This is a genomic window from Kineococcus rugosus, assembly GCF_050871975.1.
Taxonomy (GTDB): Bacteria; Actinomycetota; Actinomycetes; order Actinomycetales; family Kineococcaceae; genus Kineococcus.
On the sequence record NZ_JBJLSJ010000036.1, the window covers coordinates 1 to 53416 of the forward strand.

Consider the following 53416-nt stretch of genomic DNA (forward strand, 5'->3'; position numbering starts at 1 on the left):
CATATTCGAAAATATCTAGGTGGGTTGGGTCCCACGGTGGACGACGTGGTCGGCGAACTCGGGCCGCCCCGGCGCTGGGGGGTGGGGCGGCGGCCCCGCCCCCCCCACGGCGACCTGCACGACCTCGGCGTCACCCCCGCCCAGGGCCGCGTCCTGCGCGTCGTCGGCCGCTGCGAGGACCCCCCGCGCATGGGCGCCGTCGCCGAGCACCTGCACATCGCCCCCCGCTCCCTGACCGACCTCGCCGACCCCCTGGAGCAGGCCGGGCTGCTGCGCCGCACCCCCGACCCCGACAACCGCCGCTCCACCCTCCTGGACCTCACCCCCGCCGGCCGCGCCGTCCTCGACGAGCTGCACCGGCGCTCGCGGGAGTCGGCGGCCGCCGCGTTCGCCGTCCTGGAGCCCGAGGACCGCCGCCGGCTGCTGGACCTGCTGCGCCGGCTGGAGGGGGCGCTGGCCTGACCCGCCGCCGGGCGGGGTGACCGCCGGTGGGGCCGTGGATACCCTCGGGTCACCCCGAGGGGGTGCGAGGCAGCGATCGACGGCAGGAGGAGGTGCACGTGCTCGACCCCGTCCCGCCGACGCCGGGCACCGACCGCCTCCGGCTCGACCTCGCCCTCCAGGCCGCCGACCTGGCGCTGTTCGACTACGACCTGCGCACCGGCCGGCTCATCGCCGACGACCGGCTCGCCGCCCTCCTGGGCGGGCCGCCGGACACCAGCGCGACCGGCCTCGCCGACCACCTGGCCGACCTCACCGCCCCCGGGGAGATGGGCCGGTTCCGCGACACCGTGACCCGGGCCGTCGAGACCGGCGGCTCGTTCCACGTGGAACTGCGGCTGCGGCCCCGCGAGGGCGCGCCCTCCTGGCTCGGCGTCCGCGGCCGCGTCCTGCTCGAGGACGGCGTCCCGGCCCACCTGCTCGGCATCGCCCACGACGCCGGCCGCGACCACCGCGTCGACCTGGCCAGCGCGCTGGAGTCCCTGCCCGCCGCCTACTACGCGCTCGACCACGACGGCCTGCTGCGCACCCTGAACGCCGAGGCCGAGCGCCTCACCGGCCGCCCGCGCGCCGAGCTGCTCGGCCGCCCCTGGGGGGACGTCTTCTCCCTGGCCGCCGGGTCCGACACCGACCGGGTCCTGCAGTCGGTCGAGCGCACCGGCCGCGCCGAGACGGTGGAGCTGCTGCACCCCGAACCGCTCGCCCTGTGGTGCGAGCTGCGCGCCTGGCCCGACGGCGAGGGCACCAGCGTCCTGCTGCTGCCCTCCGGCGCGCGCCGCGCCGCCGAGGAGGCCGCCCACCGCGCCACCACCCAGGTGCAGGTCCTGGCCGCCGTCGGCGCCCACCTGTCGGGGACGCTGGACGCCGAGACGGCCGTCGCCCGGCTCTCCGGGATCCTCGTCCCCGTCCTGGGCGACTGGTGCATCGTCTCGGTGATCGACGACCACGGCACGCTGCGCGACGTCGGCTGCCAGCACGCCGACCCGGCCCGGCAGGACGTGCTGGAGTCCTACCGCTCGCACCGGATGCGCGCCGTCGTCGAGCGCAACCCCGACGGCCCGCCGTACATCCTCCAGGCCGTGCGGACCGGCCGTCCCGTGACGCTGCCCGTCCCGGCGGTCGACGCCATCCGCGCCCTGCTCGGCGACGGCCCCGCCGCCCGCGAGATCGACGAGCTCGACCCCGAGTTCGTCACCGTGCTGCCGCTGCGGGCCCGCGGCCGCACCGTCGGCCTGGTCACCCTGGCCCGCGACCACGGCCGCCGGCCCTTCGACCCCGAGGACCTCGCCACCGCCTCCGGCGTCGCCGAGCGCGCCGCGCTCGCCCTGGACAACGCCCGCCTCTACGGCCAGCAGCAGAGGATCGCCGAGGGGCTGCAGCGCGACCTGCTCACCGCGCCCGCCCAGTCCCCGCACTGGCAGACGGCCGTCCGGTACCGCCCGGCGGCGCGCGCCGCGCAGGTCGGCGGCGACTGGTACGACGCCTTCCACCAGCCCGACGGGTCCACGATGCTCGTCATCGGCGACGTCGTCGGCCACGACATCGGGGCCGCGGCCGCCATGGGCCAGCTGCGCAACCTGCTGCGCGGCATCTCCTTCGCCGCGCCCGACGGGCCGGCCGGCCTGCTGGGCCGCCTCGACGCCGCGATGGCCGGCCTGGGGCTGCCGACGATGGCGACCGCCCTGGTGGGCCGGCTCGACCCGCGGCCCGACGGGGTGCGCCTGGAGTTCTCCAGCGCCGGGCACCCCGCCCCGGTCATGCTGCGCCGCGGCGGCGCGGCCGTCCCGCTCGTCGTCGCCGACGGCCGGGACGGGCCCGACCTGCTGCTGGGCATCGACCCGGGCACCGCGCGGCACGACGGCGAGCTGCTGCTGCGCGCCGGCGACACCGTCCTGCTGCACACCGACGGCCTCGTCGAGCGGCGCGACCAGAGCCTGGACGTGGGCACGGCGCGGCTGCTCGACGCCGTCTCCCGGCACGCCGGGCTGGGCCTGGAGGACCTGTGCGACGCGCTGCTGGACGAGCTGCTGCCGCCGCGGCCCGAGGACGACGTGGCCGTCGTGGCGGTGCGGATCACCTGATCCCGACCCACGGTCCCGTTTCCCCCCGCCGGGCACCCCGCGTGCAGCACAATCACCGACTGTGAGCGCCACCGGGACCGGGGACCTGTCGAGGGGATCGGTCGCCTGGCGCGCCGGGGCGGTCTGCGCCGGCCTGGTCGTGCTCCTGGGCGGGCAGCTGCTCGACACCAACGACTGGTTCCCGCTCGGCTCCCTGTCGCAGTACGCGACGCCCCGGTCGGCCGACGGCAGCGTCGTGTCCACCTCGCTGGAGGGCACCACCGTCGACGGCGAGGTCGTCGAGGTCCCCATCACCCCCGCCGGGGTCGGGCTGTCCCGCGCGGAGGTCGAGGGCCAGGGGCAGCGGATCATCGCCCACCCCGAGCTGCTCGGGGAGCTGGCCCGCTCCCGCGCCCGGCTGCACCCCGACGAGGTGCCGCTGCGCGAGCTGCGGCTGGTGCGCAGCGAGCGGCAGCTGCGCGACGCCCGCCTCGTCGGCCCCACCGACGTCCGCGTCCTCGCGACCTGGACCGCCTCGTGAACCGCGTCTCCGCGTTCCTGGTGCCCGCGCTGCCCCGGGCCCGCGTCGCGTGGCTGCGGCTGCTGCTGGCCTGCTTCGCCCTCCTCGACGCCCTGTTCCTCACCCGGCACGTCTTCGCGCACGTCCACGTCGGGGCGTTCTGGCGCCCCACCCTGCTGGGCCGCGTGCTGCACTTCCCGCCCCCCACGACCCTCACCGCGTCGCTGGCGGTGACCGCGATGGTCCTCGGGATCGTCCTGGCCCTGCCCCGCCGCACCCGCCACCTCGCCGGCTGGCTCAGCTCCCTGGGCTACCTGTCGTGGACGCTGTGGTCGATGGGGTTCGGCTACGTCGCCCACGACCACCTGGCGATCGTCGTCGCGATGGTCGTGCTGCTGACCGCCGGGCGCGCCGACTTCGACGACCCCACGCCCTCGCGCCGGGCCGGGTGGGCGCTGCGCTGCGTGCAGATCGCCACCGTGATGACCTACGCCGGGTCCGCGGTCAGCAAGTGGGTCCGCTCCGGGACGCCGTGGGACTGGGCCAACGGCGCCGTCACCGTGTGGGCCGTCACGCGCCGCGGCTCGGCCCTCGGCGACTGGGTCGGCCGGTTCCCCGCGTTCCTCGTCGCCGTGCAGTGGGTCGTGCTGGTGTGTGAGTTCCTGGCCCCCGTCGCGCTGTGGCTGCGCGGCCGGTGGCTGGCGTGCGCGGTCGGCGCCGCGCTGCTGTTCCACCTCTCGACGTACCTCACCCTCGGCATCCACTTCCTGCCGACGGTGGTGTGCTGGGCGGCGTTCCTGCCGCTGGAACGGCTGCGGGCGCCGCGGCCGGTGCCCGTGCCGGAACCGGTGGGCGTCTGAGGCGGGCCGCGCGGCCTCACCCCACCTGCAGCACCGGCGACGGGTCGTCCAGGTCGACCAGGAACACCCCCGGCCCGGGGCCGGCGACCACCGCCTCCCCGCCGGGCCACCACGACCCGCTCCCCCCGGCCCCGGCCCACCCGCCCGTGGGTCCGGCGTGGTTGGCCAGGACGACCGGGACCCGGTACCGGCGAGCCACCTCGGCCGCCCGGTCCGCGTCGGCGCGGTACCCCTGCGGTGAGAGCAGGACCCCCAGGAGCCAGGCGTCGGCCCCGCCCGCCTCCACCGCCTGGGCGTCGTCGCCGAGGTCGGCGCAGACGCCGAGGGCCAGGCGCCGGCCGTCCACGTCGAGCACGTGCGCGCCCCGGCCGGGGGTGAACGCGGCCCGCTCGGCCCCGAACAGGTTCCGCTTGTCGTAGAGCCCCACCGCACCGCGCCCGTCGACGACCACGGCGGACAGGTGCCGCTCCCGGTCGCAGGCGGTGGGGGCGCCGACGACGGCGGTGACCGCGCGGCGCCGGCACTCCTCGCGCAGCGGGAGCAGCCGGGGGTCCGCCGGGGTCAGGACGAGCGAGGCGTCCCCGGCGACGGCCGCCGGCAGGTACCCGGTGAGGGACAGCTCCGGGAACAGCACCACCCGGGCCCCGGCCGCGGCCGCGGTGGCGACCGCCCGCACGTGCCGGTCGACGTTGGCCTCCACGTCGAGGTCCCGCGAGACGGTCTGGGCCAGGGCGATCAGCACGGGACCGCCGCTCAGCGCTCGGTGCGGCGCCGGGAGCAGCGGCGAGCGTGCACCGCGAACAGGACGGCGGCGAGGGTGAAGGCGCTCGCGGGCACGTACCCGAGGGCCTTCTCCCCGCTGAGGGCCTGGATCCACTGCGGCATCGAGATGGCCAGCATGGCCACCGCGAGGGCCAGCCACGTCGTGGTCTCCTGCGACGAGGTGGCCTGCTGCGGGGTGCGTCGCTGCGTCATGCGATCGACCCTGCCCGACGGGAGCACGGCCCCCATCCCCCGTCGGTCGCAGCGCCGGTCACCGTTCGGACGACGAGCCGTCCACCCGCCCCAGCAGCAGCGCCAGGTGCAGCGCGGTCCGGTCGCGGCCGTCGTCGAGGTCGTACCCGGTGACCTCCTGCACCCGCCGCAGCCGGTGGTACAGCGTCTGCCGGTGGATCGACAGGGCCTGCGCGGTCCGCTGCGCCGACCCGGCCAGGTCCAGGTAGGTGCGGGCGGTCTCGACGAGGTCGGCCAGGGCGGGGTCGTCCAGCAGCGCCCGCGCGCGCTCGTCCACCACGACCGCGGCCAGCGCGGCGGGCTCGGACAGCGCGTGCAGCCGCCACGCCCCCAGCCGCTCCCACTCCCGCACCCCGGGGCCGCCGGAGCGCAGGGCGGCGTCGGCCTGCCGCCAGCCGGTGTGCGCGGACGTCGCCGGCACCGCCCCGGAGACCCCGGCCGCCACCCCCGCCGGGTGCTGCGGCGACAGCGCCGCCGCGGCCCTCCCGGCGATGTCGGCCCCCACCAGCGGGGCGGGGACGACGAGCGCGGCCCGGTGCCCGACCCCGGCGGTCAGGACGGCCCGCGGCAGCAGCCAGCCGTTGACGACGCCGGTGGGGCCGCCGTCGGCCGCGGCCAGCGCCACCACCGTCACCGTCGCGGTCAGCAGCCCGTCGCGCCGCAGCTCCTCCACCGCGCGCGCCCGCGACCCCGCGTCGGGGGACAGCAGCTCCCCGACCGCCCACGTCGTGCGGTCGGCGGTCCGGGCCCGGGTGGCCAGGTGCGCGGCGAGCAGGTCGAGGGCGTCGTGGACGCGGTCGAGGTGCTCGGTCCGCACCCGCCCGTGCGGGTCCAGCAGCCACAGGTACCCGTACGTCACCGCGCGCCAGCGCACCGGCAGGCACCACCGCGCCAGCCGCCCGGTCGCCGGGTCGCCGGGGATGGGCAGCGGCCCGGTGGCGCGGGCGATGCCGAACCCGGCGAACAGCTCCTGCACGAGCGGGTCCGAGCGTCGCCGCAGGATCGACCGGCGCCGCACCTCGTCGATGTCGTCGTCGTGGCCGGAGGAGGCCACCAGCAGCAGGTCGCGGTCCTCCAGGGTCGCGGGCGCCCCGGTGAGCTCGGCGACGGTGTCGACGAGGTCCTGCACCTGGTCCGTGGCGTTCACCCGCCGATCATCCACCTGGATGACGGCGGGCTCCCGATCCGTGACGGGTGTCGGTGGCCCCGCCGCGCCGGGACGCCTAGCGTCGAGGTGTGTTCGGACAACTCCTCCTCGGTGTCGCCGGCAACAGCGGGGTCCGCCGGCTCGTCACCGGCAGCACCCTCAGCCGCCCCGTCGTCGCCCGCTTCGTCGCCGGTGACGACGTCGAGGCCGCCACCCGCGCCGTGCGCGACCTCGCCGGCGGCGGCATCGCCGCCTCCCTCGACCGCCTCGGCGAGGACGTCACCACTCCCGCGCAGGCCGACGAGACCGTCGCCGGGTACTCCGAGCTGCTCGACCGGCTGGCCGCCGAGGGCCTCACCGCGGGCAACGAGATCTCGATCAAGCTGTCCGCCCTCGGGCAGGGCCTGGGCCCCGACGGCCCGCACCGGGCCACCGAGCGGGCCCGCGCCCTCGTCGAGCGGGCGCACGCCGCCGGGGTCGACGTCACCGTCGACATGGAGGACCACACCCGCGTCGAGGACACCCTGGAGACGGTGCGCGCGCTGCGCGAGGACTTCCCCCGCACCGGCTGCGTGCTGCAGTCCATGCTGCGCCGCACCGAGGGCGACGCCCGCGACCTGGCCCGCGCCGGGTCCCGCGTCCGGCTCGTCAAGGGCGCCTACAACGAGCCCCCCGAGGTCGCGTACCCGGCGAAGGCCGACGTCGACAAGGCGTACGTCCGCTGCCTGCGGACCCTCCTCGACGGCGGCGCCTACCCGATGATCGCCACCCACGACCTGCGCCTGGTGAACCTCGCCGAGGGGCTGCTGGAGGGCCGGCCCGCCGGGTCGGCCGAGTTCCAGATGCTCTACGGCATCCGCGCCCCCGAGCAGCAGCGCCTCGCCCGCACCCACGCGGTGCGCGTCTACGTCCCCTACGGCACCGACTGGTACGGGTACTTCTCCCGCCGCCTCGCCGAACGCCCCGCCAACCTCGCGTTCTTCGCCCGCTCGCTCGTCGCCGGCTGACCGGCCGCCTAGGAGGAACCCCAGTGCAATCCGTCACGGACGTCCCCGCGCCCCGCAACGAACCCGTCCACTCCTACGCCCCCGGCTCGCCCGAGCGCGAGCGCCTCACCGCCGCCCTCGCCGACCACGTCGCGAACCCCGTGGAGCTGACCCAGACCATCGCGGGGGAAGCGGTCCTGGGCGCCGGCGAGCGCGTCGACGTCGTCCAGCCGCACCGGCGCGCGAGCGTCCTGGGCACGTTCGGCACCGCGACCCGCGCCGACGCCCGCGCCGCCGTCGACGCCGCGCTCGCGGCCCGCCACGACTGGGCCGCGATGGACTACGACGACCGCGCCGCGGTGTTCCTGCGCGCCGCGGACCTGCTGGCCGGGCCGTGGCGGGAGAAGATCGCCGCCGCGACGATGCTGGGCCAGTCGAAGACCGCGCAGCAGGCCGAGATCGACGCCCCGTGCGAGCTGGTCGACTTCTGGCGCTGGAACGTCGCGTTCGGCCGCCGGCTGCTGGAGGAGCAGCCCGTGTCGAGCCCGGGGGTGTGGAACCGGCTGGACCACCGCCCGCTGGAGGGTTTCGTCTACGCGATCACGCCGTTCAACTTCACCGCCATCGCGGGGAACCTGCCGACGGCCCCGGCGCTGATGGGGAACACCGTCGTGTGGAAGCCCTCGCCGACGCAGACCCTCGCGGCCTGGCACACCCTGAAGCTGCTGGAGGCGGCCGGGTTGCCGCCGGGCGTGGTGAACCTGCTGACCGGCGACGGCCGGGACGTCTCGGAGGTCCTGCTCGCCGACCCGCACCTGGCCGGGATCCACTTCACCGGCTCCACCGCGACGTTCCAGCACCTGTGGCGGACCGTCGGGGAGAACATCGGGACCTACCGGACGTACCCGCGGCTGGTGGGGGAGACCGGCGGCAAGGACTTCGTCGTGGCCCACCCCTCGGCCGACCCGCAGGTCCTGAAGAACGCCCTGGTCCTGGGGGCGTTCGAGTACCAGGGGCAGAAGTGCTCCGCGGCCTCGCGGGCGTTCGTGCCGCGGTCGGTGTGGGACGTGGTGGGCGAGGAGTTCCTGTCCACCGTCGACTCCCTCACCTACGGCGACGTGAGCGACCTGTCGAACTTCGGCGGCGCCGTCATCGACGCCCGCAGCTACGCGAGGAACGTCGAGGCGATCGAGCGGGCGAAGGCCACCGACGGGCTGACGATCGCGGCTGGCGGCACCTACGACGACTCCGAGGGGTTCTTCGTGCGCCCCACGGTCGTCCTGGGCGACGACCCCACCGACGCGGCGTTCCGCGAGGAGTACTTCGGGCCGCTGCTGGCCGTCCACGTCTACGACGACTCCCGCCCCGGGGCGTGGTCCGACGTGCTGCGCACCGTCGACTCCGGCGCCGCGTACGGCCTGACCGGCGCGGTGATCGCGACCGACCGGGCCGCGGTCGCGCAGGCGTCGGAGGCGCTGCGGTTCGCGGCGGGGAACTTCTACGTCAACGACAAGCCCACCGGCGCGGTCGTGGGCCAGCAGCCGTTCGGGGGGTCGCGGGCCTCGGGCACGAACGACAAGGCCGGCTCGATCCTGAACCTGCAGCGCTGGACGAGCCCGCGCGCGGTCAAGGAGACGTTCGTGGGCCCGACGACGCACCGGTACCCGCACATGGGGTGATTGGGGACCCGTGGACCCGGGTATGAGCAGCGCATGACTCAACCCACCGGGTCCACGCGGGCCGACGACCTGAGCGTCACGCACGGGCCGGGTCCGACGACCTCGTCGGCCCCCCGGGCCGACGCCGGCGTCGGGGAGCTCCTGGGGCAGCTCACCGAGCAGGTCTCGCACCTGGTGCGCGACGAGGTGCAGCTCGCGAAGATGGACCTCGCCGCCAAGGGCAAGAAGGCCGGCGTGGGGATCGGGATGTTCTCCGGGGCGGGCCTGCTGGCGTTCTTCGGGGTCGCCGCCCTGGTGACGACGGCGATCGTCGCGCTGTCGGCGGCGGTGCCGGCCTGGCTGGCGGCGCTCATCGTCGCGGTCGTGCTGTTCGCGGCGGCGGCGGTGCTGGCGCTGATGGGCAAGAAGGAGGTCCAGCAGGCGACGCCGCCGGTGCCGCAGGCCGCGGTCGACGGGATCAAGCAGGACGTCCAGGCCGTCAAGGAGGGTTTCCACCGATGAGCCAGAGCACCCCCACGGACCGCGACGAGCTGCAGCGCGACATCGAGCAGACGCGCGCGCGGCTCGCGGCGACCGCGGACGCCCTCGCCGCGAAGGCCGACGTGAAGGCGCAGGCGCAGGCCAGGGTCGAGGACGTGAAGGCCGGCGCGCAGCGGAAGGTGCAGGACGTCAGCGACAGCGCGCCGGGGACCCCGACGCAGCAGACCGCCGTCCTCGTGGGCACGATCGTGGCGGTGACGGCCGTGGCCGTCTGGCTGGTCGTCCGCCGCCGCTGATCCACACCCCGCCTGTGGACAGTGTGGACAACCCTGTGCACAGGTGGGGTGGGAGTCCTCTCAGCCGAGTTCCTTGCGCACCAGCGGAGCCACCTCGGTCCCGAGCAGCTCCACGGCACGCATCACGTCCGCGTGCGGCATCGTGCCGGCGGACAGGTGCAGCATGAACCGGTCGATCCCGAGGTGCTGGTGCTGGAACAGGATCTTCTCGGCGACCTCCTCGGGGTTCCCGACGAGCAGGGCGCCGCGGCGCGAGCGCGCCGCCTCGTAGGAGGTGTGCGAGAAGTACCCCCAGCCGCGCTCCTGGCCGAGCTGGTTCATGACGGCCTGGTAGGGCTTGAAGTGGACGGCCTCGGCCTGGGCGGTGGTGGGGGCGACGAACCCGTGCGAGTGCGTCGCGACGCGCAGCACCGACTCGTCGTGCCCGGCGTCGCGGCCGGCCTGCTTGTACAGCTGGACGAGCGGGGCGAACTGCTCGGGCATCCCGCCGATGATCGCCAGGGCCAGCGGCAGGCCGAGGGTGCCGGCCCGCACGACGGACTGCGGGTTGCCGCCGACGGCGATCCACACCGGCAGCGGCTGCTGCACGGGCAGCGGGAACACGCCCAGGCCGGGGATGCCCGCGCGGTGCCTCCCGCCGGCCCAGGTGACGTTCGCCGGGTCGGACCGGATCGCCAGCAGCAGGTCCAGCTTCTCGGCGAACAGCTCGTCGTAGGCGTCGAGGTCGTAGCCGAACAGGGGGAACGACTCGATGAACGACCCGCGCCCGGCCATGATCTCGGCGCGCCCGTCCGAGAGCCCGTCGAGCGTGGCGAACTGCTGGAAGACGCGCACGGGGTCGTCGGAGGACAGGACGGTGACGGCCGTGGACAGCCGGATGCGGCGGGTGCGGCTCGCCGCGGCGCCCAGGACGACGGCGGGCGCGGACGCGGCGTAGTCGGGGCGGTGGTGCTCGCCGAGGCCGTACACGTCGAGCCCGACCTGGTCGGCCAGCTCGATCTCCTCGACGACCTCGCGGAGCCGCTCGGCGTGGGAGACGGTGCCGCTGCCGTCGGCGTACGGCGTCGTCTCCGCGAAGGCGCTGATCCCGATCTCCACCACGAACCCCCAGATGTTGAACTTTCAACGACAGACTCCAGCGTACCCTCACCCGAGCCCCGGGCACCACACCCGCCCGGCCCTCCGCCCGACCCCCGCAGGGTCACCCGACGACAGGACGCGACCGTGAACGCCCGCGACGACCTCCTCGGCATCGGCGCCGTCGCCCGCCGCGCCGGCCTGTCCGTCCCCGCCCTGCGCTACTACGAGGAGCGCGGGCTCGTGCGGGCCGTCCGCGACGCCGGCGGCCGCCGCCGCTTCCCCCGCCACGTCCTGCGCCGCCTGGCCGTCATCGCCGCCGGCCAGCGCGTCGGGCTGTCGCTGGCCGACATCGCCGACGCCCTCGCCGCCCTGCCCGCCGACCGCGCCCCCACCCCCGGGGAGTGGGCCGCCGTGGGGCAGGTCTGGCAGCGCCTCCTCGACGCCCGCCTGCGCGAGCTGCAGGACCTGCGCACCTCCCTGGACGGCTGCATCGGCTGCGGTTGCCTGTCGCTGACCCGCTGCGACCTGCTCAACCCCCGCGACGGCGCCGCGGCCGAGGGCAGCGGCTCCCGGTGGCTGCGCGAGGCCGGGCACGCGCCCCGCCCGGCCCCCGACGCAGCGCCCGGGTGAGCCGGGCCCACTAGGTTCGACGTCGTGGTCGCCAACCTGCCCTTCGGGCCCGAGTCGCAGCTGCGCCGGGCCTACGAGGCGGTCGACTGGGCCGCGACCCCGCTGGGCGACCCCTCGACCTGGCCGCACACCCTGCGGCGCGCGCTCGAGCTGGTCCTGGAGACCCGCTTCCCGGCCTTCATCGGCTGGGGACCGGACCTCACCATGCTCTACAACCAGCCCTACGCCGACGTCATGGGCGACAAGCACCCCGCCGGCCTGGGCCGGCCCACCCGCGAGGTGTGGGCCGAGACGTGGGACGAGCTGGCCCCGCTGTTCGACGCCGCCCTGGCCGGCGACGCCCTCTGGTTCGAGGACCTGCCCCTCACCATCGACCGCAGCGGCTTCACCGAGGAGGCGTACTTCACCTTCTCCTACTCGCCCGTGCGCGACGACGACGGCCGCATCGCCGGCGTCCTCGACGTCGCCGTCGAGACCACCCGCCAGGTGCAGGACCACCGGCGCCTGGAACTGCTCAGCCGCCTCGGCGACCTCGCCTCCGAGCTGCAGCCCCCCGCCGAGCTGGCCCGCAAGGCCCTCGACGTCCTGGCCACCGCCCCCCTGGACCTGCCCGGCGTCGACCTCCAGCTGCCCGGGACGCCGACCCACCTGCCCGCGCCCGACCGCGCCCTGTCCCCGCGCGAGGTCCTCGTGCGCGAGGACCCCGGCGGTCACCGCCTGGCCTGGGTCCGCATCCCCGCGGCCCTCGGCGGGGAGTCGCCCGGCGTGCTCGCCGCCCGGCTCAGCGACGTCGTCCCCGCCGACGCCGCCTACCGCGACTTCCTGCGCCTGGTCGCCGCCACCGTCGGCGACGCCCTGTCGGCCGCCGCCTCCTACGAGGCCGAGCGCCGCCGCGCCGACCTCCAGCAGTGGCAGGCCCAGCGCCTGGCCGGGCTCGTCGCCGTCGCCCAGGCCCTGCCCGCCGTCGACAGCGACGACGACGTCCTGCGCATCCTGGGCCGCGGCGCCGCCGGTCTGCTCGGCGCCGACGGCATCGTCCTGGGGCTCCTCGGCGACGCGGGCGTGCAGGTCCTCGGCGACGCGGGCGACCCCGCCGCCGCCGCCCTCGACGCCGCCTTCAGCGGCACCGCCGTCGTCGACGAGGACCCGACGACCGCGGCCTGGCCGCTGTGGGTCGGCGACCGCGTCATCGGCGCCCTCGGCCTGTCCTGGCGCACCCGCCGCCACCTGGCCGCCGAGGACACCGACGTCATCACCGCCCTCGCCGCCTCCACCGCCCAGGCCCTCGAGCGCGTCCGCGCGACGCGCTCCGAGCGGGCCGCCGCCTCCGCGGTCCGCGCCATGGCCGAGACGCTCCAGCGCAGCCTGCTGACCTCCGCCCCCCGCCCCGAGCACCTCGAGATCGCCGTGCGCTACTCCCCGGCCGCCGAGCACGCCCAGGTCGGCGGCGACTGGCACGACGCGTTCCTCACCGCCGCCGGCACCGCCTGCCTCGTCATCGGCGACGTCACCGGCCACGACCAGGACGCCGCCGCGGCCATGGGGCAGGTCCGCAACCTGCTGCGCGGCATCGGCTACAGCCTGGAGGTCTCACCCGCCGCGGCGCTCGCGGCCCTGGACCGGGCGATGCGGGACCTGGGCGTGGGGGCGCTGGCGACGGGCATCCTGGCGACCATCGAGCCGCTGGAGACGTCCTCGCACTGGCGGCTGCGCTGGTCGAACGCCGGTCACATGCCGCCGCTGGTCCTCTCCCCGGACGGCTCGGTGGAGGTCCTGCGGACCAACCCGGACCTGCTGCTGGGCCTGGACGCGGAGTTCGCCCGCGCCGACCACGTCCACGGTCTGCCGCCGGGGGCCACGGTGCTGCTGTTCACCGACGGCCTCGTCGAGCGCCGCGGCGCCTCGGTCGACGACGGCCTGGCCTGGCTGGCCCGGACGGCCGGGACGTTCGCGGGCATGGACCCGGCCGAGATCTGCGACCACGTGCTGGAGCTGGTGCTCGGTCACGCCGAGGACGACGTCGCCGTCCTGGCCGTCCGGGTCCGGCCCGAACCGGACGCCGCGGTGCCCGTCCCCTCGTAGATCCCCTCGCAGAGCCCCTCGCGGGTCCTCGCGTAGCCGCCGTCCTCGAGCCCGGCCCAGCGCTCGAAGACGTTGAGGTGCGGGCGGTTGCCGGTCACGAGGGCGTTCAGCCCGTACAGGGCGAGGAAGGGGACGGTGCCCAGCAGGGCGTACTGGTCGGCGTGCTTCAGCTCGTGGCGCCGGCGCGCGGGACCGCCGAGGCCGCCGTGCAGCCAGACGTTGCCCAGGGTGGTCCCGCCGCGGCCGTAGCTGCCGCGGGGCATCCCGGAGGCCTCGACGAAGAGGTCGTCCCCGAGGGTGAGGGTGGCGCCGTGGACGCGGGCCCAGCCCAGCGCGACCACGGAGACCGGGAGGTTGCGGACGGCCCGGAAGACGACCCAGGCCCGGCGTGCGTCGACCACGGGCCGACGGTACTTCAGAGAGCGGACGACGAGACTCGAACTCGCGACCCTAACCTTGGCAAGGTTATGCGCTACCAACTGCGCTACGTCCGCAACGTGCGGGGACGACTCTACACGCCCCGCGGGGCCCGCCGCGACCGGCCGTCACCCGGTGGCGAGCACGCTCCGCGCGAAGGCGGCCGCGCGCTCGCGCAGCGCGTCCTGCCGCTGGGACACGCTCAGGCCCGGGTCGGGCCGCAGCCGGGGCGTGGCCCGCAGCACCCGCACGTTGTCGCCGCAGGCCAGGTCGGTGCACAGGTAGGTCCCGACGGTGTTCAGCGCGCGCCCGGACGCCCCGGCGCGGGCGGCGACGAACAGCCCGACCTCGCCGGGGGAGCGGGTGGTGCGGCACAGGTCGCACATCGCCGCGGTCCGCACCCCCTTGCCGGGGGTCGCCCGCAGCGCCAGGCCGACGACGGCCTCGCCCAGCGGGACGAGCAGCCACCCGCGCTCGGGGGCCTTGGGGTCGCGCCAGCCGACGACCTCGCGGGCGGGGTCGCAGCCGTGCACCCACTCGGGCACGCGCATCCGGTGCGCCTCGCCGCGCGAGCAGTTGGTCATGGTGGAGCGGATGGCCTCGTCGGTCAGCTGACCGGCGTGCAGTTCCAGCGTTGCGCGTGGCACGGACGTCTCCTTCGAGGTGCAAACCCGGTCGAGGGTACGCCTGGTCAGGAGGCCCGTTCGAACCCGTTCGTCGCGGCGAAGACCGCACCGCAGTCCTGCACGGCCGCGGCCAGCCGCTCGGCGGGGACGGGGCGCGAGAAGTGGAACCCCTGCGCCCAGTCGCAGCCGGTGGCCTGCAGGGCGTGGACCTGGGAGGCCTGCTCGACGCCCTCGGCGACGACCCCGAGGCCGAAGCTGCGGGCCGCGCCCACCACCAGGCGCACGAGCTCGACGGTGCGGGGGTCGTCGGAGTCGACGAAGCTGCGGTCGATCTTCAGGACGTCGACGGGCACCCGCGACAGCTGCCCGAAGGACGTGTACCCGGTGCCGAAGTCGTCGATGGCGACGCGCACGCCGATGGCCCGCAGCTCCTCCAGGCGCGCCCAGGCGGCGTCGTCCTCGACCATGACGGTCTCGGTGATCTCCAGCGTGAGCCGGTCGGGGCGGGTGCCGGCGGCGGCGAGCGCGGTGCGCACGTCGTCGACCAGGCGCGGGGAGCGCAGGTGCCGGCCGGAGACGTTCACCGCGACGCGCAGCCCGGCGCAGGGGCCGCCGGCGGCGTCGAACTCGGCGAGCTGGCGCAGGGACGTGCGCAGCGCCCAGCGCCCGAGGTCGCAGATGAGGTCGGAGCCCTCGGCGACGGGGATGAACCGGCCGGGCGGGACGAGGCCCTCCCCGGGCTTCTGCCAGCGCACGAGGGCCTCGACGCTGCCCACCCGCCCGGTGTCCAGGGACGTCACGGGCTGGTAGTGCAGGACGAGCTCGTCGTGGGCCAGGGCGTGCCGCAGGCCCTCCTCGACGGCGGTCTGGGCGGCCAGCGCGGCGCGCAGGTCGTCGTCGTAGACCTCGACGCGGCCGCGGCCGGCCTGCTTGGCGCGGTAGGCGGCGGTGTGGGCCTCCTGCAGCAGCCGGTCGGCCTGCTCGCCGGGTTCGCCGGGACCGTCGCCGCCCGCTCCGGGGTGCTGGCCGCCGACGCGGCTGACGGCGATGCCGACGCTGGCGCCGACGAGGGCCCGGGACTCGGTGCCGCCGGGCAGCGCGATGGGCGCCGAGACGGTGTCGATGAGCGCCTGGCCGAGGTCGACCAGCCCCTTGTCGTCGAGGACGGGCTCGACGAGGACGACGAACTCGTCGCCGCCGAGCCGGGCGACGACGTCGACCGCGCGGACGCGGTCGCGCAGGCGCTGCGCGACGGCCTGCAGGACGGCGTCCCCGGCGACGTGGCCGAGGGAGTCGTTGACGGTCTTGAACTGGTCGAGGTCGACGAACAGCAGCCCGACGCGGTCGCCGGTGCGGTGGGTGCGGCGCAGGGCGCGGTCGACCTGGGTGAGGGCCTCGGCCCGGTTGGGCAGCGCGGTGAGGGCGTCGTGGGTGGCCTGGTGGGCCATCTCCTCCTGGAGCAGCTCGCGGTCGCGCAGGGCGCCGACGATCTGCTGGACGGAGGCGTGCACGACGCGGCCCAGCGGCCCGCCGACGGGGCGGCGCAGGATCTCGTCCTCCAGGTCGCCGTCGGCGACGGCCTGGGCCTGGGCCTGGACCGAGCGCAGGCTGGTGACGGCGGCGCCGAGCCCGCGGGCCACGACGCGGGCCTCCGGGGGTCCCTCGACCTCGACGTCGACGAGGTCGCCGCGGCTGATGGAGCCGGCGGCGTCGGCGAGGCGGGCCAGGGGCCCGGCGATGGACCGGCTGGTGTAGAGGGTCCCGCCGACGGACAGGACGAGCAGCAGGGCGGCGGCGCCGCCGTACCGCAGCAGTTCCCGCCGGGCCTGGGCGCGGTACGCCTCGGCGGTCCGGACGGCCTCCTCGGCGGCGACCTCGAGGACCTCGCGCAGCGCGTCGTCGCGGCCGACGACGGCGGTGCTGAGCTGGACGAGGACGTCGGAGCCGGGGACGGTCCGGTCGTCGTCGGCGGCGGCGGCCGCGAGGAGCTTGTCGATGCCCTGGGCGTCGACGTGGGTCATCGCGGTGATCCAGCCGGAGCGGATCGCGGGGTGGCGGGAGGCGACGAGGTCGTCGGAGGTGTTCTTGAACCCGGCCCAGCTGCGCAGGAACAGCGTCCGGGCGGGGCCCTCGGCGCCGGCGGGGGCGGACAGGTACCCCAGGTAGTAGGGCACCTCCTCCCCGGCGAGGGTGGTGGCGCGCGCGGCCAGGCGCAGGTCGGTGACGGCGGTCTGCAGGCCGGTGTCGCCGCTCTCGGCGGCGGCGGTGATCAGGTGCGCGTCGACGGCCTCGCTGAGCTGGGAGACGAGGAAGCGGTACTTGTCGAAGAGCTGGCGGTTGCTGGTCTCGCGGGCGCTGGCGGTCTCCCCGGCGCCCCAGGAGGCGCGGACGACGTCGAGCCGCTGGACGGCCTGCGCGACCTGGGGGCGGGCCAGGGGGTCGGCGGTGGCGGCGGCGACGGCGACGTCGGTGCGGGCGACGGCCCCGGCGTAGAGGGTGTGGAGGGTGATGGCGAGCCGGTTGCGCTCGCGCAGGCTGCCGCCCTCGGCGCTGAGCTCGAGGAGCTCGACGCTGGAGACCAGCGGGATGGCCTCCTCGGCGATGCGGGCCCGCAGGGTGTCGAGGGCGACCGCGGCGCGCAGCTGGCGGACGGCGTCCTCGGCGGCCTGCACGCGCTGGACGCGGTGGGTCACGAGGATGGAGGCGAAGGCGGCGAACCCGAGCAGGGGGACGAGCACGAGCACGAGCAGCCGGGTGCGCAGGCTGATCGTGCGTCGTTCTCGTCGCTCGGGGAGGTCGGCCACCTGGAGGGGATCGACCGTCGGCGCGCGGTTCCTGAGCGGGTGGTGCCCCCGGGGGCCGCCCGTCCCCCGTTCGGCGCAGCGCGGACCCGCCGGCGACCCCGTCGGGTGACCCTCTAGAACTCTGCGTGACCCCGTGGCGGTCGGGGTGCCGGGGGGTGGACGCCGTGACGCGCAGCCGTTTGTGCCGGGGCCGATCTGGCGGCACACTCATCGCACGGCTGGATTCTTCTAGAAGAATCGGTGATGGTCCCCAGCGCAGGAGGTGTGCCGTGCGGGAACGTCCGGACGAGCGGGACGCGGGACGGCCCGCCCTCGCCGGCGCCGTCGCGTCCTCCGCCGTCGCCCTGGCCGTGACCGACCTGCGCGGTCAGGTCCTGGAGGCCAACGACGCCTTCGCCCGGCTCCTGCACCTGCCCCCGGACCGGCTCACCGGCGCGAAGGTCGGCGACCTGCTGGCCGCCGGCCCCGGGCAGGAGGACGTCCTGGACCTCGACCGCGTCGTGGAGGAGCTGCTCGGCGGCACCCCCGTCGTCGTGACCGACCTGCTGGCCCGCCGCCCGGACGGGTCGGCCCTGCGGGGGCAGGCCCTGTGCTCGCTGGGTCACGGCACCGGGGACGCGGACCCCGGGCCGGTCCTGCTGCTCCAGGTCGTCGACGCCGACAGCACCGGCCGCCGCCGCCCCGCCGACCACGACGCCCTGACCCGCCTGCGCAGCCGGCACGCCGTGGTCGCCGACCTCACGACCCGGCTGCGGGAGCGGTCCGGGCTGCTGGGCGTCATCGCCTGCGACCTCGACCGGTTCCGCGTGGTCAACGAGAGCCTCGGGCACGCCGCCGGCGACGAGCTGCTCGTCGGGGTGGCCCGCCGCCTCCTGGCCGGGGTGCGCGGCGGGGACGTCGTGGCCCGCCTCGGCGACGACGAGTTCGTCGTGGTGCTCACCGGGCTCACCGACGTCGCCGAGGCCGTGGACGTCGCCCACCGGCTGACCCGCCACCTCGGGGCCCCCTTCGAGGTGGACGGCCCGCAGCGGCGGCGGGAGATCCGCTGCGCCGTCAGCACCGGCCTGGTCGTCGTGGACCTGGACGCCGCGGACCGCTCCTGCCCGGCCGCCGGTGGCCGCACCCCGCCCCCGCTGGACGCCGCGACCCTGCTGCGCGACGCCAACACCGCGCTCGACGCCGCCAAGGCCGCCGGCGGCGGGTGCTGCCGGGTCTTCACCGGCGCCATGCGCGAGCGCGCGGTCCACCGGCTCACCGTGGAGAACGACCTGCGCCGGGCGCTGGAGCGCGGTGAGCTGCGCGTCCACTACCAGCCGGTCGTCGACCTGCGCGACGGCCACCGCTCGGGGTTCGAGGCGCTGGTCCGCTGGGCCCACCCCCAGCGCGGGCTGCTGCTGCCGGGGCAGTTCCTCGACGTCGCCGAGGAGTGCGGGCTGCTGCCGGCCGTCGACGCCGTCGTCCTGGAGCAGGCGCTGGGCTTCCTGGCCCGCCACCCCGGCGTCCGGGTCGCGGTGAACACCTCCGCCCGCCGGCTGGACGGGACGTTCGCCGCGGACCTCGCCCACGGCCTGCGCCGGCGGGGGCTGGCCCCGGCCCGGCTGGCCGTGGAGCTGCTGGAGACGTCGCTGGCCTCCGGCGACCCGGTCGTGGAGCGGGAACTGCTCGACCTGGCCGACCTCGGCGTCGAGGTCCTGCTCGACGACTTCGGCACCGGGTACTCGGCGCTGTCCTACCTGCGCCGGCTGCCGGTGACGGGGCTGAAGCTGGACGCCTCGTTCGTCGCCGACCTGCCCGAGGACGACAGCTCCGACCGCATCGCGGCGGCGGTGGTGGGCCTGGCTGGCAGCTTCGGGCTGTCGTCGATCTGCGAGGGCGTGGAGACGGCCGCGCAGGCCGAGCACCTGGCCGCCCAGGGCTGGCAGTCGGCCCAGGGCTTCCACTTCGGCGTCCCGGCCCCCGAGGAGCGCTGGTTCCCGCGCGCCCCCTCCACCACCACCTCCTCCGCGACCTCCGCCACCCGCGTCTCCGCCTGACCCCCGCCGGGTGGACCGCCCCCCGGTCCGCTGCCACGATGGACGGGGTTCGGCAGCGCCGCGCGACCCGTGGGAGGTCCCCGTGAGCACGACCGTCCAGAACGAGGCCCCGGACGAGCTGAAGCGCGTCATCGGCCCCCGGCTCCTGCTGCTGTTCATCGTCGGCGACATCCTCGGCACCGGCGTCTACGCCCTCACCGGGCAGGTCGCCGGGGAGGTCGGGGGAGCGGCGTGGCTGCCGTTCCTCGTCGCGTTCGCCGTCGCCACCGTCACCGCGTTCTCCTACCTGGAACTGGTCACCAAGTACCCGCGGGCCGCGGGCGCCGCGCTGTACGTCCACAAGGCGTTCGGGATCCACTCCCTCACGTTCCTCGTGTGCTTCGTCGTCACGTGCTCGGGGATCACCTCGGCCTCGGCGGCCGCGCGGGCGTTCGCCGCGAACCTCGTCGAGGGCTTCGGGCTGGGCGTGGGGAACACCGGGGTCCTGCTGGTCGCGATGGCGTTCCTGCTGCTGGTCGCGGCGGTGAACCTGCGCGGGGTGAGCGAGAGCGTGAGGCTGAACGTCGTCCTGACGGTCGTGGAGCTCACGGGCCTGCTGACGGTCATCGGCCTGGGGGCGTGGGCGATCGCCGGCGGCGACGCCGACTTCTCCCGGGTCGTGGTGTTCGAGACCCAGGAGGGCAAGAGCGTCCTGCTGGCGGTGAGCACCGCCACGTCGCTGGCGTTCTTCGCGATGGTGGGTTTCGAGGACTCGGTGAACATGGCCGAGGAGACGAAGGACCCGAGCCGGATCTTCCCGCGGGCCCTGCTGACGGGGCTGGGCCTGACGGCCGTCGTGTACGTGCTGGTCTCGATCTGCGCCGTGGCCGTGGTGCCGGTGGGGGTGCTGCGGGAGAGCGAGACGCCGCTGGTGGAGGTCGCGCAGACGGCGGCGCCGGGTTTCCCGATGGCCGACCTGCTGCCGTTCATCTCGATGGTCGCGGTGGCGAACTCCGCGCTCATCAACATGCTGATGGCGAGCCGGCTGGTCTACGGGATGAGCCGGCACGGCGTCCTGCCGCCCTCGCTGGGGGCCGTGCACCCCGGGCGCCGCACCCCGTGGGCGGCGATCGGGCTGACGACGGCGATCGCGCTGGGGCTCGTCGGCTACGTCTCGCTCGCGCCGGGCTCCCCGGTGGTCGCGGTCCTGGGGGGCACCACGTCGTTGCTGCTGCTGACGGTGTTCTGCGTCGTGAACGTCGTGGTGCTGGTGCTGCGCCGCGACCACGTCGCGCACCGGCACTTCTCCGCCGGTCCGGTGCTGCCGGTCGTGGGGGCGGTCTCGTGCGCGTACCTGGTGCTGCCCTGGACCTCGGGCCGCGCGCTGGAGCAGTACCGGATCGCCGGGGTGCTGGTGGCGGTGGGCGTGGTGCTGTGGGTGGTGACGCACGTCTGGCAGCGCCGGTCGGTGCGGTCGGTGGACGTCCGCCGGGGCTGAGCGGTTCAGCCGGTGCCCGAGCCGGTCCCCACCGGCAGGAACCACGCGGCGGCGGCGACGACGAGGACCGTGCCCGCGACGAGCAGCACGACCTCCGCGGCGCGCGCGGGGCGGCGGCGCAGCAGGACGGCCGCGGTGGAGGCGGCGACCAGGGCGGCCCAGGCCAGCAGCGTCCAGCCCAGCAGGAGGGCCAGCACGGCGACGCCCTCCCCGGTGTCCGTCCGGGTCCAGGCGAACTCCCCGGCGGCGAGCACGACGACGGCGGCCCCGGCGAGGGCGAGGGTGGCGAGGGCTCCCAGCGGGCGCGTGGCCGGCACGCGCCGAGGCTACGGCCGCGCCCCCGCCGGGGCAACGGACGGGCGGGGCCCCGGTGTCAGCGGGGTCAGCGGCGTCCGCGGCGGGAGCCGGAGTAGGCCGGTTCCCGCAGCCGCCGCCACCCCGGCGTGACGGCGAGCCCGGGCACGGCGTGCTGCACGGGCTCGAACGTGAGGGGCTCGTCGTGCCGGTCCCCGGCGCGCAGGTGCAGCTCGGCGAAGGGCCGCCACGGGCCGCGGGGCGCGGCGACGGCCAGCAGGTACCGGCCGCCGACGTGCCGGGCGCCCACCAGCAGCCGGCCCGACGGGCTGCTGAAGGCGGCGATGCTGGAGTGCAGGCCGTGGCGGGCGTCCCGGCGCGGGAACGGCACCCGCCGGCCCAGCGTGGTGGACAGCAGCAGGTCCCACGGGTCGCCGTCGGGCGACTCGACCCGCAGCGCCAGCCCGAGCACGTCCGGCAGCGGGGCGGGCAGCCCGGTGGCGCGGGAGAACCGCACCAGGACGCGGTCCTCGCCCGGTTCGTCGACCCAGCGCACCCCCGTCCCCGGGTGCAGCCCATGCCGCCGCAGGGTCCCGGGCAGCACCGTGCCGCGGGGGTGCAGGGCCTTGGCCCCGCGGACGGCGGCGACGGTCCGGAACAGGCGGGAGATCACTCCCCGAGTCTGTTCCCGGGCCGGCGGTGGCGCACCTCACGACCGGTCCCGGGACGACCCCGCGGCGCCGGGGCGTTGCACCCGGTGATGGTCACCGCAGCCCTCCCCGGCACCGTTCTCTGGACCCCGCGCCACGTCCTCGTGACCGCTTCCGCGCAGGCCGAACCGCACGGCCGCGCGATCCTGGACCGCCTCGCCGCCGCCGGCGTCGAGGACGTCCGGCTGCTGACCGGCGACCGCCTGCCCCCGCTGCGCGAGGACACCGACCGCGCCACCTACGCGCGGGCGAAGCGGACCCTGGCCGTCGTCACCAGCGCCGCGTCCAAGCGCCGGCCCACGCCGATCCCGCCGAGCGCGGACTTCTCCTTCCCCCTGGCCGAGGGGTGCCCGGGCCACTGCCAGTACTGCTACCTGGCCGGGTCGCTGACCGGCCCGCCGATCACCCGCGTGTACGCCGACCTGCCGCGGGTCCTGGCCGGGCTCGACGAGGTCGTCGGGACGGGGTCGGTCACGTCGGGCACCGCGGCGCGCGGCCACGAGGGCACCACGTTCGAGGCGTCCTGCTACACCGACCCGCTGGCGCTGGAGCACGTCACGGGTTCGCTGGCGGCGACGATCACCCACTTCGGGACGCACCCCTGGCCGGGACCGGTGCAGTTGCGGCTGACGACGAAGTACGACGACGTCGACGGCCTGCTCGACCTGCCCCACCGCGGCCGCACCCGCGTGCGCGCGTCGGTGAACGTGGCCGGCGTGGAGCGGTTCGAGGGCGGGACCGCGCGGGTCGCGGCCCGGTTGCGCGCGCTGGGCCGGCTGGCCCGCGCCGGGTACCCCGTCGGCCTGACGATCGCCCCGATCATGCCCGTGGACGACTGGCGCACCGCGTACGGCGAACTCCTGGACGCGGCCGCCGCCGAGCTGCCCGCCGGTGCGGACCTGACGGTGGAGTGCATCACCCACCGGTTCACGCCGAAGAGCAAGGACGTCCAGCTCGGCTGGTACCCGGCGACGAAGCTGGACCTGGAGGAGTCGACCCGCAGCCGCAAGCACGGGAAGTTCGGCGCGGTGAAGTTCGTCTACGACAAGGACACGATGCGGGACCTGCGCGGCTGGTTCGAGGCGGCGGTCGCCGACCGGCTGCCCGCCGCGCGGTACCTCTACTGGACCTGACCGGTCGCCGCCGCGGCCAGGGCCCCGGTCCACCCGTCCGCACCCCAGGCGTCGGCGAGCACGGACGCGGTGACGGCGGCCAGGTCACCGGTGCGGTGCAGGACGGCGCGCTGGCGGGTGGCCGAGGTCCCCTCGGCCAGCAGCTTCCCGGTCAGGGCCGAGACCTCCTCGAACTCGCCGGCCGCCTCGAGGTCGTCCCGCAGTTCGGCCAGCAGTTCCCCGACCACCACCGCGGCCGGGGCGGCGTCCCCGGTGACGGGGTCCACCAGGTCCCCGGTCAGGCCCCACCGGGCCGCCCGCCAGCGCGCCGCGCGCAGCACCTCCGGGCGCAGCGGCGGCGGGGCGAGGCCGCGCTCGGCGCGGCCGGCCAGGACCCGGACCAGCGAGCGGCACAGCGCCGCGTGCAGGACGACGTCGTCGACGCGGGGGCACACGTCGGCCACGCGGAACTCCAGCGTCGGGTACCGCAGCGAGGGCCGGACGTCCCAGTACAGGTGCGAGGCGTCGTCGACCGCACCGGCGCGGCGCAGCTGCGCCACGACCCGGTGGAACCCGGCGGCGTCGCCCAGTTCCTCGGGAGCCCCCGTGATGGGCCACCGGGCGAACCACTGGGTGCGGAAGCTGTCGTACCCGGTGTCGGTGCCCTCGTGGAACGGTGAGCTGCCGGTCATCGCCAGCAGCACCGGCAGGTACGGCCGGACCCGGTCGGACACGGCCACGGCGACGTCCAGGGACGGGACCGCGACGTGGACGTGGCACCCGCAGATGACCTGCTGCAGCGCCAGGACGCCCCACCGCTCCAGCAGCCCCAGGTACCGCGGCCGGGCGGTCATGCGCTGCTGCTGCCAGCAGGCCGTCGGGTGCGTGGACGCGGGCAGCACCGTCGCGCCGAACCCGGCGGCGGCGGCGCGCGCCTCCGCCCGCCGGGTCCCGATCTCGGCCCGCAGCTCGCCCAGCGTCCGGCAGACACCGGTGGCGGTCTCCAGCTGCGTCGTCGCGATCTCGGCGCCGACGTGCGGCCCCAGCGAACCGTCCAGCGCGGCGGCGGTCAGCCGGGGCTCATCGCGCAGCTCCGTCGTCAGCGCGTCGACGACGTGGAACTCCTCCTCGACGCCGAGGGTCGCGCCCGCACCGCTCACGACCGCGCCAGCCCGGACCAGAACCGGGCCAGGGTGACGACGCCGGCGAGCAGCACGTCGACGTCGACGGACTCGTCGCTGTCGTGCCAGTTGTCCTCGGGCAGACCGGTGCCGAAGAACAGCAGCGGCAGGTCGAGGGTGCTCGCGATCAGCGCGGCGGGGGACCCGCCGGCGTTGCGCATCCGGCCCACCGGGCGGCCGAAACCCTCCTCCGCGGCTTCGTGCAGGACGTCCAGGGCCGGCAGCCCCGGTGGGGTCGCGTACGGTTCCTGGCCGCTCTCCTCCTTCACCTCCAGCCGGTACGCGACCCGGTCGTCGATCCGGTCCGCCACCCAGCGGCGCAGCTGGTCGGCCACCGCGGCGACGGTCTGCCCGGGCACGGTGCGGATGCTGAGGTCGGCCGTCGCGACGGCCGGGATCGCGCCCTGGGAGGGGCCGACGGGGTCCCCGGCGAGCAGTGCGGTGACCTCGGCGGCCGGGCGCAGGTAGAGCCGCTCGGGGACGGTCCAGCCCGCCTCGCCGCCGACGGAGCGCGTGCTGCTGCGTTCGAGCCAGTCGGCCTCGTCGTAGGGCAGGGCGGCCAGCGCGGCGCGGATCCCCTCGTCCGGTTCGACCACGTCGTCGTAGAACCCGGGCAGGGTGAGGCGGCCGTCCTCGTCGTGCAGGCCGCCGAGCAGCCGCGCGAGTTCGACGACGGGGTTCGGGGCCGGGCCCGAGACCGCACCGGAGTGCACGTCGCGGAACGGGCCGAGGACCTCCAGGGTGGCGCTGACCGAACCGCGGACGCCGGTGCACAGGGCGGGGGCGTCCTTCGCCCAGATCATGGTGTCGGACAGCACGATGAGGTCGGCCGCGAGGTCGTCGCGGTGCTCCTCGAGGAGATCGGCCAGGTGCGTCGAGCTCGCTTCCTCCTCCCCCTCGACCAGCACCGTCAGGTTCACGGCGGGCGCGTCCTGACCGGTCGCGGCGAGGTGGGCGCGGACGGCCCACACGTGCGCGAGGACCTGTCCCTTGGCGTCGGAGGCGCCCCGGCCCCACAGCTTCCCGTCGCGCAGCGCCGGTTCGAACGGCGGTGCCTGTTCCCAGTGGTCGTCCTTGGCGGGGCGGACGTCGTGGTGGCTGTAGACGAGGACCGTGGGCGCGCCGGGGGCGGCGTGCCAGCGGGCGAACACCGCGGGGGCGCCGTCGGTGCGCCAGACCTCGACCTCGGGGAAACCCGTCTCGCGCAGCACCCCGCTGAGCCAGTGCGCCGAGCGGATCATGTCGGGGGAGTTGTCGGGGTTCGCCGAGACCGAGCGGATGCGGACCCACCCGATCAGGTGCTCCAGCAGCTCGTCGCGGTGGGCGTCGACGTGGTCGCGGACGCGCTGGAGTTCTCCGGTCACGGGAGGGGCCTTCCGACGAGCGGTCGGCCGCACCGTTGGACCTGTCCCAGGACAGCACACGGGGGCCGGTCCGCAACCCGGTCGGGGTCCGCATGCCCCCCGCGGGGCGGGGTAGGTACCGGTCGTCACACCGGGCCGACGATCGGAGCAGCACCGTGGACCACTCCCGCACACCCGTCCTGGAGGCGATCGAGGCCTTCCACCGTCGCGGGGACGTGGTGTTCGGCCCACCCGGGCACCGGCAGGGGCTGGGCGTGGACCCGCGCGTCCTGGCCGTGCTGGGCGAGGGGCTGTTCGCGGCGGACATCCTGACCCTCAACGGCCTGGACGACCGGCGGGAGTCGCAGGGCGTGCTCAGCCAGGCGGAGGAGCTCATGGCCGACGCGGTCGGCGCGGACCGGGCGTTCTTCTCCACCTGCGGCAGTTCCCTGTCGGTCAAGTCCGCGATGATCTCCGTCGCGGGGCCGGGGGAGAAGCTGCTGGTCTCGCGCAACGCGCACAAGTCCGTCATCGCGGGCGTCATCATCTCCGGCATCGACCCGGTGTGGGTGCACCCGCACTTCGACGCCGACCGCCACCTGGCCCACCCGCCGGAGCCGGCGGACGTGCGGGCGGCGCTGGAGGCGAACCCCGACGCCAAGGGGATGCTGCTCATCTCGCCCACCGACTGGGGCACGTGCGCCGACATCGGCGGCGTCGCGGACGTCTGCCACGAGTTCGGGGTGCCGCTCATCGTCGACGAGGCGTGGGGGGCGCACCTGCCGTTCCACCCCGACCTGCCCGAGTGGGGGGTGAACGTCGGCGCGGACCTGGTGGTGACCAGCGTCCACAAGATGGGCGGCGCCATCGAGCAGAGCTCGGTGTTCCACCTCAGGGGCGACCGCGTCGACCCCGACGTCCTGTCGGCGCGCGAGGACCTGCTGGGCACGACGAGCTCCTCGCCGCTGGTGTACGCCAGCCTGGACGGCTGGCGGCGGCAGATGGTCGAGCAGGGGCGCGAGCTGCTCGGCGCGGCGCTGGAGCGGACCGCGCGGCTGCGCGCCGAGGTCGACGGCATCGAGGGCCTGGACCTGCTGGGGCGCGAGGTGGTCGGCACGGGCGGGGCGTTCGAGCTGGACCCGATGGCGCTGACGATCGACGTCCGGGCGCTGGGGATCAGCGGGTTCCAGGCCGCGGAGTGGTTGCGCGCGCAGTGCCACGTGGACGTCGGGTCGGCCGACACCTGCCGCATCGGGGCGCGCCTGAGCTACGCCGACGACCGGTCCCGGCTCGACCGGCTGCAGGAGTCCCTGCAGCGGCTCACGACCGCGCGGTTCGAGCGGCAGCCCCCGGTGGACCTGCCGAGCCCGGCCGGGCTGGAGCTGGAGAACGCGGTGCTGCCGCGGGACGCGTTCTTCGGCCCGGCCGAGCAGGTCCCGGTGGAGGAGGCCGTGGGCCGCGTCGCCGCCGAGGTCGTGAGCCCCTACCCGCCGGGGGTCCCGGTGCTCACCCCCGGCGAGGTCGTCAGCGCCGAGGCCGTGGACTACCTGCGTTCGGGCGTGGCGGCGGGGATGCTCGTCCCGGACGCCGCCGACGCCTCGGTGCGGACGTTGCGGGTGGTGGCGCGCTGAGCGTCAGAACACGCCGTTGAGCTCGATCTCCCGCTTGCGGGAGATCGAGCCGCCGATCAGGAAGAACACGCCGAGCAGCAGGTACAGCCAGTTGCTCTCGGCGTCGGTGGGCAGCACCGGGGCGGAGGACTGGTTGACGATCCCGATGCCGGCGAAGCCCATGCCGATGAGCACCAGGGCGTGCAGGACGACGTTCTTGTGGGCCTGGCGCACCGACCCGGCGAACGCGAGGACGGTGACCCCGTAGAAGGCGAGCAGCGCGGAGCTGACGATCGAGACGGTGAAGATCCCGAACAGCTGGGCCCCGCTGGTGAAGAAGCCCATCGCGTCGTAGTTCGTGGTGATCCCGGGGATCACGCCGCAGATCCCCAGGAAGGTGAGGAACGCGCCGGTGAACTGGGCGTGGCGGCGGACGGGGCCGCCGCGGGTCCGGGCGAGCTGCAGGGGGTTGGACTCGGCCTTCAGGGTGGTCTCGACGTCGTCGTCGCGACGGGGCTGGAGGGCTCGCTGGTCGGTCATCGGCGCTCACCAATCGTCGGGGTGGGGGTCGGGGCCGCGGGCTGGACCGTCGTCGGCGAGCATCGCACCGGCGCGCCGCGGGGGCGCGCCGGAGCGGGGCGTCAGCCGTTCCAGTCGACGAGCTGGACGATCACGCCGTTGGGGTCGCGGACCTGGAACGCGCGCTCGCCCCACTCCTCGACGGTCAACGGCATGGTGATCTCGACCCCCTCGGCCCGCAACCGGGCCAGTTCCCCCTCGAGGTCGTCGACGACGAACGCGACGATCTGCCCGTGCGCGACCTCCTCGCGCTGGTCGGCGGGCAGCGTCGCGAGGCCGCGGCGCAGGTAGACGAGGTGGGTCCCGACGTCGGGGCGGCTGAGGCTGGCGTACCCGTCGGCGGCGTTGTCGAGGGTGAAGCCGAAGTGGTCGGTGAGGAACGCGGCCGAGGCGCGTTCGTCCTCGACGTTCATCGACAGGGCGGTGGCGGTGACCTTCACGGGGGCTCCCTCTCTCCGTACGCTGTACGGGGAGAACGCGCCGACCGCCCGCCGCGTTCCCGCCCCCCTGGGTGATGATCGGCCGGTGAGCCCCGCCCGTCCGAACGCCGGCGATCCCGCGCGCACCCTGGCCCTCCTGTGGCGCGACCCCACCGCCGTCCCCGCCCGCGGCCCGCGCCGCCGCCACGACCTCGACGCCGTGGTCGAGGCCGCCCTCGCCCTCGCCGACGCCGACGGCCTGGCCGCGCTGACGGTGCGCCGCGTCGCCGAGCGCCTCGGGATCTCGACGATGTCGCTCTACACCTACGTCGCCGACCGCGCCGAGCTCCTCGACCTCATGCTCGACGCCGCCTACCTGCGGATGCCCCGCACCGACACGACGGGCCAGCCGTGGCGGGACCGCCTCCGGGCGGTCGCCCGGGACAACCGGGAGCTGTTCGAGCGCCACCCGTGGGTCGCGGAGGTCTCCACCGTCCGCCCCTCCCTGGGCCCGGGCCAGACCGCGAAGTACGAGCACGAGCTGGCCGCCTTCGACCAGACCGCGGTCGACGACGTCACCCGCGACGCCTGCCTGACCCACCTGCTCGTCGTCGTCCGCGCCTGCGCCCGCGACGCCGCCGACGCCCGCGCGATCACCGCCGGGTCGGGCAGCGACCGGCAGTGGTGGGCGGCGGCCGGCCCGCTGCTCGCCCGCCACCTCGACCCCGCGCGCTACCCCCGCGCCGTCCGCGTCGGCGCCGCCGCCGGCGAGGCCGCCGGCAGCGCCCACGACCCCGACCGCGCCCACGCCTTCGCCCTCGAGCGGGTCCTCGACGGTTTCGCCGCGCTGCTCGACCGACCGCCCTCATGATGAAGGTTCAACGTCCCGCTCGACCCGAGGAGACCGCGTGAGCCCGAAGACCGTCCCCTTCGTCGTGGAGGCCCGCGGCACCGGTGTGGCCCAGCACCTGACCGTCCCCGGCGACAACCAGCACACCTTCCAGGCCGACACCTACCCCTCGTTCGGGGGCGCGGACGCCGCGCCCAGCCCCCTGAGCTACGCCCTCGGCGCGCTCACCTCCTGCAACCAGGTCACGGGCGACATCGTCGCCAAGGGCCTGGGCGTGCAGCTGGGCGGCTGGACCTTCCACGTCCAGGGGGACCTGAACCCCGCCGTCATCGGCACCGGCGCCGAGGGCAACGCGAACTTCGACCGCGTCGCGGTCCGGGTGCAGGTGCAGACCGACGCCGACGAGGCCACCTTCGAGACCCTGCGCACCGAGACCGAGCGCCGGTGCCCGGTGACCCAGCTGTTCAAGCGCAGCGGCCTGGAGTTCAGCAGCGACTGGGAACGCCTGCCCCTGTCCTGAGGGCCCGCGGCCCCTGGCGGACGCCGCCAGGGGCTCACCCCCCGAACAACCGCCGCCGCAGCTCCCCCGAGTGCCGCCGCACCGCCGCCGCCAGCTCCTCCCGCCGCCGCGCGTCCACCGCCGCCGCCTCGAACGTCACGGCCAGGCTCGTCACCGGCCAGCCCGCCCGGTCCGTCACCGCGACCGCCACCGACGCGAAACCCGGGGTGACCTCCCCGTCCTCCACCGCGTACCCCCGCGCCCGGGTCTCCACGAGCACGGCCCGCAGCTGCCGCGGCGACACCTCCACCCCCCGCGCGACCAGCGAGGCCGCGTCGGGGAACAGCGCCCGCACCTGCTCCCGGGGCAGCGCGGCCAGCAGCGCCCGCCCGCTCGCCGTCAGCTGCGACGGCAACCGCACCCCCACGTCCGTCACCAGCGCGGGCCGGCGCGGGGCCCGCTCCTCCACGAGGTAGACGACCTCCCCGCCCACGAGCACCGCCAGGTGCGCGCTCTCCCCGACCCGGTCGACGAGCGCGGCCAGCACCGGCCGGCCCAGCCGCGTCACCGGTTCCTGCCGCACGTACCCCGAGCTCAGCTCGAACGCCGCGATCCCCAGCCCGTACCGGTGCGCCTCGGGGAAGCGGAGCACGAACCCCTGCTCGGCCAGCTCCGCCAGCAACCGGTAGACGCTGGAGCGGGGCAGGCCCAGGGACCGCGCCAGGGTCGCCGCCGCCACCGGCCCCTGCTGGGCCGCCATGAACGACAGGATCCTCAGCGCCGCCCCCACGGTCGGGGCCCCCGCGGACGTCACCACGCCGTGAAGTGTCCAGCACCCTGGACACCGGCGCCGCGCCGCCCGCTGACGGGGCCCCCCGGCTCGGGTGGGATGGGTCCCGTGAAGAACGTCCTCGTCCCCGCCGGCCCCGTCACCGTCGACGACGTCGTGGCCGTCGCCCGCCACGGCGCCCACGTCGAGCTCGACCCCGCCGCGCTCGCCGCCGTCGAGGAGTCCCGCGCCCGCGTCGAGGCCCTCGCCGGCGACGCCGAACCCCACTACGGCATCTCCACCGGGTTCGGCGCCCTGGCGACCACCCACATCCCCCTGGACCGGCGGGCCCAGCTGCAGCGCAGCCTCGTCCGCTCGCACGCCGCCGGGTCCGGGCCCGAGGTCGAGACCGAGGTCGTGCGCGCCACGATGCTGCTGCGGCTGTCCACGCTGGTGACCGGCCGCACCGGCGTCCGGGCCCGCACCGCGCAGGCCTACGCCGACCTCCTCAACGCCCACCTCACCCCCGTGGTCGCCGAGCACGGGTCGCTCGGCTGCTCCGGCGACCTCGCACCGCTGGCCCACTGCGCGCTCGCCGTCACGGGCGAGGGCACCGTCCGCACCGCCGACGGCGAGCTCCTGGACGCCGCCACCGCCCTGGCCCGCCACGGCCTCGAACCCGTCGTGCTGGCCGAGAAGGAGGGCCTGGCCCTCATCAACGGCACCGACGGGATGCTCGGCCAGCTCGCCCTGGCCCTGGACACCCTCGACACCCTGTTCGCCACCGCCGACCTCGCCGCCGCGCTGTCCGTCGAGGCGCTGCTCGGCACCGACGCCGTCTTCGCCGACGACCTGCAGCGGCTGCGGCCCCAGCTCGGCCAGCGGGTCTCCGCCGGGAACGTCCGCCGGGCGCTGGCGGGCTCGCCGATCGTCGCCAGCCACAAGGGCCCGGAGTGCACCCGCGTGCAGGACGCGTACTCGCTGCGCTGCGCGCCGCAGGTCCACGGCGCCGGCCGCGACACCGCCGCCCACGCCCGCGCGGTGGCCGAGCGGGAACTGGCCGCCGCGGTCGACAACCCGGTGGTCACCCCCGACGGCCGGGTGGAGTCCAACGGGAACTTCCACGGCGCACCGGTCGCCTACGTCCTGGACTTCCTGGCCATCGCCGTCGCCGACCTCGCGAGCATCTCCGAACGCCGCACCGACCGGTTCCTGGACCGCGCCCGCAACCAGGGCCTGCCCGCGTTCCTCGCCCACGACGCCGGGGTCGACTCCGGGCTGATGATCGCGCAGTACACCGCGGCGGGCATCGTCTCCGAGCTCAAGCGCCTCGCCGTCCCCGCCAGCGTCGACTCGATCCCGAGCTCGGCGATGCAGGAGGACCACGTGTCGATGGGCTGGGCGGGCGCGCGCAAGCTGCGCCGCGCCCTCGACGGCCTCACCCGGGTCCTGGCGATCGAGGTCATGACCGCCACCCGCGCGCTGGACCTGCGCGCGCCCCTGCGGCCGGGCCCGGTCACCGGTGAGGTCCTGCGGACCGTCCGCGCCGTCGTCGAGGGCCCCGGCCCCGACCGCTTCCTGGCTCCCGAGATCGAGGCCGTCGTGGGCCTGGTCGCCTCGGGCGCCGTCGTCAGTGCCGCCCGTTCCGTCACCGAGATCGACTGAGGGAGTCCCACGTGTCCGCACACCCCCACGGCCCGGGGCCCAGGCCCGTCCGCGCCCACCGCGGGAGCACGCTGCACGCGAAGAGCTGGCAGACCGAGGCCCCGCTGCGGATGCTCATGAACAACCTCGACCCCGAGGTCGCCGAACGCCCCGACGACCTCGTCGTCTACGGCGGCACGGGCCGGGCCGTGCGCTCGTGGGAGGCGTACGACGCGATCGTCCGCACCCTGGAGGGCCTGGAGGACGACGAGACGCTGCTGGTGCAGTCCGGCAAACCCGTCGGGGTGTTCCGCACCCACGCGTGGGCGCCGCGCGTCCTCATCGCGAACTCCCACCTCGTCGGCGACTGGGCGACCTGGCCGGAGTTCCGCCGGCTGGAGCAGCAGGGCCTGACGATGTACGGCCAGATGACCGCCGGGTCGTGGATCTACATCGGCACCCAGGGGATCCTGCAGGGCACCTACGAGACGTTCGCCGCCGTCGCGGAGAAGAGGTTCGGCGGGACCCTGGCCGGCACGATCACCCTCACCGGCGGGGCGGGCGGCATGGGGGGCGCGCAACCGCTGGCGGTCACGCTGAACGGGGGCGCCGCGATCGTCGTCGACGTCGACCGCGCCCGGTTGCAGCGCCGCGTCGACCACGGCTACCTCGACGAGCTCGCCACCGACCTCGACGACGCCCTGGAACGGGTCGTCCGGGCCCGCGACGAGCGCCGCGGCCTGTCGGTCGGCGTCGTCGGGAACGCCGCGACGGTGTTCACCCAGCTCCTGGACGTCGGCGCCCCCGTGGACGTCGTCACCGACCAGACCTCGGCGCACGACCCGCTGAGCTACCTGCCCGAGGGCGTCACCGTGGAGGAGTGGCACGAGCTCGCCGCGAAGGACCCCGAGGACTTCACCCGCCGCGCCCGCGAGTCCATGGCCAAGCAGGTGCGGGCCATGGTCGGGTTCCGGGACGCCGGCGCCGAGGTGTTCGACTACGGCAACTCGATCCGCGAGGAGGCCCGCCTCGGCGGGTACGACCGCGCGTTCGAGTTCCCCGGGTTCGTCCCGGCCTACATCCGCCCGCAGTTCGCCGAGGGTCGCGGGCCGTTCCGCTGGGCCGCGCTGTCGGGGGACCCGGCGGACATCGCCCGCACCGACCGCGCGGTCCTCGAGCTGTTCCCCGGGGACGAGAAGCTGCGCCGCTGGATCACCGCCGCGGGGGAGAAGGTCCACTTCGAGGGGCTGCCCGCGCGCATCTGCTGGCTCGGGTACAAGGAGCGCCACCTCGCCGGGCTGAGGTTCAACGAGCTCGTCGCGAACGGCGAGGTGTCCGCCCCGATCGTCATCGGCCGCGACCACCTGGACTCCGGGTCGGTGGCCTCGCCGTACCGCGAGACCGAGGCGATGGCCGACGGGTCCGACGCGATCGCCGACTGGCCGCTGCTGAACGCCCTGCTCAACACGGCGTCGGGGGCGACGTGGGTGTCGCTGCACCACGGCGGCGGCGTCGGCATCGGCCGCTCCATCCACGCCGGGCAGGTCACCGTCGCCGACGGCACCGCGCTCGCCGCGGAGAAGATCGAGCGGGTCCTCACGAACGACCCCGGCACCGGCGTCATGCGGCACGTCGACGCCGGGTACGACCGCGCGGCCGAGGTGGCCCGCGAGCGCGGGCTGCGCGTCCCGATGTGGGAATCGTGACCTTCCACGCGCAGAGCGCCTGGCTGGACGGTGCCGCCGTGCGCGACGTGCGCATCGAGGTGGCCGCCGGCCGGATCACCGCGGTCACCCCGGGAGCGGCGGCTGCACCCGGGGACGAGGTCCTCACCGGCCTGGTGCTCCCGGGGTTCGCGAACGCCCACTCCCACGCCTTCCACCGCGCGCTGCGCGGCCGCACCCACGGGGACGGCGGGACGTTCTGGACGTGGCGCACCGCGATGTACGCGCTCGCCGGCCGCCTCGACCCGGACTCCTACCGCGAGCTCGCCACGGCCGCCTTCACCGAGATGGTCCTCGCGGGCTGGACGGCGGTGGGGGAGTTCCACTACCTGCACCACCGGCCCGACGGGACGCCGTACGAGGACCCGAACGCGATGGCCCTCGCGCTGCGGGACGCGGCGCGGACGGCGGGGATCCGCCTCGTCCTGCTCGACGCGCTGTACCTCACGTCCGCGCCCGGCCAACCCGTCCTGCCCGAGCAGCGACGGTTCTCCGACGGCGACGCCCGGGCCTGGGCGCGGCGCGTCCGGGAGATCCCCGCCGACGAGTCGTTCCGCGTCGGGGTCGCGGCCCACTCCGTCCGCGCCGTCGGCCCCGCCGACCTCGCGGTCGTCGCCGAGACCGCCTGGGACCTCGGCGCGGCGGTGCACGTCCACCTGTCCGAGCAGCCCGCCGAGAACGAGGCGTGCCGCCGGGCGTACGGCTGCACCCCGACCGAGCTCCTCGACCGCGCGGGGGCCCTGAGCCCCGCGCTCACCGTCGTGCACGCCAACCACGTCACCGACGCCGACGTCGCCCTCCTCGGCGCCCGGCGGGCGTCGGTCGCGGCGTGCCCCACCACGGAGGCCGACCTCGGCGACGGCGTCGGCCGCACCCGCGCCCTGCACGACGCCGGGGCGGTCCTCGCGCTCGGCACCGACCAGCACGCCGTCGTCGACCCGTTCCTGGAGGCCCGCGGCCTGGAGGGGGCCGCCCGGCTGAGGTCGCTGCGCCGCGGGGTGTTCACCCCCGCGGAGCTCGTCGCGGCCCTGACGACGGGCGGGCACCGCAGCCTCGGCCTGGAGGGCGGGACGATCGCCGTCGGTCAGCCCGCCGACCTCGTCGCCGTCCGCACCGGCTCGGCCCGCACGGCGGGCTCGGACCCGGCGCAGGTCGTGCTGACGGCCACCGCGCAGGACGTCACCGACGTCGTCGTCGCGGGGGAGCCGACCGTCCGCGGGGGCGTCCACCGGACCGTGCCCGAGGAACGCCTCGTCGAGATCCTCAGGAGCCGCTCGTGAGCACCCTCTACACGGGCATCGGCGAACTCACCACGAACGACCCCGAGGTCGGCGGGGACGACCTGCTGGGCCGGATCCGCGACGCCGCCCTGGTCGTCGAGGACGACCGCGTCGCCTGGACCGGTCCCGCCTCCCGCGCCCCGGACGCCGACGACCGCGTCGACGTGTGCGGCCGCGCCGTCCTGCCCGGCTGGGTGGACGCGCACTCGCACCTGGTGTTCGCCGGCGACCGGACCGCCGAGTTCGAGGCCCGGGTGGCGGGGGAGCCCTACGCCGCGGGCGGGATCCTGCGGACCGTCGCGGCCACCCGCGCCGCCACCGACGACGAGCTGCGCCGGAACCTGCGCCGGCACGTCGCGGAGGCCCGCGCCCAGGGCACCACGACGCTGGAGACGAAGACCGGCTACGGCCTGACGCCCGCCGAGGAGCTGCGCGCCGCGCGGCTGGCGCGGGAGTTCACCGACGAGGTCACCTGGCTGGGCGCGCACGTCGTCGCCCCCGGCGCCGACCCCGGCGACTACCTCGACGAGCTCGTCGGCCCCCAGCTCGAGGCGGTGCTGCCGTTCGTGCGCTGGGCCGACGTGTTCTGCGAGGACGGCGCCTTCGACGAGGACCAGTCCCGCGCGGTGCTCCTCGCCGCGCGGGCGGAGGGCCTGGGGCTGCGCGTGCACGGCAACCAGCTCACCCGCGGCCCCGGCGTCCGCCTCGCCGTGGAGCTCGGCGCCGCCAGCGTCGACCACTGCAACCACCTGTCCGACGCCGACGTGGACGCGCTCGCGGGGTCGGGCACCGTCGCGACCGTCCTGCCCGCCTGCGACCTGTCGACCCGCCAGCCCCTGGCCCCCGCCCGCCGGCTCCTGGACGCGGGCGCCACCGTCGCGATCGCCAGCAACTGCAACCCCGGGTCCAGCTACACCAGCTCCGTCGCGTTCTGCGTCGCCACCGCCGTGCTGCAGATGGGCCTGACCGTCGCCGAGGCCGTGCACGCCGCGACCGCCGGCGGCGCCCGGGCGCTGCGCCGCACCGACGTGGGCCGCCTCACCGTCGGCGCCCGCGCCGACCTGCACGTCCTGGACGCCCCCTCGGTGACCCACCTCGCCTACCGCCCCGGGGTCCCTCTCACCCACTCCGTCCACTGACCCCCACCGGCCGGGGACCCGCGCCATGCTGGAGCGGTGGGGAGACGCGGGCGCGCACGCCGCCGGGCCGGGAAGGCCGTCGAGGGGGTCGCCGAGGTGACCGACGCGGCCGGAGTCGTGTGGACGGTCGTGACGTTCCCGTTCCGGGTGCTGCGGGCCATCCTCGACGCCCTCACCTGAACGTCGGGGGGGTCCCGCCGAACGGGGGAACCGCACCGCCACCGGGCCCCCGCGCCGTCGCCCTGCCCCACGCTGGGGGGATGGGCCGCAGACGCACCTCCCGCCGGGCCGCCCGGGCCGCCGAGGTCACCGCCGACGTCGCCGACCTGCTCTCCGCCGCCGGGGGGCTCCTGAGGTTCCCGTTCGCCGTCGTGCGCGCCGTCGTCGACGCCCTCACCTGAGCGCCGCCCCGCCCAGCTCCCGAGCAGACCCCGCCGGCGTCGTCCCCGCCACCCGCGTCCCGGCCCTGCCCGGCCGCCGCTGAGGCGGTGGGAGGATCGGGGGGTGCAGACCGCCCCGGCCTTCGGCCTCCTCCTCGACGTCGACGGCCCGATCGCGAGCCCGGTGACCCGCTCGATCAGCGCACCGGGCCTGCTCGACAGCCTCCTCGAACTGCTCGCCGCGGGCGTGCCGGTGGTCTTCAACACCGGCCGCTCCGACGAGTTCCTCCGCGAGCAGGTCGTCGGCCCGATCCTCGCCGCCGGGCTGCCCGCGGCGGCGCGGCTGCACGCGGTCTGCGAGAAGGGCGCGGTGACGTTCTCCGTCACCGCCGACGGCCCGACGCCCGTCGTGGTGGACGAGACGGTCGCGGTGCCCGCCGAGGCCGTCACCCGGCTGGAGGCCCTGGCCCGCGACGAGTTCGGCGACGTCCTGTTCGTCGACGGCGGCAAGCGGGCCATGGTCTCCCTGGAGCAGCGCCTCGACGTCGACTCCGCGACCTACCTGGCCCGCCAGCCCGACTACGAGCAGGCCGCCCTGCAGGTCTTCACCGACCTCGACCTCGGCGTCACCTGGAAGGGCGTCACCGTCCCCGACGCCCGCGGCGGCGTCGACTGGCGGATCGACCCCACGATCATCTCCACCGACGTCGAGTCGGTGCTGCTCGGCAAGGACCGCGGCGCCGAGATGGCGCTGCGCCTGCTCGCCGCCGACGGGCCGCTGCCGACGGCGTGGCGCACCGTGGGGGACTCCCGCACCGACTACGCCATGGCCGACTGGCTGCACGCCCAGGGGCACGTCGTCGCGCACGTCGACGTCCGTCCCGCCGACGGCGTCCCCGCCACCCCGTACCCGGTCCTGGAGCCCCGGCACACCGTGCACGACGAGGCGGGCGCCGCGTGGCTGGCGCGGCTGGCCGCGGTGGTCCGCGGGGAGGCCGCCGACGACGGCGACTTCGACGCCCACCTCGTCGCCTGAGACCGCCCGAGGCCGCCCGAGGTCGCTAGGGCCGCCCGGCGGCCGGGCCGATGGGCACGTGCAGCTCGGTGACCCCGTGGGAGGGGTCCTCCGGGCAGTAGTCGAGGTACACCTCCCCGCCGAGCCCCAGCGGGCGGTGACCGCTGTCCTCGACCCAGCGGGCGAGGACCTGCCAGGTGGCGTCCACGCCGTCCATCGGGCCGTGGTGGACGATCGCGGCGACCCGCACCGCGGGCAGGTCGGTGACCCGCACGTCCCCGACGGCCCCCTGCCGCGCGTCGACCACGACCCCGGCGTGCACGCGGACCGCCCCCTCGTCCCCGCTGCCCTCGTGCTCGTACCAGGAGACGCCCGGGCCGGCGGGCCGGACGCCCGCCTCGGCGAGCTCGCGGTGCAGCCGCTCGTACAGGGGCTGGATGACGGGGCCGACCTCCTCCGGCTCGAAGCTCGCGGCCACGGCGGACAGCTCCGCGACGCGCACGGGGTCGGTGTCCTTCACGACGACGTCCTGGGTTCCCACGGTGCCCTCCTCCTCGATCACCCGGAGCCTCACCTCCACCGCCCGCAGGCGGGCCGCGTCGGCCGCGACCTGCTCCGCGAGCTGCGCCCGGCGCAGCCGCAGCATCCCCTGCAGCTGCTCCGCGCCGACCTCCTCGTCCAGGACGGCCCGGACCTGCCGGAGCGTCAGCCCCAGGTCCTTCAGGGCCAGGACGCGGTTGAGGCGGCCCAGCTGCGCGGCGCTGTACGAGCGGTAGCCGGTCGCGGGGTCCACGGCCGCGGGCGGCAGCAGGCCCAGGGCGTCGTAGTGGCGCAGCACGCGCACGGACACCCGGGCCAGGGCGGCGAACTCCCCGATGCTGAACATGACACCCCCACCGTGGAGGCTGACACGGTGTGAGGGTCGAGGGGCAGGGCCTAGGCTCCTCGCCGTGGCTGACGCGCGCACCGACACCCAGTACGAGGACCTGCTCCGCCACGTCCTCGCGAACGGCACCCCGAAGTCCGACCGCACCGGCACCGGCACCCGCAGCGTCTTCGGCCACCAGCTGCGCTACGACCTGTCCGCGGGCTTCCCGCTGGTCACCACGAAGCGGGTCCACTTCAAGTCCGTCGCCCTGGAGCTGCTGTGGTTCCTGCGCGGCGACGGCAACGTGCGCTGGCTCCAGGAGCGCGGCGTGTCCATCTGGGACGAGTGGGCCGACGAGAACGGCGACCTCGGGCCCGTCTACGGCGTCCAGTGGCGCTCCTGGCCGACCCCCGACGGCCGGCACGTCGACCAGATCAGCCAGGTCCTGGACACCCTGCGGACGGACCCGGACTCGCGCCGCATGGTCGTCTCGGCGTGGAACGTCGCCGACCTCGGCAAGATGGCGCTGGCCCCCTGCCACGCGTTCTTCCAGTTCCACGTCGCCGACGGCAGGCTGTCCTGCCAGCTGTACCAGCGCTCGGCGGACCTGTTCCTCGGCGTCCCGTTCAACATCGCCAGCTACGCGCTGCTGACCGAGCTGGTCGCGGCCGAGGTCGGCCTGGAACCGGGCGACTTCGTCTGGACCGGCGGGGACGTCCACATCTACGACAACCACGTCGAGCAGGTCACCGAGCAGCTGACCCGCGAGCCGTACCCGTTCCCGCGGCTGCGGGTGCCCCGCAAGCCGCTGCTCGAGGTCGCCTACGAGGACCTCGAGGTCGTCGGCTACCGCCACCACCCCGCGATCAAGGCCCCCGTGGCCGTCTGATGATCGGGCTGGTCTGGGCGCAGTCCGCGAACGGCGTCATCGGGGCCGGCGGCCGCATCCCGTGGCGCGTCCCGGAGGACCTGGCGCACTTCTCGCAGCTCACCGGCGGCTCGACCGTCGTCATGGGCCGCGCCACCTGGGAGTCCCTGCCCGCCCGGTTCCGGCCGCTGCCCGGCCGCCGCAACCTCGTGCTGTCCCGCGACGCCGGCTACGACGCCCCCGGCGCGGAGGTCGTCACGGACCTGGACACCGCCCTGGACACCGCCCTGGACGGGGCCGGCGACGTGTGGGTCGTGGGCGGGCGCGCCGTGTACGAGGCGGCGCTCGCTCGCGCCGACGTGCTCGTCGTCACCGAGGTCGACCTCCACGTCGAGGGCGACACGTTCGCGCCGGCGGTGGGGGAGCCCTGGCGGCCGGTGGGGGCGGGGGAGTGGCGGACGTCCTCGGCGGGCCCCCGGTTCCGGGTCGTGACGTGGCGGCGGGCGGACCGCCCGGCGGGGTGAACCACTAGCGCGGCAGGCGGTCGCGTGCCACCGTGGGGCATCGGGCCCCTCGCCGGGGCTCCTGGCCGAAGGAGGCTGTCGTGGTGACGCTCTTCCTCTCGCTCGCGGTGATCGTGGTCGTGGCCGGCGTGGTCGGGCACCTGTGCTCGGTCTCCCGGCCGGGGGCCCGCAAGCTGGGTCCCGAGGCCCCCTCGGACCGGCACCGGTCGCACATCGCCTGGCCCGGCGTGCTCGGCGGCGACTCCGGCGGCTACGTGAACCTGCCCGACAGCCACCACCACCACGCCGGCGGGTGGGGCTGGGGCGGGGACTCCGGCGGTTTCGGCGGCGACTCCGGCGGCGGCGGCGGCGACTGAGCCGTCCCGCGGTGACGTCACCCGGACGCGCGGAAGAGCGGCGCGCCCGGGGCGGTTGCGCTGGTCGTGAAGGTGGAGATCTGGTCCGACGTCGTCTGCCCGTGGTGCTACATCGGCAAGCGCCGGTTCGAGAGCGCGCTGCGCGACTTCGAGCACGCCGACGACGTCGAGGTGGTGTGGCGGTCCTTCGAGCTCGACCCGACGGCGGTGACCGTCCACGAGCGGGCCGACGGCCCCGGCGACGCCCACGTCCGCCGGCTGGCGGCGAAGTTCGGGCAGCCCGTGGAGCAGGTGGCGGAGCTGGTCGCCCACGTCGACGCGACCGCGGCCGCCGAGGGCCTGGAGTTCCACCAGGACGTGTCGGTGCCGGCCAACACCGTCAAGGCCCACCAGCTGCTGCACCTGGCGGCCGACCGCGGCGTCCAGGGGGCCGTCAAGGAGCGCCTGCTGCGCGCCCACTTCACCGAGGGCGAGCCCGTGGGGGACGAGGAGACCCTGGTGCGGCTCGGGGCGGAGGCCGGGCTGGACGCGGACGAGGCCCGCGCGGTGCTGGCCGGGGACCGCTACCTGGCGGCCGTGCGCGCCGACGTCGCCGAGGCGCGGGCGCTGGGGGCCCGCGGGGTGCCGTTCTTCGTGGTCGACCGCACCTACGGCGTCTCGGGGGCGCAGCCGGTGGAGCAGTTCGCGCAGGTGCTGCGCCGGGCGTGGGCCGAGAGCCACCCCCTCACCCCCGTCGGGGACCCTGCCGCCGGGGCCTGCGGCCCGGACGGCTGCGCGGTCTGACCCTCCCGGGGCCCCGTCAGGAGACGTCGACCCCGAAGTCCTGCGCGATCCCCCGCAGCCCGCTGGCGTACCCCTGCCCGACGGCGCGGAACTTCCACTCCCCGCCGTGGCGGTACACCTCGCCGAACACCATGGCGGTCTCGGTGGAGGCGTCCTCGGACAGGTCGTAGCGGACGACCTCGCTGCCGTCGACGCGGTTGACCATGCGGATGAACGCGTTGACGACCTGCCCGAAGCTCTGGCGGCGGGCCTCGGCGTCGTGGATGGAGACGGCGAACACGATCTTCTGGACGTCGGCGGGGACGGACCCGAGGTCGACCTCGATGACCTCGTCGTCGCCCTCGCCCTCGCCGGTGCGGTTGTCGCCGGTGTGCCGGACGGACCCGTCGGGGCTGGTGAGCTGGTTGTAGAAGACGAAGTGCGCGTCGGACAGGACCTTGCCGCCCGCCCCGAGCATCAGCGCGCTGGCGTCGAGGTCGAAGTCGAGGCCGGTGGTGGTGCGCACGTCCCAGCCGAGGCCGACCTGGGCCTCGTCGAGGTTCGGGGCCACCTTGGCCAGCGAGACGTTTCCACCCTTGGCGAGAGTCACACCCATGACGTGAACCTACCCGGGGGGGCTGGGTGCCGCCTGAGCGGTGGCGGGGGGCAGGAGCCGGTCGACGAGGAGGTCGACGGCGGGGGCGGGCAGCCCGAACAGGGCCCGGAAGTAGACGGGGGCGACGAGCTGGTCCAGGACCCGGGTGGCGGTGGGGACGTCCTCCCCGCGGGCCTCGGCGGCGGCCAGGAGGGCCTCGGCCTGGGCGCTGCGGCCGGTGAGGCACGCCGAGCAGGCGGACTCGGCGCCGTCCGGGGCGCCGGGGTCGGCGGGCCCGGCGGCGACGGCGGCGCGCAGCAGGGCGAGCTCGGTGGGCCGGGCGGCCTGCTCGACGAGGGCGGCGCCCCAGGCGCGCAGGTCGCCGCGCAGGGTGCCGGTGTCGGGGACGTCGCCGCTGGTGCCGAACCGGACGAGGGCGGTGTCGGCCAGGAGGGCGGCGACGTCGCCCCAGCGCCGGTAGACGCTCGTGGCGTTGACGCCGGCGCGGGCGGCGACCTGCGGGATGGTCACGGGGTCGCCCTGGGCCAGGAGCTCCTCGACGGCGCGGTGGACCGCGGCGGTGACCTTGGCGCTGCGTCCGCCGGGACGCGCCATCGTCGGCGTCATGACCCGACCTTAACGCAATCAGCGTTGCGTTAACGCAGAACCCGGAGTAGTTTCCCGGAGACACCTCCTCGACGGTCTGGAGCCCTCCGTGCCCCGCACACCCCGCACCGGGACGGGTTTCACGCTCGTCGCCCTCACCCTCGGCCTGCTCGTCGCCGCGAGCGCCGCCCCCTCGCCGATCCTGCCGGTCTACGAGGAGCTGTGGGGCCTGGGTCCGACCGCCGTGACCGTCGTCTTCGCCGTCTACGCCGCCGTCCTGCTCGTCGCGCTGCTCACCGTCGGGTCGCTGTCGGACCACCTCGGCCGCCGCCCCGTCGTGCTCGTCGCCCTCGCCGGGGTCGCCGCGTCCCTGGTCGTCCTCGCCGAGGCCCACGGCGTGGGGGCCCTCGTCGCCGGCCGCGCCCTGCAGGGGTTCTCCACCGGCACCGCCATCGGTGCCCTCGGCGCGTGGCTGCTCGACCTCGCCGGGCCCGGCCGCGGCCCGACCGCCCAGCTCGTCAACGGCGCCGTCCCCCCGGCCGGCCTCACCGCCGGCGGGCTCGGCGCCGGGGTCCTGGTGCAGTTCGCCCCCGCCCCCACCGAGCTGACGTACCTGCTGCTGGCCGGGCTGCTCGCCGTCGCGGCCGTCCTGATCGCGTGCACGCCCGACGTGGCCGACCGCGTCCCCGGCGCGCTGCGCTCCCTGCGCCCCGTCGTGCACCTGCCCGCCGCCTCCCGCGCGGCGTTCACCACCAGCCTGCCCGGCTTCCTCGGCAGCTGGGGCCTGGGCGGCCTGTGCATGGGCCTGGGCCCGTCCGTCGTCGCCGGGGTCCTCGGCCTGCGCGACCACGTCGCCGGCGGCCTGGTCGTCGCCGCGGTCGCCGGCGTCGGGGCGGTCACCGGCGTCCTGACCCGCCACCGCGCCCCCGGCCGCGTCCTCGCCCTCGGGATGGCCGGGCTCGTCGTCGGGCCCCTCGTCCTGACCGCCGGGCTCGCCGCCACCTCCGTGCCGGTGTTCTACGCCGGGGCGCTGCTGTCCGGGGTCGGGTTCGGCGCCGGGTTCCAGGGCGCGCTGCGCGCGGTCCTGGCCACCGCCCCCGCCCACGAGCGGGCCGGCGTCCTGTCCGCCGTCTACGTCGTCAGCTACCTCGCCTTCGGGGTCCCCGCCGTCGTCGCGGGCCTGCTCGTCCCGCACCTGGGGCTGCGCGAGGTCGTCGACGGCTACGCCGCCCTCGTCGTGCTCGCCGGTGCCGGCGGCCTGCTGCTGCTGGCCCGCGCCCGCCGCGCCGGGCGGACCGCGACGGCACCCGTGCCCGCCCAGGCCCGCCGCACCGCCCCGGTCCGCCCGCCCGCCGGGAACGCCTGAGTCAAGGGCCGCGCGCCGGCTGCCGATCACCACCGCATGACCCTCCGCGCCGGTCAGCGCATCGCCTTCAGCGGCCACTTCCTCGCCGCGCGGCCCGACCTCGCCGCCCGCGCCGCGCGCGCCGGGCTGCACGTCGACGACGCCGTCACCGCCACCACCGACGTCCTCGTCGCCAACGACGCCGGCTCGGGGTCGGACGCCGTCCGCACCGCCCTGGCCCTGGGCGTCCCCATCGTCGACGAGTACTCCTTCGACGCGCTCGTGCTCGCCGCCGCCTGAGCCGGCCCGCCCCGGGACGGGCCCGGGGGTGCGTCGGGGGTCCGGAGGTGGTTGCCTTCCCCGGTCCAGCCCTCACGGGCACGGTGGAGAGGAAACCGCATGCCAGCCGACGACCACGGGTCCCAGCGGGACTTCTCGCACGAGGACGGCGGCCTGCACAAGGGCCTGAAGAACCGCCAGCTGCAGATGATCGCCATCGGCGGCGCCATCGGCACCGGCCTGTTCCTCGGCGCCGGCGGGCGCCTGGCCGGGGCCGGGCCCGGCCTGTTCATCGTCTACGGCGTGTGCGGGTTCTTCGTGTTCCTCATCCTGCGCGCCCTCGGCGAGCTCGTCCTGCACCGCCCCTCCTCCGGCTCCTTCGTCTCCTACGCCCGGGAGTTCTACGGCGAGAAGGCCGCCTTCGTGGCGGGGTGGATGTACTGGTTCAACTGGGCGATGACGGCCATCGTCGACATCACCGCCATCGCGCTCTACCTGCACTACTGGGACGCCTTCAGCTCCGCCCCGCAGTGGCTGCTGGCCCTGGCCGCGCTCGTCGTCGTCCTCGGGCTGAACCTCGTCTCGGTGCGGATCTTCGGCGAGATGGAGTTCTGGTTCGCCCTCATCAAGGTCGTCGCGCTGACCGCGTTCCTGGTCGTCGGCGTCGTCTTCCTCGCCGGACGATTCCCCGTCGACGGCCAGACCACCGGCCTGTCCGTGATCAGCGACAACGGCGGGTGGCTCCCCTCCGGCGTCGTCCCGCTCGTCGTGGTGGTCTCCGGCGTCGTCTTCGCCTACGCCGCGGTCGAGCTGGTCGGCACCGCGGCCGGGGAGACCGAGAACCCCGAGAAGATCATGCCGCGGGCCATCAACACCGTGATCGTGCGCATCGTGGTCTTCTACTGCGGCTCGCTGGTCCTGCTCGCGCTGCTGCTGCCGTACACCGCCTACAGCGCCGACGAGAGCCCCTTCGTCACGTTCTTCTCCAAGCTCGGCGTCCCCGGCGCCGGGGACGTCATGAACTTCGTCGTCCTCACCTCCGCGCTGTCCAGCCTCAACGCGGGCCTGTACTCCACCGGCCGCATCGTGCGCTCGATGGCCATGAACGGCTCCGCGCCCCGGTTCGCCGCCAAGCTCAACAAGGGCGGCGTGCCCTTCGGGGGGATCGCGATCACCGGCGTCGTCGCCGTCCTGGGCGTCGGCCTGAACTACCTCGCCCCCGGCCGCGCCTTCGAGATCGTCCTGAACGCCTCCGCGCTCGGCATCATCGCCAGCTGGGGCACGATCGTGCTGTGCCAGCTGCGGCTGCACACCTGGGCGAAGGCGGGCATCGTCACCCGGCCGCAGTACCGGCTGTTCGGCGCCCCCTGGACCGGCTACCTCGTGCTGGTGTTCCTCGTCGCCGTCCTCGCGATCATGGCCTACGACGAGTCCAGCCGGCCCACGGTCTACGCGCTCGGCGTCATCGTCCCCCTCCTCGTGGTCGGCTGGTTCGCCGTCCGCAAGCGCGTCCTGGCCGCCGCCGAGGAGCGCGCGGGCTACACCGGCGAGTTCCCCGTCAAGGCCGACCGCCCCCGCCGGGACTGAGACCCGGAACGAACAGGACGCCGCCGCCCCCCGCGGCCTAGGCTGCGGGGGACGGCGGCGTCCTGCCCCGTCCTGCCCGCCCGGCGCTGTGCGGTGCACCGTCGACGAGGCCCCCGAGGACACCCTGCGCATGACCGCGCCCACCACCGCGCCCACCGGCGCCGCCACCCCCGCCCGCCGACCCTCCACGGTCGGTCTCGTCGTCCTGCTCGGCGCCATGGCCGCGCTCGGGGCCGTGACGATCGACCTCTACCTGCCCTCGCTGCCCGAGGTCGCGGTCGACCTCGGCACCACCGAGGCCCGCACCCAGCTGACCATCACCGGCGTCCTCGTCGGCGCCGGTCTCGGCCAGCTCGTCGTCGGGCCGCTGTCCGACGCCTTCGGCCGCCGCAAGCCCGCCGCCGCCGGGTTCTGCGTCTACGTCGTCGCCACCCTGCTGTGCGCGATCGCCCCGAACCTGCCCGCCCTCGTCGCCTTCCGCGTCCTGTCCGGCGTCGGGGCCTCCGCCGGCGCCGTCATCGGCATGGCCGTCATCCGCGACCTGTTCACCGGCCCGGCCGCCTCCCGGCTGCAGTCCCGCCTCGTGCTCGTCATCGGCGTCGCGCCCCTGCTGGCCCCCACCGTCGGCGGCGCCATCGCCGTCCACACCGGCTGGCGGCCCGTGCTGGCCCTGCTCGCCGTCGCCGGCCTCGGGGTCCTGCTCGCGGTCTGGCGCAAGCTGCCCGAGACCCGCCCCGAGCTGCGCGACACCGCCGCGCAGGCGCGCGCCGAGGACGAGCGGGCCCCCGTCACCCCGCCGCGCCGGCAGCGGGTCCTGCGCACCTTCACCGGCTACGGCGCGCTGCTGCGCGACCGCCGGTTCCTCGCGCTCGCCCTCATGCCGGGCCTGGCGATGGCGACGATCATGGCCTACGTCTCGACGTCGGTCTTCGTCCTGCAGGACGGCTTCGGCCTCACCGGGACCGGCTTCGCCGTCTACTTCGCCGTCAACGGCACCGCCCTCATCGGCGGTACCCAGGTCAACGCCGCCGTCGTCGAGCGCTTCGGCTCCGCCCGCCTGCTGCGCGTCGGGGTCCTGGCCGCTCTCGTGTTCGGCCTGGCCCTGGCCGCGTCGCTGCTGGCCCGCACCGACCAGCTGCTCCTGTTCGCCGTCCCGCTGTACCTGCTGCTGCTGTCGCTGGGCCTGATCATGCCCAACGCCGTCACCCTCGCCCTGGAGCCCTACGGCGACAGCGCCGGCGCCGCCGCGGCCCTCGTGACGGCGCTGCAGTCCGGCGTCGGCGGGCTCGTCGGGGTCCTCGTCGGCGTCCTCGGCGGCGACGAGCACGCCACCGGCCTCGTCGTCGGGACCGCGGTCGTCCTGAACGTCGTCCTCCTGCTCTCCGTCCGGCCCGGCGCCCGGCCTAGTGTGAGGTCATGAGCTCGATCACGGACGCCCAGCCCGCCGGAAGCGACCTCGACCCGTCGGTCCGCCCCCAGGACGACCTCTTCCGCCACGTCAACGGCCGCTGGCTCGCCACCACCGAGATCCCCGACGACCGCGCCGTCGACGGGGCCTTCATCCGGTTGCGCGACCAGTCCGAGGCCGAGTGCCGCGCCATCGTGGAGTCCGCCGCCGCGGCCGCCGCCTCCGGGGAGGCCCCCGCCGGCTCGGTGCGGCAGAAGATCGGCGACCTGTTCGCCAGCTTCATGGACACCGACCGCATCGAGGCGCTCGGCGCGACCCCGCTGGACCCCGAGCTGGCCGCCGTCGACGCCGTCGCCGACCACGCCGGGCTCGTCCGCCAGCTCGGCGCCTTCGAGCGCTCCGGCGTCGGCGGCCCGTTCGCCTACTGGGTCGACACCGACAACGCCAAGTCCGACGAGTACGTCGTCTACGTCACCCAGTCCGGCCTGGGCCTGCCCGACGAGTCGTACTACCGCGAGGAGCAGTACGCCGAGGTCCGCGACGCCTACCGCGACCACGTCGAGCGCATCCTCACCCTCGGCCGCCGCCCCGACCCCGCCGGTGCCGCCCGGCGGGTCCTGGAGCTGGAGACGGCGCTCGCGGCCCACCACTGGGACCGCGTGAGGAACCGCGACGCGAACGCGACGTACAACAAGGTCGACCGCGCCGGCCTGGACGCGCTGCTGCCCGGGATCGACCTGTCGCAGTGGCTGGCCGCCGCCGAGCTGCCCGCGTCGGCGTTCGCGCACGTCGTCGTGCGCCAGCCGAGCTACCTGACGGGCATGGCCGAGGTGCTGCTCGCCACGCCCGTCCAGACCTGGCGGGACTGGCTGGGCTGGCGCGTCCTGCACCAGGGCGCGGCGTTCCTGTCGGCCGACTTCGTGGAGGAGAACTTCGCGTTCTACGGCACCCGGCTCACCGGCGCCCCGCAGCTGCGGGAGCGGTGGAAGCGCGGGGTCGGGCTGGTCGAGGGCAGCCTCGGCGAGGCCCTGGGCGAGCTGTACGTGGGCGAGCACTTCCCGCCGGCGGCCAAGGAGCGCATGGAGCAGCTCGTGGCGAACCTCGTCGAGGCGTACCGCCAGGACATCGAGGCGCTGGACTGGATGACGCGCGAGACGAAGGACCGCGCGCTGGAGAAGCTGTCGCGGTTCACGCCGAAGATCGGCCACCCGGACCGGTGGCGGGACTACTCGGCGCTGACGATCGACCGCTCCGACCTGCTGGGCAACGTGCGCCGCGCGTTCGCCTTCGAGGTCGACCGCGAGCTCGCCAAGCTGGGCGCCCCGGTGGACCGCGACGAGTGGTTCATGACCCCGCAGACGGTCAACGCCTACTACAACCCGGGCATGAACGAGATCGTCTTCCCCGCCGCGATCCTGCGCCCGCCGTTCTTCTCCCTGGACGCCGACGACGCCGAGAACTACGGCGGCATCGGGGCGGTCATCGGCCACGAGATCGGGCACGGCTTCGACGACCAGGGCTCGAAGTACGACGGCCTGGGCAACCTCAACGACTGGTGGACCGACGCCGACCGCGCCGAGTTCGGCAAGCGCACCCAGGCCCTCGTCGACCAGTACGACGCCCTGGAACCGCCGGAGACGCCCGGCAAGCACGTCAACGGCGCCCTCACGGTCGGGGAGAACATCGGCGACCTGGGCGGCCTGACGATCGCGCACAAGGCGTACGAGATCGCCCTGGGCGGTGAGCCGGCCCCCGTGGTGGACGGCCTGACCGGCAGCCAGCGGCTGTTCTTCGGCTGGGCGCGGGTCTGGTGCGGGAAGGTCCGCCCGGCTGAGGTGGAGCGCCGGCTGGCGGTCGACCCGCACTCCCCGCCGGAGTTCCGCTGCAACGCCGTGGTCCGCAACCTCACCGAGTTCCACGAGGCGTTCGGCACCGCCGAGGGCGACGGCCTGTGGCTGGACCCGGCCGAGCGCGTCCGGATCTGGTAGTCAGTCCGCCAGCGCGACCCGGTCGCGGCCGCCGCCCTTGGCCTCGTACAGGGCGCGGTCGGCCGCGAGCAGCAGCTCGTCGGGGGTGCTGCCGTGGTCGGGGGCGGTCGCGACCCCGGCGCTGACGGTGACGCGCAGGTCCTCGACCTCGACCCGCACCCGCGCGCACGCCGCCCGCAGCTCCTCCGCGCGCCGGTGGGCCGCGGCGGCGTCCAGGTGCGGCAGCAGGACGACGAACTCCTCCCCGCCGTAGCGGACGACGTCCTCGGCCCGGGCGTGCGCGCTCAGCGCCCGGGCCACCGCGACGAGGACCTCGTCGCCGATCGCGTGGCCGTGCGTGTCGTTGACGGCCTTGAAGTGGTCGACGTCGAGCAGGACGAGGGACAGCGGCTGCCCGGTCGCGGCGGCGGCGGTCAGCCGGTCGGCGAGGTCGTCGACGAACCGGCGCCGGTTGCGCAGCCCCGTGAGGGGGTCCCGGGCGGCTTCCTCGGCCAGCTCGGCCCGCAGGTGCTCGATGGTGGCGACCTGCTCGCGCAGCCGGGCGTTGGCCCGTTCCAGGGCGCGGGCGGCCCCCAGCTGCTCGGTGACGTCGCGCGCGACGACGACCCGGCCCAGGACCCGTCCGCGGTCGTCGCGGATCCAGCGGGTGCGGACGTCGAGGTGGGTACCGCCGCGCAGGGCCACGACGGCGTCGCCGTCCCCGTCGCCGACGGCGCGCGCGAGGGCGGGTTCGACCGACCCGGCGAACGCCCGGCCGATGACCTCCCCGCCCGGGCGGCCCTCCCGGCGCACGAGGGCGGTGCCGGCGGGGTTGACGTCGACGACCCGTTCGCGGGCGTCGACGACGAACACGGCGTCGGTGACGGTCTCGACGACGAGCGAGCGGGCGACGGGCACGAGCCGCAGCAGGTCCTGCTGGAGCACGGCGTAGGCGAACAGGACCCCGGTGACGGTGAAGGCGAGGGGGGTGACGTCGACCTCGACGACGTCGCCGAGGAACACGACGCCCAGGTTGGCCGCGAACGGCGCGGCGATCGCGACGAGCATCGTGGTCGCCTGCCGCCGCAGCAGGCCGCGGGTCTGCCGGCGCAGCCGGTGGACGGTGGACGCGGCGCTGAGGACGACCATGTAGCTGTAGGCGGTGTGGACCCAGAACAGCGGCCCGGCGGTGACGACCCGCCGCTCGGGGTCGCCGACGTGCTCGACGGTGGCGTGGAACCAGTGCAGCTGCGGGTCGAGGGCCACGACGACGACGAGCAGGACGGGTTCGACGGTGAGGGCGAGGACCCGCCGCGCGGTGGTGGTGCGTCCGCTGACGGCGTCGACGAAGAGCCGCAGCGACAGGACGGTGGCCCCGATCCCGAGGAACTGGGGCAGCACGAGGGCGTCGAGCCAGGGCCGCGGCACCCCGGAGTTGAGCAGCACGACCGCCAGGCCCCACAGGGTGACCGACGCCAGCGCGACGGTCAGCGGCAGCGCGGCGGGCGTGTCCCGCCGGCGGCGGAACGTGAGCACGCCGGTGGCCGCGGTGACGGCCACGGCGACGGCGAGCAGGAGGACGAGCGGTCCCGTCGACGTCATCGACGCGTTCGCCCTCCCCGGGTCCGGGCGGCCGGGTGACCGCCGACCCCCAGGGTGCCACCGGCCTCCGACACGTGGCCGGGTCCGCGCGCGGCGGTCACCGCCCCGGCGGGGTCAGCGGCAGCCGCGGGTGCAGCAGGTGGGCGACGAGGGCGGTCCAGCCGGTCTGGTGGCTCGCCCCGAGCCCTTCGCCGGTGTCGCCGTCGAAGTACTCGTTGAAGGTGATGTGGTCGCGCCACAGCGGGTCGTCGGTGGCCTCGATGCGCTGGCCGTCGGCGGGCCGGCGCCCGTCGACGGGCCGGAACAGGTTGACGAGGCTCTCGTCGATGAGGTCGGCGCCCTGGACGAGGTTGATGCGCCGCCCGGACCCCTTGGGCACCTCGATGGTGAGGTCGTCGCCGAAGAAGCGGCCGAGGGTGCGCAGCTTGTCGGCGAGCAGGACGTTGACGGGGAACCAGATGGGCCCGCGCCAGTTGGAGTTGCCGCCGAACATCCCGGTGCGCGACTCCCCGGGTTCGTAGACGACCGAGGAGCTCTGCCCCTCGACCGACGTCCAGACCTCCTCCTTGACGGCGGCGGACAGCGAGCGCAGGCCGTACGGGGAGAGGAACTGCTCGCTGTCGAAGGCCCGCTCGAGCAGCCGCACGAGCCGCGGCTTGTCGACGAGGGAGAGCAGCATCTGCCGGCCCTCGGGGGTGGAGCGGGTGAGCAGCGGGAGGGTGAGGTCGGGGCGGCGCTTCTGCAGCCAGCGCAGGCGGGCGGTGAGGTCGGGGGTCTCCTCGGCGATCCACGTCGGCACGTCCGTCGACCCCAGGATCGGCAGCAGCCCGACCATGGAGGGCACGCGCATCGGCTCGGCCCGGCCGTCGGGGTGCAGCAGGACGTCGTAGAAGAAGCCGTCCTCCTCGTCCCACAGGGAGGTGTCGGTGGCGCCGAAGGAGGTCATGGCCTGGGCGATGGACAGGAAGTGCTCGAGGAACTTGGTGGCGGCGTCCTCCCAGGCGGGGTCGTGCCGGGACAGCTCCAGGGCGATCTTGAACATCTGCTGGCAGTAGAAGGCCATCCAGCTGGTGGCGTCGGACTGCTCCAGGCGGTAGCCGGGGGGCAGCTCGGCGGAGCGGTCGAACAGGCCGATGTTGTCCATCCCGAGGAAGCCGCCCTCGAAGAGGTTGGAGCCGCTGGCGTCCTTGCGGTTGACCCACCACGAGAAGTTGAGCAGCAGCTTGGTGAAGACGCGCACGAGGAAGCCCTGGTCGCGGTAGCCGTCGAGGCGGTAGACGTGCCAGGCGGCCCAGGCGTGCACGGGCGGGTTGACGTCGCCGAAGGCCCACTCGTAGGCGGGCAGCTGGCCGTTGGGGTGCATCGACCACTCGCGGCACATGAGCACGAGCTGCTCCTTGGCGAAGTCGGGGTCGACGTGGGCCAGGGGGATGGCGTGGAAGGCGAGGTCCCAGGCGGCGAACCAGGGGTACTCCCACTCGTCGGGCATGGAGATGACGTCGGCCAGGGACAGGTGGGTCCAGGAGACGTTGCGGGCGCCGCGGGCCTTGCGGGACTCGGGGGCCGGTTCGGTCTCGGGGTCGCCGCCCAGCCACTGCCGCACGTCGTAGCGGTACAGCTGCTTGGTCCACAGCAGCCCGGCGTAGGCGCGGCGGGCGATGTGCCGGTCGGAGTCGGACAGGCCGGGGTGGATGACCTCGTCGTAGAACTCGTCGGCCTCGGCCTGCCGGTCGTGCAGGACGGCGTCGAACCCGGACCCGAAGGTCCCCTGGCCGGGGGCGTGCGGGGACAGCCGCAGGCGCACCTCGACGGTCTCGCCGGGGGCGACGGAGTCGAAGGAGTACCAGAACGCGGCCTTGGTGCCGGTGCGCCGCGGGTTCACGGCCGACTCGTCGCCGTGGACGATGCGGCGGTCGATGCCGTCCTTGGTGTAGCGGGTGGGGTTGGAGGCGGCCCCGAAGAGCTCGACGAGGTTGGACTCGTTCTCGCAGAACAGCACCTCGGGGCTGCCCTGGGCGCTGACGTGGTAGCGGCCGAGGTGCCCGTGCTCGCACTCGACGTCCTCGAGCCCGCCGACGGCCAGGGTGGGGGGCAGGACCTGGGTCATGGTCCCGCGGCGGCGGTCCCAGCCCCAGGCCCAGGTGTTGCGGAACCAGACCTGGGGGACGAGGTCGAGGGGGGCGGGGTCGGGCCCGTGGTTGGTGGCGGCGACGACCATGCACAGGTCGTCGGGCCCGGCCTTGGCGTAGGTGACGGTGACGTCGAAGAAGCGGTTCTCGTCCAGGACGCCGGTGTCGCCGAGCTCGTACTCGCGCTCGTCGCGCCCGCGGCGGGCGTTCTCCTCCCGCAGCCGGGCATAGGGGAACTCGGCCTGCGGGTAGCGGTAGAGCCACTGCATCCAGGAGTGGCTGGGGGTGCCGTCCAGGGCCCACCAGTACTCCTTGGCGTCCTCGCCGTGGTTGCCCTCGCCGTTGGTGAGGCCGAAGAGCCGCTCCTTGAGGAAGGGGTCCTTGCGGTTCCACAGGGCCACGCCGAGGTTGAGGAAGCCGAAGCGGTCGCAGACCGCGCCCAGGCCGTCCTCGCCCCAGCGGTAGGCGCGGGAGCGGGCCTGGTCGAAGGGGAAGGCGGTCCAGGCGTCACCGCCGGGGGTGTAGTCCTCGCGGACGGTGCCCCACTGGCGACCCGAGACGTAGGGACCCCACAGGCGCCAGGGGCCGTCGGCCCCGGGCGACTCGGCCATGCGGCCGTGCTCGACGCTGCGCCGCGGCCGTCGGTGCTGGCGGCCGTCGCCTCCCCGGTGGGCCTGGTCGCGCTGGCCGGGGGCGTGCGCGTCGGGCTGGGGCGCCGGCTCGGGGGACTCAGTGGCCTCGGTCACCTCCCCAGTCTCCCAACGATCACCGGCTGACGCGTGGTGAGCGTCGATCGGAGCGGGATCCGTTGCGCGGCAGTGGTTCACACGGTCTAGTCAGGGGCGATTTGCCTACTCGACGCCCCGCCGTCTAATGTTCTTCATGTCGCCGCGAGCAACGGGGCGGACGCCGAGAGCCACCAGGCTCGAGGGGTTCGGCTGGAGCGAGCGGCACCAGATGCCTCAGCTGAGGCTAGGTTGAAGTTCGGCCTGGTTTTCGGTTAAGGTGGGAAAGTTACCCCTCTTCCGCTGACCCTTTCGGGGGTTGGTTCGGGGTGGGTGCGTCCGGTTCTTGAGAACTCAACAGTGTGCCATAAATGTTGATGCCAATGCATTAACCCCCAATGGCCGTCGCTCATGTACGGGTGGCGGTTGGGGTTCCTTTGGGATCTACCCCTGTTCTGGCTTGCCAGCTCGGGACAGGGTTTGGAGTCCAAGGTCAACTATGAAGTGAAATGATCTACACCGGCTGGTCTGTTTCCTGTGATTCGTCGCGGGGGT

General features: G+C 75.4%; 51 protein-coding genes and 1 tRNA gene. 32 read left to right on the forward strand and 20 right to left on the reverse strand.

The annotated features are described in order from the left end of the window. The 4 genes from ACRYM6_RS18345 to ACRYM6_RS18360 form a co-directional block, all read left to right on the forward strand. Positions 1-462 (forward strand): MarR family winged helix-turn-helix transcriptional regulator (locus ACRYM6_RS18345; protein ID WP_432544323.1); only part of this gene is annotated, 462 nt, incomplete at its 5' end. Positions 463-560: 98 nt separating this feature from the next. Then, positions 561-2582 carry a SpoIIE family protein phosphatase gene (locus tag ACRYM6_RS18350; protein ID WP_432544324.1) on the forward strand — a complete coding sequence of 674 codons (2022 nt, stop codon included), beginning with the start codon at positions 561-563 and terminating at the stop codon, positions 2580-2582. A 61-nt stretch (positions 2583-2643) separates the two neighbouring features. Continuing rightward, on the forward strand, positions 2644-3102 hold the full coding sequence (locus ACRYM6_RS18355; RefSeq protein ID WP_432544325.1) for a hypothetical protein: 459 nt from the start codon (positions 2644-2646) through the stop codon (positions 3100-3102). Beyond that, positions 3099-3941, forward strand: a complete 843-nt coding sequence (locus tag ACRYM6_RS18360) for a hypothetical protein (protein WP_432544326.1) — start codon at positions 3099-3101, stop codon at positions 3939-3941. The genes ACRYM6_RS18355 and ACRYM6_RS18360 overlap by 4 nt, the downstream gene beginning before the upstream one ends. Before the next feature lie 16 nt (positions 3942-3957). On the opposite strand, the gene ACRYM6_RS18365 is transcribed toward ACRYM6_RS18360, so the two are convergent. From ACRYM6_RS18365 to ACRYM6_RS18375, 3 genes are read right to left on the reverse strand one after another with little or no spacing between them, the layout of a single operon-like run. Then, positions 3958-4683 (reverse strand): carbon-nitrogen hydrolase family protein, encoded by a 726-nt coding sequence (locus ACRYM6_RS18365; RefSeq protein WP_432544327.1) that lies wholly within the window; start codon positions 4681-4683, stop codon positions 3958-3960. 11 nt (positions 4684-4694) lie between these two features. After that, positions 4695-4916 (reverse strand): hypothetical protein, encoded by a 222-nt coding sequence (locus ACRYM6_RS18370; RefSeq protein WP_432544328.1) that lies wholly within the window; start codon positions 4914-4916, stop codon positions 4695-4697. Positions 4917-4974: 58 nt separating this feature from the next. Continuing rightward, positions 4975-6102, reverse strand: coding sequence for a PucR family transcriptional regulator (locus ACRYM6_RS18375; protein WP_432544329.1), 1128 nt, complete (start codon positions 6100-6102; stop codon positions 4975-4977). 89 nt (positions 6103-6191) lie between these two features. On the opposite strand from ACRYM6_RS18375, the gene ACRYM6_RS18380 reads away from it, so the two are divergent. Genes ACRYM6_RS18380 through ACRYM6_RS18395 form a run of 4 tightly spaced genes read left to right on the forward strand, consistent with a single transcriptional unit; the run spans position 6192 to position 9543 of the window. Next, positions 6192-7109 (forward strand): proline dehydrogenase family protein, encoded by a 918-nt coding sequence (locus ACRYM6_RS18380; RefSeq protein WP_432544330.1) that lies wholly within the window; start codon positions 6192-6194, stop codon positions 7107-7109. Between the two features lie 23 nt (positions 7110-7132). Continuing rightward, on the forward strand, positions 7133-8767 hold the full coding sequence (pruA, locus tag ACRYM6_RS18385) for an L-glutamate gamma-semialdehyde dehydrogenase (RefSeq protein ID WP_432544331.1): 1635 nt from the start codon (positions 7133-7135) through the stop codon (positions 8765-8767). 33 nt (positions 8768-8800) lie between these two features. Then, entirely contained in the window at positions 8801-9268 is a 468-nt protein-coding gene (locus tag ACRYM6_RS18390) for a phage holin family protein (protein ID WP_432544332.1), read from the forward strand. Next, positions 9265-9543, forward strand: a complete 279-nt coding sequence (locus ACRYM6_RS18395; RefSeq protein ID WP_432544333.1) for a DUF3618 domain-containing protein — start codon at positions 9265-9267, stop codon at positions 9541-9543. The genes ACRYM6_RS18390 and ACRYM6_RS18395 overlap by 4 nt, the downstream gene beginning before the upstream one ends. 60 nt (positions 9544-9603) lie before the next feature. Here the strand turns inward: ACRYM6_RS18395 and ACRYM6_RS18400 are convergent, their stop codons facing one another. Further along, on the reverse strand, positions 9604-10641 hold the full coding sequence (locus ACRYM6_RS18400; RefSeq protein WP_432544334.1) for an LLM class flavin-dependent oxidoreductase: 1038 nt from the start codon (positions 10639-10641) through the stop codon (positions 9604-9606). A 126-nt stretch (positions 10642-10767) separates the two neighbouring features. On the opposite strand from ACRYM6_RS18400, the gene soxR reads away from it, so the two are divergent. After that, positions 10768-11253, forward strand: coding sequence for a redox-sensitive transcriptional activator SoxR (gene soxR, locus ACRYM6_RS18405; protein WP_432544335.1), 486 nt, complete (start codon positions 10768-10770; stop codon positions 11251-11253). Between the two features lie 24 nt (positions 11254-11277). Continuing rightward, positions 11278-13335: a SpoIIE family protein phosphatase gene (locus tag ACRYM6_RS18410; protein WP_432544336.1), complete on the forward strand. Its 2058-nt coding sequence runs from the start codon at positions 11278-11280 to the stop codon at positions 13333-13335. Here the strand turns inward: ACRYM6_RS18410 and ACRYM6_RS18415 are convergent. From ACRYM6_RS18415 to ACRYM6_RS18430, 4 genes are all read right to left on the reverse strand, one after another. Next, positions 13257-13736, reverse strand: coding sequence for a hypothetical protein (locus ACRYM6_RS18415; RefSeq protein WP_432544337.1), 480 nt, complete (start codon positions 13734-13736; stop codon positions 13257-13259). The genes ACRYM6_RS18410 and ACRYM6_RS18415 overlap by 79 nt on opposite strands. A gap of 20 nt (positions 13737-13756) precedes the next feature. Next, a tRNA-Gly gene (locus ACRYM6_RS18420) sits at positions 13757-13829 on the reverse strand. Between the two features lie 51 nt (positions 13830-13880). Next, the gene (locus tag ACRYM6_RS18425) at positions 13881-14399 is read right to left on the reverse strand and encodes an FBP domain-containing protein (RefSeq protein ID WP_432544338.1); all 519 of its coding nucleotides are present in this window, start codon (positions 14397-14399) and stop codon (positions 13881-13883) included. Positions 14400-14443: 44 nt separating this feature from the next. After that, the gene (locus ACRYM6_RS18430; protein ID WP_432544339.1) at positions 14444-17182 is read right to left on the reverse strand and encodes a putative bifunctional diguanylate cyclase/phosphodiesterase; all 2739 of its coding nucleotides are present in this window, start codon (positions 17180-17182) and stop codon (positions 14444-14446) included. A 269-nt stretch (positions 17183-17451) separates the two neighbouring features. On the opposite strand from ACRYM6_RS18430, the gene ACRYM6_RS18435 reads away from it, so the two are divergent. Both ACRYM6_RS18435 and ACRYM6_RS18440 read left to right on the forward strand, forming a co-directional pair. Next, the gene (locus ACRYM6_RS18435; protein WP_432544340.1) at positions 17452-19215 is read left to right on the forward strand and encodes a putative bifunctional diguanylate cyclase/phosphodiesterase; all 1764 of its coding nucleotides are present in this window, start codon (positions 17452-17454) and stop codon (positions 19213-19215) included. An 82-nt stretch (positions 19216-19297) separates the two neighbouring features. Further along, positions 19298-20692: an APC family permease gene (locus tag ACRYM6_RS18440; RefSeq protein WP_432544341.1), complete on the forward strand. Its 1395-nt coding sequence runs from the start codon at positions 19298-19300 to the stop codon at positions 20690-20692. Between the two features lie 5 nt (positions 20693-20697). Here the strand turns inward: ACRYM6_RS18440 and ACRYM6_RS18445 are convergent, their stop codons facing one another. Both ACRYM6_RS18445 and ACRYM6_RS18450 read right to left on the reverse strand, forming a co-directional pair. After that, entirely contained in the window at positions 20698-21009 is a 312-nt protein-coding gene (locus ACRYM6_RS18445; RefSeq protein ID WP_432544342.1) for a hypothetical protein, read from the reverse strand. Positions 21010-21074: 65 nt separating this feature from the next. Beyond that, positions 21075-21659 carry a catalase family protein gene (locus ACRYM6_RS18450; RefSeq protein ID WP_432544343.1) on the reverse strand — a complete coding sequence of 195 codons (585 nt, stop codon included), beginning with the start codon at positions 21657-21659 and terminating at the stop codon, positions 21075-21077. An 87-nt stretch (positions 21660-21746) separates the two neighbouring features. On the opposite strand from ACRYM6_RS18450, the gene ACRYM6_RS18455 reads away from it, so the two are divergent. Continuing rightward, a complete protein-coding gene (locus ACRYM6_RS18455; RefSeq protein ID WP_432544344.1) occupies positions 21747-22829 on the forward strand; it encodes a spore photoproduct lyase family protein in 1083 nt (360 codons plus the stop codon). Here the strand turns inward: ACRYM6_RS18455 and ACRYM6_RS18460 are convergent. Together ACRYM6_RS18460 and ACRYM6_RS18465 are read right to left on the reverse strand one after the other, a co-directional pair. Further along, positions 22817-23968 (reverse strand): carboxylate-amine ligase, encoded by a 1152-nt coding sequence (locus ACRYM6_RS18460; RefSeq protein WP_432544345.1) that lies wholly within the window; start codon positions 23966-23968, stop codon positions 22817-22819. The two genes, ACRYM6_RS18455 and ACRYM6_RS18460, sit on opposite strands and share 13 nt — an antisense overlap. After that, complete coding sequence (locus tag ACRYM6_RS18465) at positions 23965-25353, reverse strand: M20/M25/M40 family metallo-hydrolase (RefSeq protein ID WP_432544346.1); 1389 nt, start codon at positions 25351-25353, stop codon at positions 23965-23967. The genes ACRYM6_RS18460 and ACRYM6_RS18465 overlap by 4 nt, the downstream gene beginning before the upstream one ends. Before the next feature lie 155 nt (positions 25354-25508). Between ACRYM6_RS18465 and ACRYM6_RS18470 the strand changes: the two genes are divergently transcribed. Beyond that, positions 25509-26963 (forward strand): aminotransferase class I/II-fold pyridoxal phosphate-dependent enzyme, encoded by a 1455-nt coding sequence (locus ACRYM6_RS18470; RefSeq protein WP_432544347.1) that lies wholly within the window; start codon positions 25509-25511, stop codon positions 26961-26963. A gap of 3 nt (positions 26964-26966) precedes the next feature. Here the strand turns inward: ACRYM6_RS18470 and ACRYM6_RS18475 are convergent, their stop codons facing one another. After that, positions 26967-27482 carry a DUF4383 domain-containing protein gene (locus ACRYM6_RS18475; RefSeq protein ID WP_432544348.1) on the reverse strand — a complete coding sequence of 172 codons (516 nt, stop codon included), beginning with the start codon at positions 27480-27482 and terminating at the stop codon, positions 26967-26969. A 101-nt stretch (positions 27483-27583) separates the two neighbouring features. Continuing rightward, entirely contained in the window at positions 27584-27961 is a 378-nt protein-coding gene (locus ACRYM6_RS18480; RefSeq protein WP_432544349.1) for a VOC family protein, read from the reverse strand. An 85-nt stretch (positions 27962-28046) separates the two neighbouring features. Here ACRYM6_RS18480 and ACRYM6_RS18485 point away from each other — a divergent pair, with 85 nt between their 5' ends. Together ACRYM6_RS18485 and ACRYM6_RS18490 are read left to right on the forward strand one after the other, a co-directional pair. Next, a complete protein-coding gene (locus ACRYM6_RS18485; protein ID WP_432544350.1) occupies positions 28047-28811 on the forward strand; it encodes a TetR/AcrR family transcriptional regulator C-terminal domain-containing protein in 765 nt (254 codons plus the stop codon). A 37-nt stretch (positions 28812-28848) separates the two neighbouring features. Continuing rightward, positions 28849-29310 carry an OsmC family protein gene (locus ACRYM6_RS18490; protein WP_432544351.1) on the forward strand — a complete coding sequence of 154 codons (462 nt, stop codon included), beginning with the start codon at positions 28849-28851 and terminating at the stop codon, positions 29308-29310. A gap of 34 nt (positions 29311-29344) precedes the next feature. On the opposite strand, the gene ACRYM6_RS18495 is transcribed toward ACRYM6_RS18490, so the two are convergent. Continuing rightward, positions 29345-30106: an IclR family transcriptional regulator gene (locus tag ACRYM6_RS18495; RefSeq protein WP_432544352.1), complete on the reverse strand. Its 762-nt coding sequence runs from the start codon at positions 30104-30106 to the stop codon at positions 29345-29347. Between the two features lie 72 nt (positions 30107-30178). Between ACRYM6_RS18495 and hutH the strand changes: the two genes are divergently transcribed. The 7 genes from hutH to ACRYM6_RS18530 all read left to right on the forward strand — a co-directional run bounded on the left by hutH (position 30179) and on the right by ACRYM6_RS18530 (position 37261). Next, the gene (gene hutH, locus ACRYM6_RS18500) at positions 30179-31723 is read left to right on the forward strand and encodes a histidine ammonia-lyase (protein ID WP_432544353.1); all 1545 of its coding nucleotides are present in this window, start codon (positions 30179-30181) and stop codon (positions 31721-31723) included. An 11-nt stretch (positions 31724-31734) separates the two neighbouring features. Beyond that, positions 31735-33408 carry a urocanate hydratase gene (gene hutU / locus ACRYM6_RS18505; RefSeq protein ID WP_432544354.1) on the forward strand — a complete coding sequence of 558 codons (1674 nt, stop codon included), beginning with the start codon at positions 31735-31737 and terminating at the stop codon, positions 33406-33408. Beyond that, positions 33396-34706 carry a formimidoylglutamate deiminase gene (locus ACRYM6_RS18510; protein WP_432544355.1) on the forward strand — a complete coding sequence of 437 codons (1311 nt, stop codon included), beginning with the start codon at positions 33396-33398 and terminating at the stop codon, positions 34704-34706. Before hutU ends, ACRYM6_RS18510 begins: the two co-directional genes overlap by 13 nt. Continuing rightward, positions 34703-35845: an imidazolonepropionase gene (hutI, locus tag ACRYM6_RS18515; RefSeq protein WP_432544356.1), complete on the forward strand. Its 1143-nt coding sequence runs from the start codon at positions 34703-34705 to the stop codon at positions 35843-35845. The genes ACRYM6_RS18510 and hutI overlap by 4 nt, the downstream gene beginning before the upstream one ends. 36 nt (positions 35846-35881) lie before the next feature. After that, entirely contained in the window at positions 35882-36025 is a 144-nt protein-coding gene (locus ACRYM6_RS18520) for a hypothetical protein (protein ID WP_432544357.1), read from the forward strand. 80 nt (positions 36026-36105) lie between these two features. Then, complete coding sequence (locus ACRYM6_RS18525) at positions 36106-36246, forward strand: hypothetical protein (RefSeq protein WP_432544358.1); 141 nt, start codon at positions 36106-36108, stop codon at positions 36244-36246. Positions 36247-36349: 103 nt separating this feature from the next. Further along, positions 36350-37261, forward strand: a complete 912-nt coding sequence (locus tag ACRYM6_RS18530; RefSeq protein WP_432544359.1) for a hypothetical protein — start codon at positions 36350-36352, stop codon at positions 37259-37261. A 25-nt stretch (positions 37262-37286) separates the two neighbouring features. Here ACRYM6_RS18530 and ACRYM6_RS18535 read toward each other — a convergent pair whose 3' ends face one another. Then, positions 37287-38126: a MerR family transcriptional regulator gene (locus ACRYM6_RS18535; RefSeq protein ID WP_432544360.1), complete on the reverse strand. Its 840-nt coding sequence runs from the start codon at positions 38124-38126 to the stop codon at positions 37287-37289. A gap of 64 nt (positions 38127-38190) precedes the next feature. On the opposite strand from ACRYM6_RS18535, the gene ACRYM6_RS18540 reads away from it, so the two are divergent. The 4 genes from ACRYM6_RS18540 (at position 38191) to ACRYM6_RS18555 (ending at position 40639) form a co-directional block, all read left to right on the forward strand. After that, the gene (locus ACRYM6_RS18540) at positions 38191-38997 is read left to right on the forward strand and encodes a thymidylate synthase (RefSeq protein ID WP_432544361.1); all 807 of its coding nucleotides are present in this window, start codon (positions 38191-38193) and stop codon (positions 38995-38997) included. After that, the gene (locus ACRYM6_RS18545) at positions 38997-39500 is read left to right on the forward strand and encodes a dihydrofolate reductase (RefSeq protein ID WP_432544362.1); all 504 of its coding nucleotides are present in this window, start codon (positions 38997-38999) and stop codon (positions 39498-39500) included. Before ACRYM6_RS18540 ends, ACRYM6_RS18545 begins: the two co-directional genes overlap by 1 nt. Before the next feature lie 80 nt (positions 39501-39580). Beyond that, positions 39581-39856, forward strand: coding sequence for a hypothetical protein (locus ACRYM6_RS18550; RefSeq protein WP_432544363.1), 276 nt, complete (start codon positions 39581-39583; stop codon positions 39854-39856). A gap of 72 nt (positions 39857-39928) precedes the next feature. Beyond that, positions 39929-40639: a DsbA family oxidoreductase gene (locus tag ACRYM6_RS18555; RefSeq protein ID WP_432544364.1), complete on the forward strand. Its 711-nt coding sequence runs from the start codon at positions 39929-39931 to the stop codon at positions 40637-40639. 16 nt (positions 40640-40655) lie between these two features. On the opposite strand, the gene ACRYM6_RS18560 is transcribed toward ACRYM6_RS18555, so the two are convergent. Further along, entirely contained in the window at positions 40656-41234 is a 579-nt protein-coding gene (locus ACRYM6_RS18560) for a TerD family protein (protein WP_432544365.1), read from the reverse strand. Positions 41235-41243: 9 nt separating this feature from the next. After that, the gene (locus ACRYM6_RS18565; RefSeq protein WP_432544366.1) at positions 41244-41840 is read right to left on the reverse strand and encodes a TetR/AcrR family transcriptional regulator; all 597 of its coding nucleotides are present in this window, start codon (positions 41838-41840) and stop codon (positions 41244-41246) included. An 88-nt stretch (positions 41841-41928) separates the two neighbouring features. Between ACRYM6_RS18565 and ACRYM6_RS18570 the strand changes: the two genes are divergently transcribed. The 5 genes from ACRYM6_RS18570 (at position 41929) to ACRYM6_RS18590 (ending at position 48426) form a co-directional block, all read left to right on the forward strand. Next, positions 41929-43185: an MFS transporter gene (locus tag ACRYM6_RS18570; RefSeq protein WP_432544367.1), complete on the forward strand. Its 1257-nt coding sequence runs from the start codon at positions 41929-41931 to the stop codon at positions 43183-43185. Positions 43186-43221: 36 nt separating this feature from the next. Further along, positions 43222-43464 carry a hypothetical protein gene (locus ACRYM6_RS18575; protein ID WP_432544368.1) on the forward strand — a complete coding sequence of 81 codons (243 nt, stop codon included), beginning with the start codon at positions 43222-43224 and terminating at the stop codon, positions 43462-43464. Positions 43465-43563: 99 nt separating this feature from the next. Beyond that, a complete protein-coding gene (locus ACRYM6_RS18580) occupies positions 43564-45030 on the forward strand; it encodes an amino acid permease (protein ID WP_432544369.1) in 1467 nt (488 codons plus the stop codon). Between the two features lie 130 nt (positions 45031-45160). Next, entirely contained in the window at positions 45161-46450 is a 1290-nt protein-coding gene (locus ACRYM6_RS18585) for a multidrug effflux MFS transporter (protein ID WP_432544370.1), read from the forward strand. After that, on the forward strand, positions 46447-48426 hold the full coding sequence (locus ACRYM6_RS18590; protein ID WP_432544371.1) for a M13 family metallopeptidase: 1980 nt from the start codon (positions 46447-46449) through the stop codon (positions 48424-48426). The genes ACRYM6_RS18585 and ACRYM6_RS18590 overlap by 4 nt, the downstream gene beginning before the upstream one ends. Here ACRYM6_RS18590 and ACRYM6_RS18595 read toward each other — a convergent pair whose 3' ends face one another. Further along, a complete protein-coding gene (locus tag ACRYM6_RS18595) occupies positions 48427-50007 on the reverse strand; it encodes a GGDEF domain-containing protein (protein WP_432544372.1) in 1581 nt (526 codons plus the stop codon). Between the two features lie 97 nt (positions 50008-50104). Beyond that, complete coding sequence (locus ACRYM6_RS18600) at positions 50105-52747, reverse strand: MGH1-like glycoside hydrolase domain-containing protein (RefSeq protein WP_432544373.1); 2643 nt, start codon at positions 52745-52747, stop codon at positions 50105-50107. Positions 52748-53416 lie beyond the last annotated feature (669 nt).

What these genes read in the sequence shown, in the direction of transcription:
- ACRYM6_RS18600 (WP_432544373.1), bottom strand. Translation starts at nt 52,747, where the DNA reads ATGGCCGAGTCGCCCGGGGCCGACGGCCCCTGGCGCCTGTGGGGTCCC.
- ACRYM6_RS18580 (WP_432544369.1), top strand. Translation starts at nt 43,564, where the DNA reads ATGCCAGCCGACGACCACGGGTCCCAGCGGGACTTCTCGCACGAGGAC.
- ACRYM6_RS18560 (WP_432544365.1), bottom strand. Translation starts at nt 41,234, where the DNA reads ATGGGTGTGACTCTCGCCAAGGGTGGAAACGTCTCGCTGGCCAAGGTG.
- ACRYM6_RS18575 (WP_432544368.1), top strand. Translation starts at nt 43,222, where the DNA reads ATGACCCTCCGCGCCGGTCAGCGCATCGCCTTCAGCGGCCACTTCCTC.
- ACRYM6_RS18525 (WP_432544358.1), top strand. Translation starts at nt 36,106, where the DNA reads ATGGGCCGCAGACGCACCTCCCGCCGGGCCGCCCGGGCCGCCGAGGTC.
- ACRYM6_RS18395 (WP_432544333.1), top strand. Translation starts at nt 9,265, where the DNA reads ATGAGCCAGAGCACCCCCACGGACCGCGACGAGCTGCAGCGCGACATC.
- hutH (WP_432544353.1), top strand. Translation starts at nt 30,179, where the DNA reads ATGGGTCCCGTGAAGAACGTCCTCGTCCCCGCCGGCCCCGTCACCGTC.
- ACRYM6_RS18545 (WP_432544362.1), top strand. Translation starts at nt 38,997, where the DNA reads ATGATCGGGCTGGTCTGGGCGCAGTCCGCGAACGGCGTCATCGGGGCC.
- ACRYM6_RS18565 (WP_432544366.1), bottom strand. Translation starts at nt 41,840, where the DNA reads ATGACGCCGACGATGGCGCGTCCCGGCGGACGCAGCGCCAAGGTCACC.
- ACRYM6_RS18455 (WP_432544344.1), top strand. Translation starts at nt 21,747, where the DNA reads ATGGTCACCGCAGCCCTCCCCGGCACCGTTCTCTGGACCCCGCGCCAC.
- ACRYM6_RS18475 (WP_432544348.1), bottom strand. Translation starts at nt 27,482, where the DNA reads ATGACCGACCAGCGAGCCCTCCAGCCCCGTCGCGACGACGACGTCGAG.
- ACRYM6_RS18595 (WP_432544372.1), bottom strand. Translation starts at nt 50,007, where the DNA reads ATGACGTCGACGGGACCGCTCGTCCTCCTGCTCGCCGTCGCCGTGGCC.
- ACRYM6_RS18390 (WP_432544332.1), top strand. Translation starts at nt 8,801, where the DNA reads ATGACTCAACCCACCGGGTCCACGCGGGCCGACGACCTGAGCGTCACG.
- ACRYM6_RS18370 (WP_432544328.1), bottom strand. Translation starts at nt 4,916, where the DNA reads ATGACGCAGCGACGCACCCCGCAGCAGGCCACCTCGTCGCAGGAGACC.
- ACRYM6_RS18585 (WP_432544370.1), top strand. Translation starts at nt 45,161, where the DNA reads ATGACCGCGCCCACCACCGCGCCCACCGGCGCCGCCACCCCCGCCCGC.
- ACRYM6_RS18590 (WP_432544371.1), top strand. Translation starts at nt 46,447, where the DNA reads ATGAGCTCGATCACGGACGCCCAGCCCGCCGGAAGCGACCTCGACCCG.
- ACRYM6_RS18535 (WP_432544360.1), bottom strand. Translation starts at nt 38,126, where the DNA reads ATGTTCAGCATCGGGGAGTTCGCCGCCCTGGCCCGGGTGTCCGTGCGC.